This window comes from Polaribacter glomeratus, from assembly GCF_002954665.1.
Taxonomy (GTDB): Bacteria; Bacteroidota; Bacteroidia; order Flavobacteriales; family Flavobacteriaceae; genus Polaribacter; species Polaribacter glomeratus.
In genome coordinates this window covers 196,197-253,867 of sequence record NZ_MSCM01000001.1, presented here as the reverse complement: position 1 = coordinate 253,867, position 57,671 = coordinate 196,197, and the positions used below count along the sequence as shown (strand labels likewise).

At 30.8% G+C, this 57,671-nt stretch carries 45 protein-coding genes and 6 tRNA genes (2 of these 51 cut by a window edge); 15 read left to right on the top strand and 36 right to left on the bottom strand.

What is annotated here, in order from left to right; genetic code table 11:
- The 4 genes in view from BTO16_RS01080 to BTO16_RS01065 are tightly spaced (at most 8 nt apart) and all read right to left on the bottom strand, a layout consistent with a single transcriptional unit that may run on beyond the window.
- Positions 1-1,031, bottom strand: partial view of a sugar MFS transporter gene (locus BTO16_RS01080; RefSeq protein WP_105019838.1) — the 5' portion only. Its footprint begins 274 nt before the window's first position; only the first 1,031 of its 1,305 coding nucleotides appear in the window; it begins with the start codon at positions 1,029-1,031; its stop codon lies off the left edge, out of view.
- Between the two features lie 8 nt (positions 1,032-1,039).
- Positions 1,040-1,966: an NAD-dependent epimerase/dehydratase family protein gene (locus BTO16_RS01075; RefSeq protein ID WP_105019837.1), complete on the bottom strand. Its 927-nt coding sequence runs from the start codon at positions 1,964-1,966 to the stop codon at positions 1,040-1,042.
- A 1-nt stretch (position 1,967) separates the two neighbouring features.
- Positions 1,968-3,038, bottom strand: a complete 1,071-nt coding sequence (locus BTO16_RS01070) for a phosphotransferase enzyme family protein (protein ID WP_105019836.1) — start codon at positions 3,036-3,038, stop codon at positions 1,968-1,970.
- Position 3,039: 1 nt separating this feature from the next.
- On the bottom strand, positions 3,040-3,954 hold the full coding sequence (locus BTO16_RS01065) for a nucleotidyltransferase family protein (RefSeq protein ID WP_105019835.1): 915 nt from the start codon (positions 3,952-3,954) through the stop codon (positions 3,040-3,042).
- Positions 3,955-4,112: 158 nt separating this feature from the next.
- Between BTO16_RS01065 and BTO16_RS01060 the strand changes: the two genes are divergently transcribed.
- Positions 4,113-5,147, top strand: a complete 1,035-nt coding sequence (locus tag BTO16_RS01060) for a LacI family DNA-binding transcriptional regulator (protein WP_105019834.1) — start codon at positions 4,113-4,115, stop codon at positions 5,145-5,147.
- Between the two features lie 393 nt (positions 5,148-5,540).
- Here BTO16_RS01060 and BTO16_RS01055 read toward each other — a convergent pair whose 3' ends face one another.
- From BTO16_RS01055 to kduI, 3 genes are all read right to left on the bottom strand, one after another.
- Positions 5,541-6,716 carry a DUF4861 family protein gene (locus BTO16_RS01055; protein ID WP_105019833.1) on the bottom strand — a complete coding sequence of 392 codons (1,176 nt, stop codon included), beginning with the start codon at positions 6,714-6,716 and terminating at the stop codon, positions 5,541-5,543.
- Positions 6,717-6,862: 146 nt separating this feature from the next.
- Positions 6,863-7,654, bottom strand: coding sequence for a gluconate 5-dehydrogenase (locus tag BTO16_RS01050; RefSeq protein WP_105019832.1), 792 nt, complete (start codon positions 7,652-7,654; stop codon positions 6,863-6,865).
- 18 nt (positions 7,655-7,672) lie between these two features.
- On the bottom strand, positions 7,673-8,515 hold the full coding sequence (gene kduI, locus BTO16_RS01045; protein ID WP_105019831.1) for a 5-dehydro-4-deoxy-D-glucuronate isomerase: 843 nt from the start codon (positions 8,513-8,515) through the stop codon (positions 7,673-7,675).
- Between the two features lie 182 nt (positions 8,516-8,697).
- Between kduI and BTO16_RS01040 the strand changes: the two genes are divergently transcribed.
- The 6 genes from BTO16_RS01040 to BTO16_RS01015 are packed head-to-tail and all read left to right on the top strand — an operon-like array spanning position 8,698 to position 12,541.
- Positions 8,698-9,723 (top strand): LacI family DNA-binding transcriptional regulator, encoded by a 1,026-nt coding sequence (locus BTO16_RS01040; protein WP_105019830.1) that lies wholly within the window; start codon positions 8,698-8,700, stop codon positions 9,721-9,723.
- A gap of 54 nt (positions 9,724-9,777) precedes the next feature.
- Positions 9,778-10,476 (top strand): ligand-binding sensor domain-containing protein, encoded by a 699-nt coding sequence (locus tag BTO16_RS01035; protein ID WP_105019829.1) that lies wholly within the window; start codon positions 9,778-9,780, stop codon positions 10,474-10,476.
- Positions 10,413-10,904 carry a sulfatase/phosphatase domain-containing protein gene (locus BTO16_RS01030; protein ID WP_105019828.1) on the top strand — a complete coding sequence of 164 codons (492 nt, stop codon included), beginning with the start codon at positions 10,413-10,415 and terminating at the stop codon, positions 10,902-10,904. The genes BTO16_RS01035 and BTO16_RS01030 overlap by 64 nt, the downstream gene beginning before the upstream one ends.
- A gap of 3 nt (positions 10,905-10,907) precedes the next feature.
- Positions 10,908-11,594 (top strand): DUF6250 domain-containing protein, encoded by a 687-nt coding sequence (locus tag BTO16_RS01025; RefSeq protein ID WP_105019827.1) that lies wholly within the window; start codon positions 10,908-10,910, stop codon positions 11,592-11,594.
- 36 nt (positions 11,595-11,630) lie between these two features.
- Complete coding sequence (locus tag BTO16_RS01020; RefSeq protein ID WP_105019826.1) at positions 11,631-11,846, top strand: hypothetical protein; 216 nt, start codon at positions 11,631-11,633, stop codon at positions 11,844-11,846.
- 59 nt (positions 11,847-11,905) lie between these two features.
- Positions 11,906-12,541, top strand: a complete 636-nt coding sequence (locus BTO16_RS01015; RefSeq protein ID WP_245891913.1) for a carbohydrate-binding family 9-like protein — start codon at positions 11,906-11,908, stop codon at positions 12,539-12,541.
- A 469-nt stretch (positions 12,542-13,010) separates the two neighbouring features.
- Here the strand turns inward: BTO16_RS01015 and BTO16_RS01010 are convergent.
- Positions 13,011-13,095 (bottom strand) — tRNA-Ser (locus tag BTO16_RS01010).
- Positions 13,096-13,325: 230 nt separating this feature from the next.
- Here BTO16_RS01010 and aroC point away from each other — a divergent pair.
- The 3 genes from aroC (at position 13,326) to BTO16_RS00995 (ending at position 16,521) form a co-directional block, all read left to right on the top strand.
- On the top strand, positions 13,326-14,390 hold the full coding sequence (gene aroC, locus BTO16_RS01005) for a chorismate synthase (protein ID WP_105019825.1): 1,065 nt from the start codon (positions 13,326-13,328) through the stop codon (positions 14,388-14,390).
- Positions 14,391-14,517: 127 nt separating this feature from the next.
- Positions 14,518-15,612 carry a heparan-alpha-glucosaminide N-acetyltransferase domain-containing protein gene (locus BTO16_RS01000; RefSeq protein ID WP_105019824.1) on the top strand — a complete coding sequence of 365 codons (1,095 nt, stop codon included), beginning with the start codon at positions 14,518-14,520 and terminating at the stop codon, positions 15,610-15,612.
- A gap of 153 nt (positions 15,613-15,765) precedes the next feature.
- The gene (locus BTO16_RS00995; RefSeq protein WP_170064391.1) at positions 15,766-16,521 is read left to right on the top strand and encodes a carboxylesterase family protein; all 756 of its coding nucleotides are present in this window, start codon (positions 15,766-15,768) and stop codon (positions 16,519-16,521) included.
- A 63-nt stretch (positions 16,522-16,584) separates the two neighbouring features.
- Here BTO16_RS00995 and BTO16_RS00990 read toward each other — a convergent pair whose 3' ends face one another.
- The 25 genes from BTO16_RS00990 to BTO16_RS00870 all read right to left on the bottom strand — a co-directional run bounded on the left by BTO16_RS00990 (position 16,585) and on the right by BTO16_RS00870 (position 39,910).
- On the bottom strand, positions 16,585-16,896 hold the full coding sequence (locus tag BTO16_RS00990; RefSeq protein WP_105019822.1) for a DUF3467 domain-containing protein: 312 nt from the start codon (positions 16,894-16,896) through the stop codon (positions 16,585-16,587).
- A 115-nt stretch (positions 16,897-17,011) separates the two neighbouring features.
- A complete protein-coding gene (gene rpoC, locus BTO16_RS00985; protein WP_105019821.1) occupies positions 17,012-21,286 on the bottom strand; it encodes a DNA-directed RNA polymerase subunit beta' in 4,275 nt (1,424 codons plus the stop codon).
- A 91-nt stretch (positions 21,287-21,377) separates the two neighbouring features.
- A complete protein-coding gene (gene rpoB, locus BTO16_RS00980) occupies positions 21,378-25,187 on the bottom strand; it encodes a DNA-directed RNA polymerase subunit beta (RefSeq protein WP_105019820.1) in 3,810 nt (1,269 codons plus the stop codon).
- Between the two features lie 144 nt (positions 25,188-25,331).
- Positions 25,332-25,706, bottom strand: a complete 375-nt coding sequence (gene rplL, locus BTO16_RS00975) for a 50S ribosomal protein L7/L12 (protein WP_104809800.1) — start codon at positions 25,704-25,706, stop codon at positions 25,332-25,334.
- Between the two features lie 51 nt (positions 25,707-25,757).
- Positions 25,758-26,273 carry a 50S ribosomal protein L10 gene (gene rplJ, locus BTO16_RS00970; protein ID WP_105019819.1) on the bottom strand — a complete coding sequence of 172 codons (516 nt, stop codon included), beginning with the start codon at positions 26,271-26,273 and terminating at the stop codon, positions 25,758-25,760.
- Positions 26,274-26,292: 19 nt separating this feature from the next.
- Complete coding sequence (gene rplA, locus BTO16_RS00965) at positions 26,293-26,982, bottom strand: 50S ribosomal protein L1 (protein WP_105019818.1); 690 nt, start codon at positions 26,980-26,982, stop codon at positions 26,293-26,295.
- A 20-nt stretch (positions 26,983-27,002) separates the two neighbouring features.
- A complete protein-coding gene (rplK, locus tag BTO16_RS00960; RefSeq protein ID WP_105019817.1) occupies positions 27,003-27,440 on the bottom strand; it encodes a 50S ribosomal protein L11 in 438 nt (145 codons plus the stop codon).
- 73 nt (positions 27,441-27,513) lie between these two features.
- Positions 27,514-28,062 (bottom strand): transcription termination/antitermination protein NusG, encoded by a 549-nt coding sequence (gene nusG / locus BTO16_RS00955; protein WP_105019816.1) that lies wholly within the window; start codon positions 28,060-28,062, stop codon positions 27,514-27,516.
- A gap of 11 nt (positions 28,063-28,073) precedes the next feature.
- Complete coding sequence (gene secE, locus BTO16_RS00950; RefSeq protein ID WP_105019815.1) at positions 28,074-28,262, bottom strand: preprotein translocase subunit SecE; 189 nt, start codon at positions 28,260-28,262, stop codon at positions 28,074-28,076.
- Positions 28,263-28,281: 19 nt separating this feature from the next.
- Positions 28,282-28,353, bottom strand: a tRNA-Trp gene (locus BTO16_RS00945).
- Positions 28,354-28,430: 77 nt separating this feature from the next.
- The gene (tuf, locus tag BTO16_RS00940) at positions 28,431-29,618 is read right to left on the bottom strand and encodes an elongation factor Tu (protein ID WP_105019814.1); all 1,188 of its coding nucleotides are present in this window, start codon (positions 29,616-29,618) and stop codon (positions 28,431-28,433) included.
- 62 nt (positions 29,619-29,680) lie between these two features.
- Positions 29,681-29,753: transfer RNA gene (locus BTO16_RS00935), tRNA-Thr, on the bottom strand.
- Positions 29,754-29,771: 18 nt separating this feature from the next.
- Positions 29,772-29,844 (bottom strand) — tRNA-Gly (locus BTO16_RS00930).
- Between the two features lie 15 nt (positions 29,845-29,859).
- Positions 29,860-29,941, bottom strand: a tRNA-Tyr gene (locus tag BTO16_RS00925).
- 40 nt (positions 29,942-29,981) lie between these two features.
- Positions 29,982-30,055 (bottom strand) — tRNA-Thr (locus tag BTO16_RS00920).
- Between the two features lie 106 nt (positions 30,056-30,161).
- Positions 30,162-30,470: a ribosome hibernation-promoting factor, HPF/YfiA family gene (hpf, locus tag BTO16_RS00915; RefSeq protein ID WP_105019813.1), complete on the bottom strand. Its 309-nt coding sequence runs from the start codon at positions 30,468-30,470 to the stop codon at positions 30,162-30,164.
- Positions 30,467-31,363, bottom strand: a complete 897-nt coding sequence (locus BTO16_RS00910) for a tyrosine-type recombinase/integrase (RefSeq protein WP_407675509.1) — start codon at positions 31,361-31,363, stop codon at positions 30,467-30,469. Before BTO16_RS00910 ends, hpf begins: the two co-directional genes overlap by 4 nt.
- 217 nt (positions 31,364-31,580) lie before the next feature.
- Positions 31,581-31,778, bottom strand: a complete 198-nt coding sequence (gene rpsU, locus BTO16_RS00905; RefSeq protein ID WP_105019811.1) for a 30S ribosomal protein S21 — start codon at positions 31,776-31,778, stop codon at positions 31,581-31,583.
- Between the two features lie 376 nt (positions 31,779-32,154).
- Positions 32,155-33,321 carry an acyl-CoA dehydrogenase family protein gene (locus tag BTO16_RS00900; RefSeq protein ID WP_105019810.1) on the bottom strand — a complete coding sequence of 389 codons (1,167 nt, stop codon included), beginning with the start codon at positions 33,319-33,321 and terminating at the stop codon, positions 32,155-32,157.
- Positions 33,322-33,351: 30 nt separating this feature from the next.
- Entirely contained in the window at positions 33,352-34,242 is an 891-nt protein-coding gene (locus tag BTO16_RS00895; protein WP_105019809.1) for a ComEA family DNA-binding protein, read from the bottom strand.
- A 12-nt stretch (positions 34,243-34,254) separates the two neighbouring features.
- Positions 34,255-35,925: an alanine/glycine:cation symporter family protein gene (locus BTO16_RS00890; protein ID WP_105019808.1), complete on the bottom strand. Its 1,671-nt coding sequence runs from the start codon at positions 35,923-35,925 to the stop codon at positions 34,255-34,257.
- Between the two features lie 154 nt (positions 35,926-36,079).
- Positions 36,080-37,690: an alanine/glycine:cation symporter family protein gene (locus BTO16_RS00885; RefSeq protein ID WP_105021461.1), complete on the bottom strand. Its 1,611-nt coding sequence runs from the start codon at positions 37,688-37,690 to the stop codon at positions 36,080-36,082.
- An 89-nt stretch (positions 37,691-37,779) separates the two neighbouring features.
- Entirely contained in the window at positions 37,780-38,679 is a 900-nt protein-coding gene (locus tag BTO16_RS00880) for an SDR family oxidoreductase (protein WP_105019807.1), read from the bottom strand.
- A 1-nt stretch (position 38,680) separates the two neighbouring features.
- Positions 38,681-39,679 carry a potassium channel family protein gene (locus BTO16_RS00875; RefSeq protein WP_105019806.1) on the bottom strand — a complete coding sequence of 333 codons (999 nt, stop codon included), beginning with the start codon at positions 39,677-39,679 and terminating at the stop codon, positions 38,681-38,683.
- Between the two features lie 3 nt (positions 39,680-39,682).
- On the bottom strand, positions 39,683-39,910 hold the full coding sequence (locus tag BTO16_RS00870; protein ID WP_211298185.1) for a PspC domain-containing protein: 228 nt from the start codon (positions 39,908-39,910) through the stop codon (positions 39,683-39,685).
- A 112-nt stretch (positions 39,911-40,022) separates the two neighbouring features.
- Here BTO16_RS00870 and uvrA point away from each other — a divergent pair, with 112 nt between their 5' ends.
- The gene (gene uvrA, locus BTO16_RS00865; RefSeq protein WP_105019804.1) at positions 40,023-42,857 is read left to right on the top strand and encodes an excinuclease ABC subunit UvrA; all 2,835 of its coding nucleotides are present in this window, start codon (positions 40,023-40,025) and stop codon (positions 42,855-42,857) included.
- Here uvrA and BTO16_RS00860 read toward each other — a convergent pair.
- Entirely contained in the window at positions 42,848-46,627 is a 3,780-nt protein-coding gene (locus BTO16_RS00860) for a transglutaminase domain-containing protein (protein ID WP_105019803.1), read from the bottom strand. The genes uvrA and BTO16_RS00860 overlap by 10 nt on opposite strands.
- Before the next feature lie 136 nt (positions 46,628-46,763).
- On the opposite strand from BTO16_RS00860, the gene BTO16_RS00855 reads away from it, so the two are divergent.
- The 3 genes from BTO16_RS00855 to BTO16_RS00845 all read left to right on the top strand — a co-directional run bounded on the left by BTO16_RS00855 (position 46,764) and on the right by BTO16_RS00845 (position 52,928).
- On the top strand, positions 46,764-47,471 hold the full coding sequence (locus BTO16_RS00855; protein WP_105019802.1) for an LOG family protein: 708 nt from the start codon (positions 46,764-46,766) through the stop codon (positions 47,469-47,471).
- A 46-nt stretch (positions 47,472-47,517) separates the two neighbouring features.
- Entirely contained in the window at positions 47,518-50,328 is a 2,811-nt protein-coding gene (locus BTO16_RS00850) for a gluzincin family metallopeptidase (RefSeq protein ID WP_105019801.1), read from the top strand.
- Positions 50,329-50,474: 146 nt separating this feature from the next.
- Positions 50,475-52,928, top strand: a complete 2,454-nt coding sequence (locus tag BTO16_RS00845; protein ID WP_105021460.1) for an alpha-ketoacid dehydrogenase subunit alpha/beta — start codon at positions 50,475-50,477, stop codon at positions 52,926-52,928.
- A gap of 429 nt (positions 52,929-53,357) precedes the next feature.
- Here the strand turns inward: BTO16_RS00845 and BTO16_RS00840 are convergent, their stop codons facing one another.
- Positions 53,358-53,999 (bottom strand): DUF4291 domain-containing protein, encoded by a 642-nt coding sequence (locus BTO16_RS00840; RefSeq protein WP_105019800.1) that lies wholly within the window; start codon positions 53,997-53,999, stop codon positions 53,358-53,360.
- 129 nt (positions 54,000-54,128) lie between these two features.
- Between BTO16_RS00840 and BTO16_RS00835 the strand changes: the two genes are divergently transcribed.
- Positions 54,129-56,552, top strand: coding sequence for a zinc-dependent metalloprotease (locus tag BTO16_RS00835; RefSeq protein WP_105019799.1), 2,424 nt, complete (start codon positions 54,129-54,131; stop codon positions 56,550-56,552).
- Positions 56,553-56,676: 124 nt separating this feature from the next.
- On the opposite strand, the gene BTO16_RS00830 is transcribed toward BTO16_RS00835, so the two are convergent.
- Positions 56,677-57,671, bottom strand: the 3' portion of a protein-coding gene (locus tag BTO16_RS00830) for a DUF2851 family protein (protein ID WP_105019798.1). It continues 277 nt past the right edge of the window; 995 of the gene's 1,272 nt are visible here — the last part of the coding sequence; its start codon lies beyond the right edge, outside the window; the stop codon is at positions 56,677-56,679.

Below are 57,671 nucleotides of genomic sequence, written 5' to 3'. Positions count from 1 at the left end.
GGCCACACTAATGCGTTTGCAATACCTAAAGCGGCTACAAATAAGATAGATGTAAAACCTGTTGTATTTAAAATGCAGAAACTAAAAATAATTCCTAAAATTGCACTTGCAATTAAGGCTGTTTTTTGTTTTATATATTTAGGAATTAAGAAAACACCTAATGCGTAGGTTGCAACCATTGCCATTAAAGTATATGTGGTAAAATACTTTGCTTCTTCGCCTGTAAACCCTAATGAAATTCCGTAAGAAATAATTGTATCGCCTGCAATAACTTCTGCACCTACATAAACGAATAAAGCTAAAACACCCAACCATAAATTAGGGAATTGAAAAATGCTTGTTTTTGCTGTTTTACCTGCTTCTAACACTTCTGTTTCATCTGCTTCAACATTTGGTAAAGGTGCTTTTCTTATTAAAATTCCTAGAAGAAACAATACAATTGCCATAACCACATATGGCATAAAAACACTGTCTGCCATTGTATCTAGCAATACATTTTTTTCTGCTAAAGTTGCGCCGCTTAATTTTTCTTTTGTTTCATCAATTCCTGACAATAATAATGCACCAAAAATTAAAGATCCTAAAGCTCCTGCGGTTTTATTCGCAATTCCCATAATTGCAATTCGTTTTGCACCACTTTCTATTGGGCCTAAAATAGTAATGTATGGATTAGCTGCAGTTTGCAAAATTGTCATTCCAATTCCTTGAATAAAAATACCTGCTAAAAATACCCAATAGGTTCTTGCTTCTGCTGCAGGAATAAATATCAAAGCACCAATTGCCATAATTATTAATCCTAAAGACATCCCTTTTTTGTAACCTATTTTATTTAGGATATAAGAAGCGGGTAAAGCCATTACAACAAACGAAATATAAGAAGCCGATGCTACTAAATAAGATTGAGCATCTGTTAACTCGTTTATGGTTTTCATAAAAGGAATAAGCGCCCCATTTATCCAAGTAACAAAGCCAAAAATGAAAAATAAACTTGCAATAATTACAATAGCTACGGTGTTATTTTTTTTATTCATTTTTTAAATTATTTAGATATTAATTGATTGTGATAAAACACGATTGTTTCTTCTAATGCGTCTTGAATTGTATATTGTGGCTGAAACCCTAATTTGTTAAATTTTTCTGGATTGGCCTGAGAATGTTTTATGTCTCCTGCTCGCTCGTCTAAAAACTTAATTTGTGATTTAGAGTTTGTAATACTTATTATATTTTCTGCCAATTCAAGAATACTTGTGCTGTGCCCCAGTGCAACATTGTACGTTCCGCTTCCTTTAGTTGATGCCAAAATATTTGCTTTAACAACATCTTTTACATAGACAAAATCTCTTGTTTGCAAACCATCACCATAAATAGTTATAGGTTCATTTTGCAACGCCTTATTAATAAAAATTGGCACAGCTGCTGCATACGCAGATTTTGGATTCTGTCTTGGTCCAAATACATTAAAGTAGCGCAAAGAAGTAGTAGGAACATTCCACTGGTCTTCATACATTTTTAAATAATATTCGCCATCTAACTTTGTTATTGCATACGGCGTCATTGGTTCTGAAACCATCGTTTCTACCTTTGGTAATATTGGGTTATCACCATAATTTGCTGCGGATGTAGAAAGTATTACTTTACAGTTTTCTGTTTCTCTTGCAGCATCTAGCACATTAAGTGTACCTATTGTGTTAATCGCTACACATTCACTAATTTTTGTTAATGACTCTGGAACACTAACCAAAGCTGCTAGATGAAAAATTGCACTCGCATTTTTAGCAACCTCTTTTACCAAATCCTTATCTCTAATGTCTCCTTCTATAAATTTAACATTAAGATTGTTTAAGTTTTTAGTAAATCCGGTTCTTAAACTGTCTAAAACCGTTACCTCGTGTCCTTGATTAGACAAAAATTCTGCAATATGACTTCCTATAAAACCTGCTCCTCCTGTAATTACATATTTTTTCATCTTATGGTTGTTTTAATAATTTTTCAGAAAAACTTTCTATCAGTTTAAATTGATTTTTAGCCCTGTCTAAATTATGTTCTGGATAATTTGTTTTGTAGTAAATATCATTGTTCAGATAATCTGTTAAAAAACGAATGGCCATTATAAAAATCATTGTTTTTGCTGCTAAAGGCAAATACTCTAATTCTATTTCCGTTAAGGAATCTTTCGTTTTTTCTAGAAAACCTTTTTTATAAGCTTTGTAGTATTCCAAATTAAATTCAACTTTAGATAGGTCTTTTTCGTCTTCTGCTGCTGTGTTACAGATAGTTCTAATTGCATCACCAAAATCGTAATGAATAATTCCGGGCATTACCGTATCTGTATCAATCATACAAACACCTTTAAGGTTTTTATCGAAAAGTGAGTTTGATATTTTTGTGTCGTTATGAGTTACTCTAACAGGAATTTTGCCGGCTTCTTTTAACGTTTGTAAAATGTGCATTTCCTCCTTTAATTCAGTAACAATTTTGGTGTATTTTTCGGCTTTTATCAATCTACTTTTTAAAGCACTTTGAACTGAAGATGCATATTGACTAAAACGAAAAGACATGTCGTGAAAATTAGGTATCACATCGATTAATTTGCTACTATCAAAATCTGATGTTACGTTTAAAAAATCTCCTAAAAGTTTACCGCCTTCGTACGCAATCTCTTCATCTTTTACAATTTCGTACGTAACACTATCGTCAATAAAAACCATTACATTCCAAAAATCTCCATTTTCTTGATGGTAATAAAATTCGGTGTTTTTTGTTTTTACAAAACTTAACACTTTGTTACTTAAATCTTTTTCTAAAAGGTTTGGATATTTACTTCTTATATGTGCACTTATTAACACTTTGTTATTTACTAAACCAGGAACATCTTTAAAAATAATATGATTTATTCTTTGAAGTATATACTCTTTGTTTCCATCAGTTTTTATAAAAAAAGTATCATTAATATGACCAGAATTTATTTCTGTATGATAAACATAATTTGATTGATGGTCAAACTCATTAAAAATAGATTTTATAATTTCTGCTTTCATATTAATTCCATAATTTAGTTGGGTATACTCCGTTTTCTTTCAATTTATTAATCTCCTTCTGAGCCTTTTCTTTGTCTTCGCTATAGGTAACACCAAACCATTTTGAGTCTGATTCTAAAACTTTTACAGATGCTTTTTTAGATGCTAACATTGTGTTTACAATGGTTGGCAAGTAAAATTCTGCTTTTAAATTCTGTTTGTTATCCTCTAAGAAGCTTAAAAACAACTCATTACCAAACTCAAAACATTTAGGTGTAAATCCCCAGAAATTCATAGAAACCGTTGTGTTTTGATCAATAGGAAACATTACTCCGTTTTCATCTTCACTTTTTAGAACACCATCAATTTTCTCTATTCGCACTCTTTCTGTAACGTCTGTTAAAAAACCATTTTCATCAACAGTGCATTCTCCTCTAGAAACATATCCATTATCTGAAACCGTGTTTTTTAAAGAATAGGCAACCATACTAAAATCGTAACTGTTTTCGTCTGTATTTCTTAATTGTTCTGCAATAGCATCAAAAGCCTGTCTACTGTAAAAATCGTCTGCATTTATAATTGCAAAATTTTCTTTTACAATACCTTTTGTCATTAATAATGCATGCCCTGTTCCCCAAGGTTTTACTCTTTCTAGATTGATGTATTTTTCGGGTACAATTTCTAGTTCTTGATACACATATTCTACAGCTACTTTACCACTTAATTTTTTATTAAAAATGGTTTTAAATTCTTTCTCAAAACTTTTTCTAATGATAAAAACCACTTTACCAAAACCCGCTTGAACGGCATCATATAAAGAAAAATCTATAATAGTGTCGCCTTCTGGCGTAAATGTATCCATCTGCTTTAAACCACCATATCTACTACCCATTCCTGCTGCTAAAATTACAAGTGTAGGTTTGTTGTTTTTTATCATAATCACTTAATTTTGATAGGAGTTATTTTTAATATTTTAAAATACAATCGATTGTATTTTAAACAAAAGTATACTATATTTTTTATAAATCCTAAGAATTTTTAAAAAATGTGTTCGAGCACACTTTTTCAAATGTTTTTTTTATATTTGCCTCGAAAATGAAATATACAATTAAAAATATTGCTGAATTAGCTGGAGTTTCAAAAGGAACGGTAGATCGAGTGCTTCATGAAAGAGGAAAAGTGTCTGCAAAAGCTTTAGAAAAAGTGAATGCCGTTTTAAATGAGATAGACTACAAACCAAACTTGTTAGCTAGAAGTTTAAAAAAGACAAGAAATTATCATATTTGTGTTGTTTTACCAGATTTTAATAAAGATCCCTATTGGTCTCCTTGTAATGAAGGTATTGAGGAAGCAATAGAAGAATTTGCATCTTTTGGTGTTTTTATTGAACCCTTCTTTTTTAATCCGAATGATATAAAATCTTTTATTAAAGTTAATAAAAAGGTTTTAGAACTATTGCCAAATGCTGTTTTATTAGCGCCATTATTTTATAAAGAAACCATAGAGATTATAAACAAATATGCACTTTCAAATATTATTGTTAGTAAATTTAATAACCAATTAGAGATTAATAATACACAAAATTTTGTAGGTCAAGATTTATATAAAAGCGGAAGAATTGCAGCGAGTTTAATGAAAGAAATAATTTCAAAAAATGCAACTATTGCTATTATAAATATTGATGAAGACAGTAACAATGCTATCTATGTTCAAGAAAAAGAAAAAGGATTTAGAAGTTTTTTTAACGAAATAGAAAGTTACAATATTGTAACTTGGAATTGCAAACAACAAGATATTGATGCCAAATTATTAGATTTTATAAATGAAAACATAGCCTTATCTGGTATTTTTGTTACAACGTCTAAAGTTTATACAATTGCAGAATTTATTAAAAACAAAAAAATTGAGCATATAAAAGTAATTGGTTATGATTTATTAGATGAGAATATGCTGTATTTAAAAAACGGTATCATCAATTTTTTGATACATCAAAACCCTAAAAAACAAGTTTATCTTGGTTTAACATATTTAGTAGATTACTTTCTTTTTGATAAAGAAATTCCGGCAAAAAGTCTATTACCAATAGATATTATTACTGCAGAAAATCTAGAAACTTATACCGAGAATTAATTATAAATGTAAAATCTTTATTTTATGATTTATAAAACTCAAGGTATTTAGGTTTAAATTACTTAAACTGATATTAATTGATGCTTTTATATATCCATTTTTATCAGAAATTAAAATAGCTAATACTAAAAAAAAACTAAAAATTAATTTTTATTAAGTTACTTGTTTGTACTGTTCTAGATAAAAGTGTTACCCTTAAATTATACTTTCTAAAATTAACATTAATTTCTATTATTGAAATAAAAATAACTTCAAATTATTTAAACAACAAAATTGTCTAAAAAAAACCTTGATTTAATATTGATTTTGTAAAAATAGTTATTTAGACAAGCTCATTTATCAATTAAAATTATGATCCTTTTTAGACAATCTTTAAATAAAATATAAACTGTATTATTTTACGCTAACTTTTAACGGATTATTAATCTGTTCAGAAAAAATATTTAAATAAGTTTCCCAAGCTTCTTTAGATTCAAATTGCTTGCTTTTTAACCAACCAAAACCTGCGTAATAAACTACCTTGTTATCATTTACATTTAAATGCGCATATGCATTACTTAAATCTTTAGTTTCTACGTCATAGTTTTCAAAACTCTTATAAGTGCTTGTATCAGCAATAATAGCAGTTCCTAGTTCAGAATCTGCGTGAGGTTGCCAATAACTTACCCAACCATTTTCATTATTTCCTGTAACTTCTCCATCTTTTTCATGTAATGTTAAACCTGCCGAAATTGTATTGGTTCCAGAAATATTTGTAGAAAATTTAGAGAAATTACTTCCTAGATCTAAACTAATTATTTTAGATTCTGTTATTTTATTTCCAGCAGCATCCCAATCTTCATATTCTAAATAAAAGCTAGTTCTTAAAGGGCCTGTTGTAATTGTTCTCCATTTTGTATAGTTTTTTGATAAATAATACTCTTCATCAACTTTTACAGCAATACCTCCTACACCTCTACTTACACCTACGTGAAAATCGTCTAAACCCTCACCTGTATCTTTATGGTAACTTCCTGTTTTATCAACCAAAGTTTCTTTGTACCATTTGTTAATAATTGGGTATTCTACTCTTTTTAGCCAAGCATCAACTCCGCTAGATAAGGTTCCGCCAGGAATATTATCTTCTATCATTTTTTGAGCAACCGGTCCATAAACTCTAAAAGCTACTTTGTTGTTTTCCCAAGTATAATCGTCTGTTCTTTCTGGCACAAAACGAGAGTAACATAACGCATCTGCCTTTGGTTTTTCTAATTCTGTAAGTTTTACAACTTCAAAATTAACTTCTGAATTCGGACTTATTTTTGGTTGAAACAACAACTCATCCATTATGCCATCTCCATCTAGATCTACTAACTGAGTGACTAAAAGTTCTCCTGTTGCTGTATTTTTTATTCCTACTAAAGATAAATCATTGGTATTTAAAGATGATTTATTAACTTCTATAGTTTCAAAACTACGTTCAAAATCTAAGCTATTTTTTACAGTAATAATTGTTGTTTTTTTTGCAATTCCACAAGAAAATAAAAGTGTTACAACTAATAAATAAGACAGCTTTTTTATAATGTTCATAATTAATTATTTTTTAATTTGTTGACGAAATAAAGATAACGGATACAAAAGTTTTGCAATGTTCGCAAAAACGTTTTGTATATAAGCCTTAAAGATTTTAAAAACCTTTGAGGTTTTAATTTTGTTTACTGCAAACTGGTAACTGATTATTCATTAGCCGGTTTACCAATCGTTGCTAAAATTCCACCATCAACATAAACAATATGTCCGTTTACAAAATCACTAGCTTTAGAACTTAAAAATATTGCAGCACCTTGTAAATCTTCTGGATCTCCCCAACGTGAAGCTGGTGTTCTTTTAATAATAAACTCGTTAAATGGATGACCATCAACTCTAATTGGTGCAGTTTGACTTGTTGCAAAATAACCGGGACCAATTCCGTTTGTTTGAATATTAAACTTAGCCCATTCTGTTGCCATACTTCTTGTTAGCATCTTTAAACCACCTTTTGCTGCAGCATAAGCACTTACAGTATCTCTACCAAGCTCGCTCATCATAGAACAAATATTGATAATTTTACCACTTTTTCTGGCAATCATTCCTTTCACAACATGTTTAGAAACGATAAAAGGAGCCACTAAATCTACATCTATTACTTCTTTAAAATCTGCAACTTCCATGTCTACTAGCGGTGTTCTTTTTATGATTCCTGCATTGTTTACCAAAATATCAATCGCGCCCACTTCTTTTTCAATTTTTGCGATATTTTCTTTTACAGCATTTTCATCAGTAACATTAAAAAGGTAACCATAAGCATCAATTCCTGCTGCTCTATATTTTTGAACAGCTTCATCTAATTTTTCTTGTGATGAGTTTCCATTCACCACAATTTTAGCTCCGGCATTACCAATTCCTGTTGCCATTGCCATTCCTAGACCATGAGTTGCACCCGTTATTAATGCCACTTTTCCTGTTAAATCAAATAAATTAATTGACATATTTTTTATTTTTATTGATTATCTTAATTCGTTAATTTTACAATGATCCATATCACCATAATCTAAATTTTCACCAGCCATCCCCCAAATAAAAGAATAACTACTTGTACCAGAACCAGAGTGAATAGACCAAGGAGGAGAAATTACTGCTTGGTTATTTGCCATCCAAACGTGTCTTGTTTCTGTTGGTTCGCCCATAAAATGACAAACAGCTTGATCTGAAGGAACTTCAAAATAAAAATACACTTCCATTCTTCTGTCATGCACATGAGCAGGCATTGTGTTCCAAGAACTTCCTGGTTTTAAAGTTGTCATTCCCATTTGTAATTGACAAACATCTACAACACTGTTTACAATGTATTTTCTTAATGTTCGTGCATTTGCGGTTTCTGCAGAACCTAATTCTATAGTTTCAACATCGTTTCTACCAATCTTTTTTGTTGGAAATACTTTGTGAGCAGGAGTTGAGTTTAAATAAAATAATGCAGGATTTTGAGCATCATCACTTGAAAATTCAACATTTTTATTTCCTTGCCCAACATATAATGCCTCTTTATGTTCTAAAACATAATCAGTTCCATCCACAGAAACTTTACCTTTTTGTCCAACATTTATAATTCCTAATTCCCTTCTATCTAAAAAATTTTCAGACTTTAAAGCATCAATAGTTTCTAATTTTAATGGCGTTTTTGTTGGTACAGCACTTCCGGTAATAAAACGATCATAATGCGAGTATACTAGGTTTATGGTATTTTCAACCATTAAGTTATCAATTAAAAACTCTTCTCTAATTCTTGCGGTGTCGTAGTTTTTTACATCTTTTGGAGATGCAGCATAACGTGTACTATAGTTTGTTTTCATAATTGTATTTTTATATTAAATAATGAAGATTACTTTCTATACTTAAATACAAAAGTAATAAAAATTATTAAAATACAATCGATTGTATTTTAATAATTTTATATTTGCTTAACTATAAAGTGAATAATATGTTTAAATTCACTGATTCATAATAAAACTAACAATAAGCGTATTTTTTAAGAATGGATACTAATGAAGTAACAATACATCACATTGCTGAAATTTTAGGAATAAATAGTTCAACTGTTTCTAGGGCATTAAATAACAGCCCAAGAGTAACACAAAAAACAAAAGATAAAGTTTTAAAGAAAGCAACTGAATTAGGGTATCAAAGAAACCATTTAGCTTCTAATTTACGTAAAAGCAAAACATTTACTTTAGGTGTAATTGTGCCAAGAATTTCGCGTCATTTTTTTGCTTCTGCCATTGCGGGCATCGAAGAAACTGCTTTTAAAGCTGGTTATAACGTTATTATTTGTCAGTCTTTAGAAAGTTTAGAACGAGAACAAAGTATTATAAATACGTTATTAGCAAACAGAGTTGATGGTGTTTTAATTTCTATTTCTATGGAAACTAAAAATTACGATCATTTAAAAGGACTAAAACAAAGAAGCATACCTTTTGTTTTTTTTGATAGACATTGTAACATTTCTGGAAATAGTAAAGTTGTTATCGATGACTTTGATGCGGCTTTTAAAGCCACAGAACATTTAATAAAGAAAAAAAGTACAGAAATTGCTCATTTTTCTGGGCCTCAAAATTTAGAGATTTATAAAAACAGATTTCTGGGCTACAAAGCTGCTCTAGAAAAATATAGCGTTCCGTTTAGAGAAGAACTCGTTATAACTTCTAGCTTAATGGAACATGATGGTGCAGAAAATGTAAAAAAAATGTTGGCTTTGCCTTACAAAGTAGATGGTTTATTTTGCGCAAATGATGTTGTTGCTATTGGCGCAATTCAATATTTAAAAAGTGTACATGTAAAAATACCAGAAGACATTGCTATAGTGGGTTTTAGTAATGAAACAACTTCGTCTGTTATAGAGCCCGCTTTAACAACTATTAATCAATCTGGGCTAGAAATTGGTAATGTAGCAACAAGCTTATTATTACAGAAAATTTCTAACGAAAGCAAAAAAAATAGTAATGAAACCATCATAGTTAAAACAAATTTAATTGAACGCAAATCTTCATTGCGAAAGGTTTAATAATTATTACATTTTTTTTTTAGACAACTAGATACATTTAATTTAAAAATATAGATGAAACTTAAGAATATACTATTTTCTCTCTCTTTTATATTGATTGTATTAATAGCGAATGCTCAAGATTTTTCTAGCAAAAATCAGTTATTAAAATTTAAACAATTTTCTTTAACAGAAGGTTTATCACAAAGTTCAGTTTTATGTATTCTTCAAGACTCTAAAGGGTTTCTTTGGTTTGGAACTAGAGATGGTTTAAATAAATATGATGGTCATACTTTTACTTCTTACCGATATAATTACAAGGATAAAAACAGCATTAGTAATAGTTATATTAAATGTTTGCTAGAAGATAAAAATGGTTCTATTTGGGTTGGTACAAATAACGGTTTAAACAAATATATTACTCAAACAGATAATTTTATAAGATACAAAGGCTCTAATATTGATGGCAGTTTAATCAATAATGAAATTTGGAGTTTAGCGGCTACAAAAACGGCTTATATTTGGATAGGAACAAATGAGGGCTTAGAAAAGTTTAATATAAATACAGGTAAAAGCAAACATATAGTAGATAAAACACAAATTTCTACAAAAAATCAAATTAGATCATTATTTGTTACTTCAAACAATAATTTATGGATCTGTAATAGAGAAAACATAACCATTTATAATGATCAAAAAAAGCAACCTCTGTGTTGCCTCTTCGAGGTGGAAAAGGTTGGTTATATGAAGGCGGAATTAGAGTTCCGTTATTGATAAAACCTGCAAATTATTTATCAGAAAACACGATTAATAATACACCTGTAATTGGTCATGATTTTTTTCCTACAATACTTGCGCAAGCAAAGATTAAAATTGATAAAAATTCTATTATTGATGGTGTCGATTTATCAGAAATTCTTAAAGAAAATGGTGAAATTGACAGAAAAGAATTGTTTTGGCACTATCCTCATTATCATGGAAGTGGTTGGGCGCCTGGTGCAGCAATTAGACAAGGAAACTGGAAATTAATTGAATTTTATGAAACGGAAACTGTAGAATTATATAATCTACAAGAAGATATTTCTGAGCATAATAATCTTGCAGAACAACATCCAGCAAAAGTAAAGTTGCTTTTAAAAAGGTTATATGAACTTCAAAAAAACGCGAATGCAAATACAGTAACTATTAATAAAAACTACTAAATTATGTTTAAAGCACTTTATTTATCTTCTTTATTTTTGGCTATTATTTTCTGCGGATGTAACGCTACATCAGAAAAAATAATTTACAAAGATGTTTTAAATACTTCTAAAAATTGGGTTGTAGAACAACAACCAAAAGGAACATCTACTTTTAAAAATAATACGCTAGAAGTTATTGATGCAAAAGGTTGTACCATTTGGTTTAAAAATAAATTAGAAGGCAATATAAAAATTGAATACGATATTACAATTATTAATGAAGGTGGTTCATACGATAGAGTTTCTGATATGAACTGCTTTTGGATGGCAAATGATCCAAATAATTTAGATGCTTTTTTTGAAGATTCAAAAAACAGAATGGGCCTTTTCCCTAATTACCATCACCTAAAATTATATTATGTAGGCTATGGTGGTCATCATAATACAAAAACTAGGTTTAGAAGATATAATGGAAATATCAACAGACCCTTATTGGCAGAACACGATTTATCCGATAAAAAATTTATGATTACTGCTAATAAAAAAATGCATATAACAATAATAGTAAAAAATAATAGCACAAGCTATGCTAGAGACGGCAAAATCATCTATAAAGTTATCGACTTAGAACCTTATAAAAAGGGTTACTTCGGATTTAGAACTGTAAATAACCATATGTTAATTGAAGATTTTAAAGTAATTCAATTATAAAATAGTTTAGTTTTTAGTTAAAAATAAAATTCTGTAATGAAATTAACATCAGTAAATAAAAAAACCTTTTTTATTATTTTCTCAATATCTGTTTCTCCTACTTTTATTTTTGGTACAAAAGACGATATTTATTTTAATAGCACACTTATATTTGCCAAATACTTAAAAGAATTAAATTGCAATTTAAAGTTACAAACACTAATCTATGGCGATCATGGTTATGGATTAAGAAAAGAAGATGTCGCAGCTTAAACTTGGCTGATTCTAGCTAAAAAGAAGCTAAATTCTACGAACTAAAAAAATATTAAAAATTGGAAACTTACAAAGTAAAATCAACAAAAGTAAAAGAGATAATTATTTTTGGTGATGGAAATCATCCAATCTGGAAAGAAGCTAATTCTTTAACCAATTTTTCTTCTCCTTGGAATGATCAACTCGTAAAAAAAATTGAATTTAAAGCTATTCATAATTCAGAAAAAATCTATTTTCAATTTAAGGTTGATGATAATCAAACATTCACTTATCCATCCGAAGATAAAAACGATAGTATCAATAACTCTGACAGGGTAGAACTGTTTTTTAGAAGTGATGATTCTTTAAATCCATATTACTGTTTAGAGATTGATACATCTGGTAGAATTATGGATTTTAAAGCAAAACCAAATAAAGAATTTGACTTTAATTGGAATTGGCCAAGCCAAGAAATAGAAGTGAAATCAACGGTACATAAAAATTATTTTATCGTAGAAATTGCAATTTCTATTCAATCGCTAAAGGATTTAAAACTACTTAAAAACGGCTTAATTGAAACTGGAATTTACAGAGCAAAATACAATCAACAAAAAGATAACTCATTTCTTCCAACTTGGATAACTTGGGTAAATCCAAAAACAGAAACTCCAAATTTTCACATATCTAACTCTTTTGGTGTTTTAAAGCTTAAATAGTAGACTCTAAAATTCTTTTTAAAATTGAAGGCAAGGCTTTATAACTAAATTGTTTTTTTTAAAACTTTTTTCTCATACTTCTACTCACATTTTATTAACGTATAAAATAATTAATTTAGTTATTTAACATAGATATTAGCTACTTAAAAACTGTTGTATCTCTGCGCTATCCAATTTAATTCCTAAACTATGGTTTATGCAATTACTTCTTTGAATTTAAAAATTTATGTTTTTCTGAATTTTTATTGATAAAGATACACTGCAATAAAAAAAATGAATCTCATTTATAAAGATGGAACTTTGTAAATTTAGAGGCTGCCGAAATCATGGAACAGACTTTTTAAAATAACAAGCAAAACTAAACTTAATTTTTTATACATTTTAGTGATTTTTTTGGTTTTGTAGAAAAGTAAAAACCCTTTAAAACATATGTTTTAAAGGGTTTTGGTGTTGATTGATAATCAATCAGCGGAGAAAGAGGGATTCGAACCCCCGGACCTGTTACAGTCAACAGTTTTCAAGACTGCCGCATTCGACCGCTCTGCCATTTCTCCAGAAGTCTCATCAGGTATTCCCTGAATGCGGATGCAAATATAGAAACCTTTTTCATTATAGAGAAATAAAATTTTACATTTTTTGAATATCATTTAAAATATTTTATATCTTACTAATAATCAACGGTTATAAAAACAAAATTTATCTTAGAAATCATGTAGAAATAGCACAGACTATGTAATATCTCTACATAGTTTACTATATTTGCGTAAATAATAATATCAAATTTATGTCTTTTAATTCTTTCGGAAATCTTTTAAAAGTTACAACTTATGGTGAATCTCACGGAACTGCTATTGGCGGTGTAATAGATGGCTTTCCTGCGGGATTAGAGTTAGATTTTGAATCAATTCAAGAAGAATTAAATAGACGCAAACCTGGTCAGTCTAAAATAGTTACACAACGTAAAGAACCAGATACGGTTGAGTTTCTTTCGGGTATTTTCGAAGGTAAAACTACAGGAACTTCAATTGGTTTTATTATAAAAAACACGAACCAAAAAAGCAAAGATTACAATCACAACACAAATGTGTACAGACCCTCTCACGCCGATTTTACTTATGACAAAAAATTTGGTATCAGAGATCATAAAGGTGGCGGAAGAAGTTCTGCTCGTGAAACAGCAAATTGGGTCGTGGCTGGCGCTTTGGCTAAACAATTAATTGCAAGTATTAAAATCAATGCTTTCACTTCTTCTGTTGGTGATATTTTTCTTGATAAACCATATCAAGATTTAGATTTTACAAAAACAGAAAACAATATCGTTCGCTGCCCTGATGAAGCATCCGCAGAAAAAATGATTACCAAAATTAAAGAAATAAGAAAAGCTGGTGATACCATTGGTGGCACAATTACTTGTGTTGCTCAAAATGTTCCTGTTGGTTTAGGTGAACCCATTTTTAATAAATTGCATGCAGAATTAGGTCGTGCAATGTTATCCATTAATGCTGTAAAAGGCTTTGAATTTGGTAGTGGATTTTGTGGTGCAAAAATGAAAGGTTCTGAACACAATGATATTTTTAATGCTGATGGTTCTACACAATCTAATTTATCCGGAGGAATTCAAGGTGGTATTAGCAACGGAATGGACATTTATTTTAGAGTTGCTTTTAAACCTGTGGCAACTATTATGACAAACCAACAAACCATAAATTCTGATGGTGAACTTGCAGAAATCACTGGAAAAGGAAGACACGATCCTTGTGTTGTGCCCAGAGCTGTTCCTATTATAGAAGCATTAACAGCATTAGTTTTAGCAGACTTTTGGTTAATAAATAGAACTAGAACCGTCTAGTTTCTTTCCTTTTTATTAATGAAATTTTAGGAAATAGATAAATTTAGTTTTATTTTTATACTTTTTGATGAAAAAAAATAAAAATTATTTCATCATTAAAAGTGTTTAATTTAGAAATCATATTACAGTGAAAAATAAAAGACTTTATTTTATTGACATCATTAGAGCTTTTGCTATATTAATGATGTTACAAGGACATTTTGTAGACACACTATTAGCACCACAATACAGAGACTTAAATTCCATTCCCTTTTCAGTTTGGTCTTATTTTAGAGGTATTACTGCTCCAACTTTTTTTACCATATCAGGGTTAATTTTCACCTATTTATTGCTAAAAGCAAAAGAAAAAGGTGAAACGAATTTAAGAATGAGAAAAGGTCTTATTAGAGGATGTTTTTTAATTTTTGTGGGTTATTTAATTAGGATTCCTATTTTAAAATTTTTAATTGGAGAGTTTAGTACCTATTTTTTGGTAATAGATGTCCTTCAATGCATAGGTTTAAGCTTAATTTCTATTGTTATTCTTTATTATCTGTGTTTTAAAAAAACAATTATTTTTTCTGTAGTGACCCTATTTCTAGGTTTTTTTATTTTTTTAACAGAAAGAATGTACTTCAATTTAAATTTCGAAAATTTACCCATCGTTTTTAGTAATTTTATATCAAAAGCTAATGGTTCTGTTTTTACAATTATACCTTGGTTTGGCTATGTTGCTTTTGGTGCATTTATAGCAACATTGTTTCATGGATATCTTAAAAAACCTAAGTTTAAAACAATTATAATATTCTCATTTTTTATTACAGGATTTACACTAATTTTTTACTCAACACCAATCTTAGCTTCTATTTATAGGTTAACTCATGTAAAGATATTTTTAGAATCTGCTGGCTATAATTATTTATTTACAAGATTAGGTAATGTGTTAATCTACTTTGCATTTTTCTATTCGCTAGAAAAATATCTTAAATTGCCTTTAATACTAAAGATTGGTCAAAAGACATTATCTATATACGTTATACATTTTATTATAATTTACGGCAGCTTTACAGGTATAGGTTTAAATACTATTATTGGCAAAACTTTAACGCCTATACAAGCAGTGTTTGGAGCAATTATATTCTTAATTTGCGTGTGTTTTATTTCATTTTATTACGTAAAATCCAACGCATTTTTATATGCACATTTAAGGCGTTTATTTGATAAATTGAAAAAGATATTTTAACTTCCAAGTGCTACTTTCTGTATGAAATATATCGTATCTTTTTTATTTATATTTTGTTTTAAACTAAGTTATTCTCAGGTTCTATATCTAGATAAGACATTTAGTGTTTCAAAAAAAACCTATACCTACAAGACTGTTGATTCTAAAAAAAAATTGAAATTTGACTTTTATAAGCCAACAGAAGCCAAAAATGAATCACCCTTACTAATTTATGTTCATGGTGGTGGTTTTTCTGGTGGAAAAAGAAATAGTAAGAATGCAGTCCGTTTTGCAAAACAAATGGCTGAGCGCGGGTATGCAGTTGCATCTGTATCTTATCGTTTAACGATGCGAAATGTAGGTTTTGGGTGTTCTACAAAGTATTCAGATAAAATCAATGCTTTTAATTCAGCATCCGAAGACATTAGTTTGGCAATCAAATATATTTTAAAAAATAAACGTAGGTTTAATATTAGTTCTAATAAAATAATATTAATAGGCACTAGTGCTGGTGCAGAGACCGTTTTAAACTTAGTTTACGTATATAACAATAAAATTCTACCTAAGGGTTTTAAATTTGCTGGTGTAGTTAGTATGGCCGGTGCAGTTACTTCTGTAAAAAAGATTACTTCTAAAAACGCGATTCCTACTCAACTTTTTCATGGTACGAGCGATAAATTGGTACCTTATGATATTGCATCTCATCATTATTGTAGTAAGAAATCAAATGGTTATCTACTTCTTTATGGCTCTAAGCCCATCGCAAATAAATTAAAAAAATTAGGGAAGCCTTTTTATTTATATACAGTTAAAAAAGGGGATCACAGTTGGTCTATTAGACCTATGATATATTCAAAACCTGAAATTTTAGACTTTTTATATTATGATGTTTTAGAACAATGCGAAAGACAAATAGAAACTGTCATATAAAAAATAAGAAATATCTATTAAAAATACTTCTTATTTTAAATAGTTTTAGTGCCCTTTTTTTAACTAGGCCTTACCAGTTGGACCAAAATTCATTGGTATTGGAGGTTGCTCATAATCTTTTATATCGCCATGCGCTTGCTCAAATTTTCTAACATTATCAGCTAAAGCTTTTGTTAATCTTTTAGCGTGCTGTGGAGTTAAAATAATTCTAGATTTCACTTTCGCCTTTGGCACTCCTGGCATTATATTAATAAAATCTACAATAAATTCTGACATTGAATGATTAATAATTGCCAAATTAGAATACGTTCCTTCTGCAACTTCTTGATCTAATTCGATATTTAATTGACCCTCTTTATTTTGATTTTCTTCCATAATTTAAATCATTTTATTGTGTGAATATATATAAAATAAAAAAGTTGAATTGAATAATGTAATTTAGTTACAGTAAACAATTCAACTTTTAAAATAGTAACGTTTTAAACGTTTATTAGAAACTCTTTTCTATTTCATCTTTAGGACCAACTAAAATGTGATCGTAAGCTCTCATACCTGTTCCTGCAGGAATTCTCTTACCAACAATTACATTCTCTTTTAATCCTTCTAAAGTATCAACTTTACCACTTACGGCCGCTTCGTTTAATACTTTTGTAGTTTCTTGGAAAGAAGCTGCAGAAATAAACGATTTAGTTTGTAATGATGCTCTTGTAATACCTTGTAAAACTTGTTCAGCCGTTGCTGGTTTAGCATCTCTTGCAGTAACTAAGTTCTTATCATTTCTTCTTAATAAAGAATTTTCATCTCTTAGCTGACGTGCAGAAATAATTTGACCTGCTTTTAAGTTTTCAGAATCTCCATCATCTTCAACAACTTTCATTCCGTAGATTGCATCATTTTCTTCAATAAAGTCATTTTTATGAATTAATTGATTTTCTAGGAATAATGTATCTCCAGAATCAATAATTTTAACTTTACGCATCATTTGACGAACAACTACTTCAAAATGTTTATCGTTAATTTTTACACCTTGCAAACGATATACTTCTTGTATTTCATTTACTAAGTATTCTTGCACTGCGGATGGGCCTTTTATTCTTAAAATATCAGAAGGAGTCGTTGCTCCATCAGATAAAGGCATACCTGCTTTAATAAAGTCATTTTCTTGAACTAAAATTTGGTTAGAAAGTTTTACTAAATACTTACTAATATCTCCTGTTTTAGATTCGACAATAATTTCTCTATTTCCACGTTTAATTTTTCCAAAAGTAACAACACCATCTATTTCTGAAACTACAGAAGGGTTAGAAGGGTTACGTGCTTCAAATAACTCTGTTACACGAGGTAAACCTCCAGTAATATCTCCTGCTTTACCAGATTTTCTTGGTATTTTAACAATTGTATGACCAGATTCAACTTTATCACCATCACTAACCATCAAGTGGGCTCCTACAGGTAAACTGTATGAACGTAATGCATTACCATCTTTGTCCTCAATAATTAAAGAAGCAATTAGTTTCTTGTTCTTAGAATCTATCATTACTTTTTCTTGGAAACCTGTTTGCTCATCGATTTCTACAGAGTAATTTACACCTTGTTCTAGATTATCAAACTTAACTTTTCCACCAAATTCAGAAACAATAACACCGTTAAATGGATCCCATTGAACAATTACATCTCCTTTTTTAATAGCTTTTCTTTCCTTATCAAAAATTACAGATCCATAAGGAAGTATGTTTGTACTTAAAGTGATATCTGTTTTCTTATCAATAATTTTAATTTCAGCAGTTCTAGAAATTACAATATCAATTTTATTACCATCATTGTCTTTACCAACAACCGATCGTAAATCATCGATTACAACTCTACCTTCATGCTTAGCAATTAATTTATTATCTTCTGATATATTACCTGCAACCCCACCAACGTGGAATGTACGTAATGTTAACTGTGTACCAGGTTCTCCAATAGATTGCGCTGCTATTACACCAACTGCTTCACCAATTTGAACTTTATTACGAGTTGACAAACTTTGACCGTAACATTTTGCACAGATACCTTTAGAAGACTCACAAGTTAATGCAGATCTAACATAAACACCATCTATTCCAGAAGCTTCAACTTTATCTGCTAATTTAGAAGATATTGATTGGTTAGCTTCTATTAATAGCTCATCTGTTAAAGGATCAAAAACGTCATTTAAAGAAATTCTTCCTTCAATTCTGTCTGATAAAGATTCTACAATCTCATCATTTTTCTTTAATGGATAAACTTCTAATCCTCTTAATGTTCCACAATCTTCTTCGTTAATAATAACGTCTTGAGAAACATCCACTAATCTACGTGTTAAGTAACCAGCATCTGCTGTTTTTAAAGCGGTATCTGCAAGCCCTTTACGTGCACCGTGAGTAGAGATAAAATATTCAAGAATTGATAATCCTTCCTTAAAGTTAGAAAGAATAGGATTCTCAATAATTTCTCCACCACCAGCTGTAGATTTTTTAGGTTTTGCCATTAATCCACGCATACCTGTTAACTGACGAATTTGTTCTTTAGAACCCCTTGCACCAGAATCAAGCATCATGTATACTGAGTTGAAACCTTGTTGATCTTCACGTAAATTTTTCATAGATAATTCAGTTAATCTATTGTTGGTTGAACCCCAAACATCAATTACCTGATTGTAACGCTCTTTTTGCGTTAACATACCCATGTTATAATTTCCTACAATTATCTCTACTTCTTTATTAGCAGCGTCAATCATAGATTTCTTTTCTTCAGGAATAATAATATCCCCTAATGAGAAAGATAAACCACCTTGAAAGGCAAATTTATATCCCATATTTTTTATTTGATCTAAGAATTCTCCTGTTGTAGGGATATCAGTAGCTTTTAAAATTGCACCAATAATTCCACGTAAGTTTTTCTTAGTTAATACTTCGTTAATATATCCTGCAGCAGGAGGTACAACTTCGTTAAATAAAACTCTACCAACGGTAGTTTTTATAATTTTACGAACTTGCTCACCATCTTTATCAACATCGTAAGTTCTTACTTTAATACCAGCATTTAAGTCTACCATTTCTTCGTTAAAAGCAATCGTTACTTCTTCTGGTGAATAGAAAGTTAACCCTTCTCCTTTAATAGGTACTTCTGGAGTAGAGATTCTTTCTTTTGTCATATAATATAAACCAAGTACCATATCCTGAGAAGGAACAGTTACCGGCGCACCATTTGCAGGATTTAAGATATTATGAGAACCCAACATTAATATTTGCGCTTCTAAAATAGCTTCTGGTCCTAATGGTAAATGAACTGCCATTTGATCCCCATCAAAATCGGCATTAAAGGCTGTACACACTAATGGGTGTAACTGTATTGCTTTACCTTCAATTAATTTTGGTTGAAATGCCTGAATACCAAGTCTGTGCAAAGTAGGAGCTCTGTTTAATAAAACAGGATGTCCTTTAATTACATTTTCTAAAATATCCCAAACAACTGGTTCTTTTCTATCAATTATTTTCTTCGCAGATTTAACAGTTTTTACAATTCCTCTTTCAATTAATTTTCTAATTACAAAAGGTTTGTAAAGTTCTGCTGCCATCTCCTTTGGAATACCACATTCTGATAGCTTTAATTCTGGTCCAACAACAATTACAGAACGTGCTGAATAATCCACACGTTTTCCTAATAAATTCTGACGGAAACGTCCTTGTTTACCTTTTAATGAATCTGATAAAGATTTTAAAGGTCTGTTAGATTCTGTCTTTACTGCGGATGATTTACGTGTGTTATCAAACAATGAATCTACAGATTCTTGTAACATACGTTTTTCATTACGTAAAATAACTTCTGGAGCTTTTATCTCAACTAATCTTTTTAAACGATTGTTTCTGATAATAACTCTTCTATATAAATCATTTAAATCTGACGTTGCAAAACGACCTCCATCTAATGGAACTAAAGGACGTAATTCTGGTGGAATTACTGGAACAGCCTTCATAATCATCCACTCTGGCTTGTTTTCTCTATTTTTTTGAGAGTCTCTAAATGCTTCAACAACATTTAAACGCTTTAAAGCTTCCGTTTTACGTTGTTTAGACGTTTCTGTATTTGCTTTGTGTCTTAATTCAAAAGACAACGCATCTAAATCAATACGTGCTAATAAATCAATTAAACACTCTGCTCCCATTTTAGCGATAAACTTATTTGGGTCAGAATCATCTAAATATTGATTTTCTTGTGGTAATGTATCAGCAATATCTAAGTATTCTTCTTCCGTTAGGAAATCCATTTTTTTCAATGGCGCTCCTTCAACATTTTTTGCAATACCTGGCTGGATTACTACATAACGTTCGTAGTAAATAATCATGTCTAACTTTTTAGATGGCAAACCTAAAAGGTAACCCATTTTGTTAGGTAATGATCTAAAGTACCAAATATGAGCAACAGGAACCACTAAATTAATGTGTCCTACTCTATCTCTACGTACTTTCTTTTCTGTTACTTCTACTCCACATCTATCACAAACAATTCCTTTGTAACGAATTCTTTTGTACTTTCCACAAGCACATTCATAATCCTTTACAGGACCGAAAATACGCTCACAAAATAAACCATCTCTTTCTGGTTTGTGCGTACGGTAATTTATAGTTTCAGGTTTTAAAACTTCACCTTTAGAAATTTCTAAAATAGCTTCTGGTGATGATAAACCTATTGAGATTTTATTAAACTTTTTTACAGTGTATTTCTCTTGATTTCTTGCCATGTCTTTTAATAAGTATTCAGTTGGCAGTATACAGTTTTCAGTAGGTTTTGCAAACTGCTAACTTCTACTGAAAACTGGTTACTGAAAAAATTTATTCCTCTAATCTAACGTCTAAACCTAAACCTTTAAGTTCATGCATTAATACGTTAAACGATTCTGGTAAACCTGGTTCTGGCATAGTTTCGCCTTTAACGATTGCTTCGTACGTTTTAGCTCTACCCATTACATCATCAGATTTTACAGTTAAGATTTCTCTTAATATACTAGATGCACCATATGCTTCTAGTGCCCAAACTTCCATCTCTCCAAAACGCTGACCTCCAAATTGTGCTTTACCACCTAAAGGTTGTTGTGTAATTAATGAATATGGTCCTATAGAACGTGCATGCATTTTATCTTCAATCATGTGTCCTAACTTAATCATATAAATGATACCAACCGTTGCTGGTTGATCGAAACGTTTACCTGTTCCACCATCATATAAATAAGTATGTCCAAATCTTGGTACACCTGCTTGATCTGTAATTTCATTGATTTGGTCTAAAGATGCTCCATCAAAGATTGGCGTTGCATATTTAGTTCCTAATTTTTGACCTGCCCAACCAAGAACAGTTTCATAAATTTGACCAATGTTCATACGAGAAGGGACCCCTAATGGATTTAACACGATATCAACAGGTGTTCCGTCTTCTAAGAAAGGCATATCTTCTGCTCTTACAATTCTAGCAACAATACCTTTATTTCCGTGACGTCCAGCCATTTTATCACCTACTTTTAACTTACGTTTTTTAGCGATGTAAATTTTAGCCAATTTCAAGATTCCTGCTGGTAACTCATCACCTACAGAAATAGTGAACTTTTGACGACGTAAATTACCTTGTAAATCGTTTACCTTGATTTTATAGTTGTGAACTAATTCACCTACTAAATCATTTAACTCTTTATCTGTTGTCCAAGATCCTGTTAAGTGAACATAATCATCCACAGAGTTTAACATTTTAAGTGTATACTTTTTACCTTTTGGTAAAACTTCTTCTCCTAAATCGTTAAATACTCCTTGAGAAGTTTTACCACTAATAAGTGTAAATAACTTTTCAATTAACTCATCTTTTAAACTTTCAAATTTCGACACAAAAGATGCTTCTAAAGTTGCTACTGCTTCTTTATCTCTTAATCTCTTCGTCTTATCTTTAACAGCTCTCTTGAATAATTTTTTATCAATTACTACACCTCTTAATGATGGCGAAGCTTTTAATGATGCATCTTTTACATCACCAGCCTTGTCACCAAAAATAGCACGTAATAATTTTTCTTCTGGAGTTGGGTCAGATTCTCCTTTAGGTGTAATTTTACCAATTAAGATATCACCTGGGTTTACTTCTGCTCCAATTCGAATCATTCCATTTTCATCCAAATCTTTAGTAGCTTCTTCTGAAACGTTAGGAATATCATTAGTTAACTCTTCAGTTCCTAATTTTGTATCTCTTACGTCTAAAGAATACTCATCAATATGTATGGATGTAAATATATCTTCACGAACTACTTTTTCAGAAATTACAATTGCATCCTCAAAGTTATACCCTTTCCAAGGCATAAAGGCTACTTTCATATTTCTACCTAAAGCTAATTCTCCTTTTTCTGTGGCATACCCTTCACATAAAACTTGACCTTCAGATACTCTATCGCCTCTTTCTACAATTGGTTTTAGATTGATTGAAGTTCCTTGATTCGTTTTTCTAAATTTGATTAGATTATAAGTAACTTCATCAGATTCAAAACTAACTAATTTCTCTTGTTCAGTTCTGTCGTACTTAATGGTAATTTTATTAGCATCAACATATTCTACTACACCTTCTCTTTCGGCATTGATTAAGATTCGAGAATCTTTTGCAACTCTACGTTCTAAACCTGTACCTACAATCGGAGATTCTGGGCGTAATAATGGAACTGCTTGACGCATCATGTTAGATCCCATCAATGCACGGTTTGCATCATCATGCTCTAAGAAAGGAATTAAAGACGCAGAAATTGACGCAATTTGATTTGGAGCAACATCCATATAATTAATCTCATCTGGATTAACTACTGGAAAATCTCCTTCTTCACGCGCAATAACTCTGTCTAAAACAATTGTTCCGTCTTCATTTAACTCTAAATTAGATTGGGCAATTTTCATACCTTCTTCTTCTTCAGCACTTAAATATATTGGTTCATCTGTGCCAACAACACCATTATCTACTTTTCTATATGGAGTTTCGATAAATCCTAAATTATTCACTTTTGCAAATACAGCAAGTGAAGAAATTAAACCAATATTTGGTCCCTCAGGAGTCTCAATAGGACACAAACGACCGTAATGAGTATAGTGAACATCACGCACCTCAAAACCTGCTCTTTCTCTAGATAAACCTCCAGGTCCTAGTGCAGATAATCTACGTTTGTGAGTTATCTCTGCTAATGGATTTGTTTGATCCATAAATTGAGACAATTGATTTGTTCCAAAAAAAGAATTAATTACAGATGATAATGTTTTGGCATTAATTAAATCGATTGGTGTAAACACCTCGTTATCACGTACATTCATACGCTCACGAATTGTTCTTGCCATACGAGCTAAACCAACACCAAACTGACCTGCTAATTGCTCACCAACAGTTCTTACACGTCTGTTAGATAAGTGATCGATATCATCAACCTCAGCTTTAGAGTTTATTAACTCAATTAAATATTTAATAATAGTTATAATATCTAATTTCGTTAATACTTTTTGATCAATAGGTTCATTTAACTGAAGCTTTGTGTTCATTCTAAAACGACCCACTTCACCTAAATTATAACGTTGTTCAGAGAAGAATAACTTATCAATAATACCTCTCGCAGTTTCCTCATCTGGCGGTTCTGCATTACGTAATTGTCTATAGATATGTTCTACTGCTTCCTTTTCTGAATTTGTAGGATCTTTTTGTAATGTATTATGAATAATAGCATAATCTGCCATATGGTTGTCTTCTTTGTGAAGTAAAACCGTTTTAGCACCTGCGTCTATTATTTCATCAATGTGTTCTTTATCAAGAATTGTATCACGATCAAAAATAATTTCATTTCTTTCGATTGATACAACCTCGCCAGTATCTTCATCCACAAAATCTTCATGCCAAGTTTTTAAAACTCTAGCTGCCAATTTGCGACCTAATACTTTTTTTAATCCAGCCTTAGAAACTTTAACTTCTTCTGCAAGGTCAAAAATCTCTAAAATATCTTTATCTCTTTCAAAACCAATAGCTCTGAATAATGTTGTAACTGGTAATTTTTTCTTTCTATCAATGTAAGCATACATTACTTGATTGATGTCGGTAGCAAATTCTATCCAAGAACCTTTAAAAGGAATTACTCTTGCTGAATATAATTTTGTACCGTTTGCATGGAAAGACTGCCCAAAAAATACACCAGGAGACCTGTGTAATTGAGAAACCACAACACGCTCTGCACCATTTATTACAAAGGTACCTGAGTTTGTCATGTAAGGAATTGTACCAAGATAAACATCTTGAACAATCGTTTCAAAATCTTCATGTTCTGGATCTGTACAATATAATTTTAGTCGTGCTTTTAACGGCACACTGTGCGTAAGCCCTCTTTCAATACATTCTTGAATTGAATATCTTGGAGGGTCTACAAAGTAATCTAAAAATTCTAATACAAACTGATTTCTTGTATCTGTAATTGGAAAGTTATCCATGAAGGTTTTATACAAACCTTCTTCACCTCTTTCTTCTGCTTTTGTTTGAAGTTGGAAAAAATCTTGAAAAGATTTAACCTGAATATCCAAAAAGTCTGGATATTCCTTAATCATTTTAGAAGTGGCGAAGTTGATTCTTTCAGTAGTGTTTTTCGTTGCCAAAAGAGAATATTTTTTTGATTAAAATCTGAATTAAAATAAAGAACGAATATATACACAAAATGGTTTAGGCCTAAAAACAAGTTTTTAGTGCCTAAACCTAAATTTGTTTTCCTGCTACACTAATGTGTAGTCAGGATTAAAAGCTTATTTAAGCTCTACCTCAGCTCCTGCTTCTTCTAAAGCTGCTTTAAGACCTTCAGCCTCAGCTTTAGATACACCTTCTTTAACTGGTGCTGGTGCGCTATCTACAACACCTTTAGCTTCTTTTAATCCTAAACCAGTTAATTCCTTAACTAATTTAACAACTGCTAGTTTAGAACCACCTGCTGCTACTAAAATTACATCAAATTCAGTTTGCTCTTCAGCTTCACTATCACCTTCTGCTGCTGCTGGTCCTGCTACTGCTACTGCTGCTGCTGGCTCAATACCATATTCGTCTTTTAAAATAGTAGCTAATTCATTAACTTCTTTTACTGTTAAGTTAACTAATTGCTCTGCGAAATCTTTTAAATCTGCCATTTTAATTGTTTTTAAAAATTTTTGTTTATTATAGTTTATTTGTGCGCGTACTTATTTTTCAGATAATGTTTTTAAAATACCTGAAAGTTTTTGTCCACCTGACTGTAATGCTGAAATAACATTTTTAGCTGGTGATTGTAATAATCCAATGATTTCTCCAATAAGTTCCTCTCTAGATTTGATATCTACAAGAGCATCTAATTGCTCATCACCAATATATACTGATTCCTCTGCAAATGCTCCTTTTAATAAAGGCTTTTTAGATTTCTTTCTAAAGTCTTTTATTAACTTTGCTGGTGCATTAGAAGCCTCGGCAATCATCATTGAAGTATTCCCTTTTAATACTGATGGAAGATTACCAAAATCTTTGTCTGATGCTTCCATCGCTTTTGCAAGCAATGTATTTTTAACAACTGATAACTGAACTCCTGCTTTAAAACAAGCTCTACGTAAGTTTGATGTACTTTGAGCATTTAGTCCTGAAATATCAGCTAAATATAAAGTGTTTGTTCCTGCTAATACTGCTGTTAAATCTTGTATTACCTGTGATTTCTCTTCTCTAGTCATAATTATAAGTTTTAACGTATTAAACAGCTTTTACTTCAACAGCTATACTAGGACTCATAGTACTAGATATAAAAACGCTTTTTACGTACGTTCCTTTCGCTGTTGTAGGCTTAAGTTTAATAATTGTTTGTATTAGCTCGTTTGCATTTTCTTCAATTTTCTTAGCATCAAATGATACTTTTCCAATTGCTGCGTGTACAATACCAGTTTTATCAACTTTAAAATCGATTTTACCAGCTTTTACATCCTGAACAGCTTTTGCAACATCCATTGTTACTGTACCAGTTTTTGGATTTGGCATTAAACCTCTAGGACCTAAAATTCTTCCTAAGGGACCTAATTTACCCATTACACTTGGCATTGTAATAATTACATCTACATCTGTCCATCCTCCTTTAATCTTTTGAAGGTACTCATCTAATCCAACATAATCTGCGCCCGCTTCTAAAGCTTCTGCTTCTTTATCTGGTGTTACTAATGCTAAAACCTTTACATCTTTTCCAGTTCCGTGAGGTAATGTTACAACCCCTCTAACCATTTGATTTGCTTTACGAGGATCTACTCCTAAACGTATTGCTAAATCCACAGATGCATCAAACTTTACATTGGTAATGTCTTTGACTAGCGCTGAAGCCGCTGCTAAATCATACGATTGAGAACGATCTAACTTTGCGTATGCTTCTTTTTGCTTTTTTGTTAATTTTGCCATTTTACTACTTTTTATAAAGTTTATGCTGGTGCATTACCTTTTACTGTTAATCCCATAGAACGTGCTGTACCTGCAATCATACGCATTGCTGAAGAAATTTCAAAGGCATTTAAATCTACCATTTTATCTTCTGCAATAACTTTGATTTGATCCCAAGTAACTGATGCTACTTTCTTTCTGTTTGGTTCTCCTGAACCTTTTTTAATTTTGGCCGCTTCTAGTAACTGGACTGCTGCAGGAGGAGTTTTTACAACAAAATCAAAAGATTTGTCTTTGAAAACAGTAATAACAACAGGTACAATTTTACCTTGTTTGTCTTGCGTTCTTGCATTGAACTGTTTACAGAACTCCATAATGTTAACACCAGCAGCTCCTAAAGCGGGTCCAACCGGCGGCGATGGATTCGCTGCGCCTCCCCTTACTTGTAACTTAACTACTTTACTAACTTCTTTTGCCATTTTAAAATGTTTAATAATTTGTTTTAATTTTCGAAGCTTAAAACAAATCGGTATTTATATCCTTGTGTAACAATTATATCTTTTCTACTTGCATATAACTTAATTCTAATGGTGTTTTTCTTCCAAAAATCTTTACCATTACTTCAAGTTTGCGCTTCTCTTCGTTTACTTTTTCTATAGTTCCATCAAATCCATTGAATGGACCATCTACAACTTTTACAGTTTCACCTATATTAAAAGGAATAGCAATGTTTTCGTCTTGAACTGACAGTTCATCAACCTTTCCTAACATCCTATTTACTTCGGACTTTCTCATCGGAACAGGCTCTCCGCCTTTAGTTTCTCCTAAAAACCCTATAACACCAGTGATAGATTTTATAACGTGAGGAACTTCTCCTGAAAGGTTTGCCTCTACCATAATATATCCAGGAAAATAAACTTTTTCTCTATTAACCTTTTTTCCGTTTCTAATTTGAACTACTTTTTCAGTTGGAACAATTACCTGACTAACATAATCAGATAATCCTACTCTAGAAATTTCTGTTTCAATATAAGCCTTCACTTTATTTTCTTGTCCACCAATGGCTCTAACAACATACCATTTCATCACTGTATCAGCCATAATTTATTCTCTTAAAATAATTTGAAAAAGTTATCTAATCCAGTTTGAAAAACATAATCTATACCAGCAACTGCTAATGCAAATACAATTGTAAACACAGCTACGGTAACAGTTGATTTTTGAGCTTCTTCTTTAGATATCCACGTCATGTGATTATTTAATTCTTCAAAAGAATCTTTGATGTATTGTATAAAGTTCATCTTAATTTATGTTTTATTGCACGGGCGGAGAGATTCGAACTCCCGACAGCTGGTTTTGGAGACCAGTGCTCTACCGCTGAACTACGCCCGTTTCTTATTCATTGATAAAGGCGTTCCGTTAAAAACGGAACACCCTTAGAATTTATTAATTAATAAACTAGTAAAATATTAGTCTAATAATTCAGTTACCTGACCTGCTCCTACTGTTCTACCACCTTCACGGATAGCAAAACGTAAACCAACATTTAATGCAATTGGTTGAAGTAAATCTACAGTAATTGTTAAGTTATCTCCTGGCATTACCATTTCAACCCCTGCTGGTAAGTTAATAGTACCTGTTACATCCGTAGTTCTTACATAGAACTGTGGACGATAGTTGTTATGAAATGGAGTATGACGACCACCTTCTTCTTTCTTAAGAACGTAAACCTCAGCTTTAAATTTAGCATGTGGAGTTACAGAACCTGGCTTACAGATTACCATACCTCTCTTAATGTCTTCTTTTGCAATACCTCTTAACAAGATACCTGCATTATCTCCAGCTTCACCTCTATTTAATATTTGACGGAACATTTCGATACCAGTGATAGTAGAAGTCAACTTAACAGCTCCCATACCAATAATATCAACAACATCGCCTGTATTAGCTATACCTGTTTCGATACGACCTGTTGCTACAGTTCCACGACCAGTAATAGAAAACACATCTTCTATAGGCATTAAGAATGGCTTATCAACCTCCCTTAAAGGCTCTTCAATCCAAACATCAACTTGTGCCATTAATTCTAACACAGTATCAACCCATTTTTGTTCGCCATTTAAAGCACCTAAAGCAGAACCAGAAACTACAGGACCATTATCTCCATCATACTCATAGAAAGATAATAATTCTCTTACTTCCATATCTACTAACTCTAGTAACTCTTCATCATCAACCATGTCAACTTTATTCAAGAAAACAACCATACGAGGAATACCAACCTGACGACCTAATAAAATATGCTCTCTTGTTTGAGGCATAGGACCATCTGTAGCAGCAACAACTAAAATTGCTCCATCCATTTGTGCAGCACCTGTTACCATGTTCTTAACGTAATCCGCGTGACCTGGACAGTCAACGTGCGCATAGTGACGATTAGCTGTCTGATACTCTACGTGAGAAGTGTTAATTGTAATACCTCTTTCTTTCTCTTCTGGAGCATTATCAATTTGATCAAATGATTTTGCGTCACAATAACCAGCATCAGATAATACTTTAGTAATAGCCGCTGTTAATGTAGTCTTACCGTGATCTACGTGTCCGATAGTACCAATGTTTAAGTGTGGCTTCGAACGGTCAAAATTTGCTTTTGCCATGATTATTAATTTTAATTCTTTAGTTTAAATATATTTAGTGTCTAATAATGCGTATTACAATGAGCCAATGATGGGACTTGAACCCATGACCTCATCCCTACCAAGGATGCGCTCTACCAACTGAGCTACACCGGCTTTGTTGGATTTAATTTGAGCGAAAGACCGGGTTCGAACCGGCGACATTCAGCTTGGAAGGCTGACGCTCTACCAACTGAGCTACTTTCGCAATATGTAAATTTTGTGGGGAGAGCAGGATTCGAACCTGCGAAGACGTAGTCAGCGGAGTTACAGTCCGCCCTCGTTGGCCGCTTGAGTATCTCCCCTCTAAATTTACTATTTTAATGAACTTACTTTTTTTTTAAGAGCCGATAGAGGGACTCGAACCCACGACCTGCTGATTACAAATCAGCTGCTCTAGCCAGCTGAGCTACATCGGCTTTTGTTGTAAAAAAACAACCCGCTATTTCTAACGGATTGCAAATGTATAAAGTTTATTTTAAATTCTAAAACATTTTATAATTATTTTTTCATTTATTTTCATTTTTATGAAATTAGTGAGTCTCTTTGCTTCTCTTTCGATCTTTTTAATTGTCTTTTTAAATTATCAACCGCAGCATTAACACCCTCTTCGAAGGTTTTGGTCTCTCTTTTAACAATTAATTCACTTCCTGGAATATTTATTTTTATTTCTGTAATTTTATTTTCTTTGTCGCTTGTATTTTGAACTTTTAAAAAAACTTCGGCATCTACTATCTTATCATGGAACTTTTCGAGCGATTCTACTTTCTTTTCTACAAACTGAATTAATTCGCTGTCTGCGTTAAAATTTACTGATTGCGTGAATACTTTCATAAATCATTCTTTTTTATGTTGCCCCTAGGGTGAGCTTGGTTATATACTTTTTTTATAACTTCAAGACTATTGTGTGTATAGACTTGAGTGGAGGCTAAAGAGGAATGCCCTAGCAATTCTTTAACTGAATTTAAATCTGCGCCTTCATTTAGAAGGTGTGTTGCAAAAGAATGCCTTAAAATATGAGGGCTCTTTTTCACCTTCGTTGAGACTCTACTAAAGTATGAATTTATAATTCTGTAGACAAGGGTTTCATAAATTTTATTTCCTTTTTCTGTAATAAAAAGTTCTTCTATCCCTAAAGAGAATTCCGATTTAAGTTCTAAATAGTTTTTTAATGTTGATACAACAGACTGCAAAAGAGGCACAAAACGTTCTTTATTTCTTTTTCCTAAAACTTTAATTGTGTTCTCCGAAAAACTGATATTTCTTTCTTTTATGTTTATGAGTTCGATTCTTCTAATTCCTGTGGAATAGAATAATTCTATAATTAATTTATTTCTTACAGAAATAAAATCATTTTCTTCGCTAATAGTTTCTATTACTGAATTAATTTCTCTGGATGTAAACGGAACTTGTACTTTTTTGGCAACCTTTAATGCTTTGTGCTTTGAAAGTGGATTTATTTTTAGCTGTTCACTTTTCTGAAGGAATTTGTAAAACGATTTAAGTGAACTTACTTTTCTATTAATTGTTCTATTCGAAATATCACTATCTACTAAAGAAACAATCCAATTTCGTATTTGGGCATAGTTTACTTCTTTTAATTCATCCTGATTGTATTCGATGATTAAAAAGTCTCTAAAGGATGTTAAATCATTCTTGTACGCTATTGCTGTATGAATAGAATATTTTTTTTCGAGCGATAAGTAGTCTAAAAATGATGCTATCAAAATAGTTGCTGGTTATTGGTTGTTGGTTGTTGGTTGTTGGTTGTTGGTTGTTGTTGGTAAATTTACAAAATTTAGCGCACAAAAAAACTCGTAACACAATATGTGTTACGAGTTAATTATTTTAGAAAAATAAGTTAAGATTCCGAATAAAAAAACCGGAATCAGTTCTAATTACAATTTTAAACTCGTCTTGCAGACTTTTTAAAATTGAGTTTCACTAGCCTACTTCTTCTTGTGTTCTTAATCGTTGAACGTAAGACGCTTTAATTCTTTGAGCTCTGTTTGCTACAGATGGCTTCGTAAAGTTTTTTCTGTTACGCAAGTTCTTCATTGTCTTGGTTCTATCGAATTTTCTCTTATAGCGCTTTAAAGCTCTATCGATATTTTCTCCTTCTTTTACAGGTATAATTAACATAAGTATGCACCTCCCTTCATCGTATCTTTATATTTTGAATAGTTTTAAAACTATTTGGTTTATTTTTTGGATTGCAAATGTAAGTATTAATTAACAATTACAAATTAAAATTTTATTTCTTTTTAGAAACTTGGTTTGCGTTAGGGATTGAAACCGTTCGCCTTTCTGTAAAAGGCTTAATCTTTTTTGTTTTTCACAAAAAATATATAGTGTAAAGCCATACCTTTTTAGGGAACGCTCTTTAAAAATTATCAGTAATCCGTTGTCAATTATCGGCGATGAGATATCTGTTATAGGTTAATGATTGGTTATTAAAGAAAAAATTCTACAAAATTTTGACATCTTGTAGAATTATGTTTGTAAATATATAGAAAATTTAGGTTGCTGGTTTGTATTCTTTATGATCGATTACAATTTTTGCAATAATTTCTTTTAATATTTCTGACGTTCCGCCACCAATTGGCCCTAATCTACTATCTCTTAACAAGCGCGCCATTGGATACTCTTCCATATAACCATAACCGCCCAAAAGTTGAAGTGCATCATAAATAACTTCATCTGCAATTTTAGTTGACAATAATTTAGACATACTCGCTTCTTTTACAACATATTGCCCATCATTTAAACGTTTTGTAATTGAATAGTTATATTCTCTGCACATATCCACTTTACTTGCCATTTCTGCAATTTTATGTCTTAGTGCTTGAAACTTATCTAAAGATTTACCAAAAGCCACACGTTCTTTCATATAATTTACGGCATAATCTAGAGCAAATTCTGCTCTTGCGTGCGCATTTACACCCATAATTAAGCGCTCTAAAGCAAAGTGCTGCATAATGTAAGGAAAACCTTTTCCTTCTTCTCCTAATAAGTTTTCTAAAGGAATTTCTACGTTATCAAAAGCAATTTCTGCTGTATCTGATGCACGCCATCCTAATTTATCTAATTTAGTTGCAGAGATTCCTTTTGTATCTCTGTCTACTATAAAGATACTGATTCCCTTATACTTATCCGAAGGATCCGTTTTTGCTGCTACTATCAAATAATCTGAGTAAACACCGTTTGTAATAAATGTTTTAGAGCCATTTAAAATGTATTTGTCTCCTGTTTTAATTGCTGTAGAACGCATTCCTGCAACATCACTACCACCAAAAGGTTCTGTAATACACAAACAACCAATTAAATCTCCTTCTACACTTGGTACTAAATATTTTTGTTTAGTAGCTTCGTTCGCTTCTTTGTTAAGATGCGTCATTGCTAAATATTCATGTGCCCACATTGCAGCAGCAAATCCGCCTGAGTTTATTTTTTGTAATTCTTCTAAAAATATTACGGTATAAAAAAGATCAAGATCCATTCCTCCATATTCCTCAGGAGTTGATAAACCAAAATAACCCATTTCACCAAATTTTTTCCAAATAAAACGTTCTATCGTTCCAGTTTTTTCCCATTTTTCTATATGAGGCACCACTTCTTTTTGTAAAAATTCTTTAAAACTTAAGCGAAATGCTTCATGTTCTTCAGTAAAATACATACTGTTCATAAGCAAAAAATTTGTTTATTATTTATTAAATTAATTAGCAAACAAATATAAGACTATTCTATCGTACTTCTCTAAAGGAAAATCTTTGATATTTTTTAATTCTGAAATATCCTGAAGCTCAGCAACTTCATCTCTGTAATTGAAGATTTTCTTGCACAATTCATAATTAATATAGGGGTTTTTAAGTAAATCCTTGAAAGTAACCGTGTTTACATTTACTTTTTTGATGATTGGCCTATCAACAATTTTAAAGGTTGATAGCACTTTATCTGCCACTATTTTATCTAACCCCCACACTTCATACAGTTGGTTTTCAAAAGTAAATCCCTGTAATTTAGAACGATACTGAATAATTCTCTCAGAAAATGCAAATCCGATACCGTTAATTGTTTTAAAATCTGCTGCTGTTGCTTTGTTGATGTCTGTAGTTGATCGCGCGACAGCGTTTAAAATGTCATTATTTTTATAAAAAGATTGCTTTCTTGGATTGGCGTTATTTTGATTTACCACCCAATCTGGGAATTTAAAATATGGAGCAATTTTAGCTAATAAGGAGTCTGATACTTTGGTTACTTGCTGAAACTCATCTTTGGAGTTGATGAATTTATTTGTGCTTCTAAAGGCTAATAATCGATCTATTTCCGCTAAAGACATTCCTAATTGTTCTCCTTTATAATCAGTAATATAATTAGGATTAAAAGGATAAATTTTTGGTTTTCTGTTTTCAATTTCAACAGCTTTTAAACTATCAATTTGAGTTTGAAAAGCTACAATTTCTGGTTTATTTATGTCAATAATTTCATCCGAAGAAAAAACATCTGAAAAAATAATTACTTGAAGTAGAAGTATAAAAAAAATTAAAAAGAAAATCCCATTTCTTTGGCTTTTGTTGTACCAGAAATGGGATTTAAATATATTCATTATTAATGCTTTTTACATGTGTTTAGTTACATCGATAGCACCATCTTGAATTGCTTCTTTCTTCATTGTAATTGCACCCAAGTAACGCTTCATTTCTTGTCTTACTTTTGGAAACAAGAATAATAAACCTATCATATTTGGGAAAACCAATGCTAAAATCATTGCATCAGAAAACTTAATTACTGCATCTAATGTTGCAGCAGCACCAATAACAACAAATATTAAAAATAATATTTTATACGTTATATCTGCAGCTTTACCTTTACCAAATAAATACTTCCAAGATTGTAAACCGTAATACGACCAAGAAATCATCGTAGAAAATGCAAATAATACAATTGCAACAGTTAATACATAAGAGAAATGCGGAATTACAGAATCGAATGCCATTGATGTTAAATCTACTCCATTTATTGTTTCACCAGTAGAATTTAAAATAACGCTACTTCCGTGTGCAGCAGTATAATTAAATACCGATTGTGCGTCTGTACCGTTAATATTAAAGAAAATAATAACTAAAGCTGTCATTGTACAAATAACAACCGTATCAATAAATGGCTCTAAAAGAGCAACAACCCCTTCGGATGCTGGATATTTTGTACGAACAGCAGAATGTGCAATTGCAGCAGAACCTGCACCCGCTTCATTAGAAAACGCTGCTCTTTGAAAACCAACAATTAATACTCCTACTAAACCACCAAGTCCGGCCATTGGAGAAAATGCTCCATCCTTAATTAATTGAAAAGCAAAACCAATATCACTAAAATTTGCTAAAATAATTATCAACGATGCTACAATGTATAAACCTGCCATAAAAGGCACAATTTTTTCAGTAATTTTAGCAATACGTTTAATACCACCAATAATTACAATACCTACTAAAATAGCAAGTATAACTCCAATAATTACGCCATTAGAACCTCCTTGTAAATTAAACAATGAGCTAATTTGAACAGCAGCTTGGTTAGATTGAAATGCATTACCACCTCCAAAAGATGCACCAACACAAAGTATTGCGAAAATTACACCTAATACTTTACCTGCAGCGCCAAAACCGATTTCTTTAAATCCTTTTGATAAATAATACATTGGACCACCATAGATAGTACCGTCTTCACCTACATCTCTATATTTTACTCCTAAAGTACATTCTACAAATTTTGTAGACATCCCTAATAATCCACAAACAACCATCCAAAAAGTTGCTCCTGGACCACCTAAACCAATTGCAACGGCAACACCTGCAATATTTCCTAAACCAACGGTTCCCGAAACTGCGGTTGCTAACGCTTGAAAATGTGATACTTCGCCATGAGCACTTTCATCACGAATTGTGTCTGCAATATCTTCTACTGCTAAAGCTTCGTCATTATTATATAACTTATCAACACCATGTTTTTCGATATCTACATATTTACCTCTTACGGTATTTATAGCAGTCTTAAACTTTGTAAAACCAGGAAATTTGAAATAAATAGTAAAAAAAGTTGCACCAGAAACTAATAATAGAACTACGAAAGGAATATTATAGCCTGCAATTGGTACTGTTGTTAAAACTAAGTTTTCCCACCAAGTTGCGAATGGCATAAATGCATCATTTACCTGTTCATCTAATCCTTTTTCTTGTGCAAATGATAACATTGGAATTGCTAATAAAAGCAATGAAAGAAATTTTTTCTTCATGATTTTCGTTAAATTAATGTTTATTTGTTAGTGAACCGCAATATCATAAAAAAACTTGAAAAATTACTATAATTATAACCAAAAATAAAATCCATTTTCTCTAGCTTTGATTAAACCTAAAAATTGGACCTTAAGAAATTTGTTTTTTTAACCTTTATTTTGGCTTTTTATGACCAATTGCATTTAAGTATCTTGCCAGCTCAACTTTTACTTTTGGAGCTAACAATAACAAGCCTATGATATTAGGAAATACCATTGCAAAAATCATAGCATCCGAAAATTCAATTACAGAACCTAACGTAGAAGACGCACCAATAACAACAAACACTAAAAATAAAGCTTTATAAGTAATATCTGCTACTTTACCTTTTCCAAATAAATATGTCCATCCTTGTATACCATAGTAAGACCATGAAAGCATCGATGAAAAAGCAAATAAAATTACAGCTACTGTCAATAAAATAGAAAAATTAGGAATTGCAGAATCAAAAGCAACCGAAGTTAAATCAACACCATTTATTGGTTGATTAGTTGCATTTAAAAGCACATTACTTTTTGAATCTAAATTACCATAAGTAAATAAGTTACTCCTTAAGTTTGTAACAACAATTACTAAAGCGGTCATAGAACAAATAATGACAGTATCAACAAACGGACCTATAGACGCTACAATACCTTCACTTGCAGGAAATTTAGTTTTAACTGCTGCATGCGCAATAGATGCTGATCCAACACCTGCCTCATTTGAAAAAGCAGCTCTTTGAAAACCAACAATCATAACCCCTATTAAACCTCCTACTACAGATGTTTGTTTAAAAGCACCGTCCCAAATTTGACCCATCGCTTCAGGAATAATTGAAAAATTCATTCCAAGAATAATTAAAGAAGCACCCACAAACATAATTGCCATAAAAGGCACAATTTTTTCGGTTACTCGACCTATTCTTTTAATACCGCCAATAATTACTACACCAACCAAAACGGCCATTACAATTCCGAATATAAATCCAGACTCTATATCAAAAAGTTGTTTAAATTGGGCAGCTGCTTGGTTTGCTTGAAACATATTTCCACCTCCAAAAGAACCGCCAATTACAAAAACAGCATATAAACCAGCCAAGACTTTTCCTATTCCTCCTAAATTCTTTTCTTTTAAGCCTTTTCGTAAATAATACATTGGGCCTCCATATATTTTACCATCAGCACCAACTTCTCTATACTTAACGCCTAAAGTGGCTTCTACTAATTTTGTAGACATCCCTAAAAAACCAGCTAAAATCATCCATACTGTAGCTCCAGGACCTCCAATTGCAATTGCAACGGCCACACCAGCAATATTACCTAAGCCTACAGTTGCAGATAATGCTGCTGTTAGAGCTTGAAAATGGGTAACTTCTCCTATAACCCCATCTGCTTTGACAGTTTCAAAAATATCGCCACCGGGCGTTGGATCTCCTGCCATTTCATCTACTGAATTATGATCAACATCATCATACTTCCCGCTGGTTGCTCTTATGGCAACACCCAGTAAGGTTATATTAGAAAACTTAAAATACAATGTAAAAAATAAAGCCCCAGATAATAAAAGAATAACTACAATTGGGACATCGATACCTACTATTGAGATTGGATAAAAAACTACTGAACTAACAGCATCGGCAAAAGGTTTAAATTTTTCCTCTATCTTTTGGTCTATTGTTAATTCTTGGGCAAAGGATAACGTAGGGAGCGCAAATAAAAGCATTGAAAGAATTTTTTTCCTTATAATCATCTATTGTTCGTTTTTCAGTTCGTATTCTGCAAGATGATAATAAATTTGCCCTAAAGACAACTTTTGAGCGTTAAAAATAGTTTTTACAACATAGAATCTTTAAATTTTTCTAAATCCTCTAAAAATGATTTTGGATAAAAACCTAACTCTGTATTCGTTTTTGATAAGTTAAAACCTGTTTTTGGTGGTCTTATTGCTGTTTGATTTAATGTGGATGTAGAAATTGGTTGTATAAAGTTTTTATCTAAATTAAAAGTTTCTGCAATTTGCTTAGCGATTTCGTAAACACTTAACACTGTATTAGATGAAATATGATAAATGCCTGTTGCTTTCTTATCCATAGAAATTTTACAAGCCAATGCTAAATCTTCTACATATGTTGGTGCTCTAAATTGATCCTCTACAATTGTAATTTCTTTTCCTTTTTCTAACATTTCTTTTACCCACAGCACAATGTTTGATCTGCTCATATCAAACACTTTACCATACACTAAAATGGTTCTTAAAATAGTAAAATCGATTGTTGAATTGATTAGAATTTCTTCGGATTTTAGCTTAGATATTCCATAATAACTTAACGGATTAGCCACATCTGTTTCTTTATAATTCCCTTTTTTACCATCAAAAATAAAATCTGTAGAAAGATGAATTAAATGTGCGTCTAAAACCTTAGAAATTTCTGACAACCATTTTACAACGGTTATATTTAGCAAATCGCACCCAATTTTATTATTTTCACAATCATCAACTTGTGTCATTGCGGCTGTGTTTATAATAAAATTTGGTTCAATTTCTGTTAACTTTTTTTTAAGTTTTTGTTCATCCGTAAGGTCTATAGAAATATAGGTAAAATCTTCTCTACCGCTTCTATTTTTTCCTTTAGACAAACCAAAAACTTGGTATGTATGTTTTTCTAATAATAATAATTTTAAAAGCGTTTGCCCTAATAAACCATTACTACCCGTAACTACAACATTTATCATTTTAAAACAATTGTCTTAATTTTATTATTTGTTCTGGTCTTCCTAAAACGATTAAATGAGAACCTGCAATGAGTATTGCATCTGCTTCTGGATTTATAATATAATCTTTATCTGGGTTTCTTAATCCAATAACCGTACAACCTGTTTTTTTTCTTAAATCTAAATCTAAAATAGTTTTACCTAAATATTTTTTTGGCAGCTCATCTACATCAATTTCTTCTAAATTAGCCGTTGTTTCTCCTTCTATGGTTAATCGATCTACAAATTCAATTACATCTGGTGTAACCACTAAAGATGCCATATGATCACCACCTAATTTATCTGGCATAATTACATTATCTGCGCCCGCAATTTTTAATTTACTGTAAGAACTTTCTTTAGATGCTCTGCTTATTATTTTGCAATCTCTATTTAATTGTCTTGCACTTAAAACCACAAATAAATTATCTGCATCCGATGGCAAAGCTGTAATTAAATTACTTGCTTTTAAAATGCCTGCTTTTAATAAAACCTCGTCTGTAGTGCTATCTCCTTCTACATTTAAAATTCCGTCGAAATCTAATTTTTCTATTAAAATTTTACTTTTTTCAATAACAACATACTGCTTTCCATAATTTTTAAGTTTGTAAATAGCTTGTTTACCATTTCTACCATAACCACAAACAATAGTATGACCTTCTAGTTTTTCAATTTGTTTTTCCACTCTTTTATGTTTAAAATGATCAAATAATTTTCCACTAACCACGAACTCAGAGAATGTAGAAACCGCATACCCAAATATAGTAATACTTGTTAAAATTAAGAAAATTGTAAAAATTTTTTCTTCTTCAGAGAAAGGTTTTACTTCACCAAAACCAACGGTTGTAACAGTTATTACTGTTTGGTAAACGGCGTCTATAAACGAATAATTAGAAAGCAGCATGTAACCAGCCGTTCCTACTGTTAGGACTGATACAACTAACAAAAAAATTATATATATTTTGGAGTCTATTCCTTTCATAAACTACAAATCAAAAACCGAACTTCTTTTTGTATAAATCATATCTTTTAATCGTAATAAAAAAGCCAATGTTAAATACAAACCAAACGACAAACCTACTGTTACAAATGAAATATAAATAAAAAAAATACGCACATTTTTAGCACGCATCCCTAGTTTATCTGCAAATCTTGAGAAAACCCCAAAGCCATGTCTTTCAAAAAAATAACGCACAGCATGTATTAAATTCACCAAAATTATTTTTAAGCCAAGATACTACAAAGTATATTATTTGTTAAATAGTTTTCAATCAAATTTGATTAATTATTAATTAACTTTGCACTTTTACAAAAACCACCCTTTTTTGAAAGACCAAGAATACATAGAAGTTTACGGAGCAAGAGTTCATAATTTAAAGAATATTGATGTAAAAATTCCACGCGAAAAACTAGTCGTTATTACTGGTTTAAGCGGAAGTGGAAAATCATCTCTAGCTTTTGACACCATTTATGCCGAAGGGCAAAGACGATACATAGAAACCTTTTCTGCTTATGCACGCCAGTTTTTAGGCGGATTAGAAAGACCAGATGTTGATAAAATAGACGGCCTTTCGCCTGTAATTTCTATAGAACAAAAAACAACAAATAAAAGTCCAAGATCTACCGTTGGGACGATTACAGAAATCTACGATTTTTTAAGATTATTATTTGCAAGAGCAGCAGATGCTTACTCTTACAATACAAATGAAAAAATGGTAAGTTATTCTGATGAGCAAATAAAAGAGCTTATTCTTACTGATTTTGCTGATAAAAAAATAGCTGTTTTAGCGCCCTTAATCAAATCTAGAAAAGGACATTATCGTGAACTTTTTGAACAAATATCTAAACAAGGTTTTGTAAAAGTTAGAGTTGATGGCGAAATTAAAGAAATAGAGAAAGGAATGCGTTTAGATAGGTACAAAACGCATGATATTGAAGTAGTTATTGATCGATTATTAATTAACGCATCCGCAGAAAACCGATTAGAAGAAACCATTAAAACTGCCCTGTATTCTGGTAATAATATAATGATGGTTATTGATATTGATGACGAAAAACCTCGCTATTTTAGCCGCGAATTAATGTGCCCAACATCCGGAATTGCATATCCTAACCCTGAGCCTAATAATTTTTCATTTAACTCACCAAAAGGAGCTTGCGATACTTGTAACGGACTAGGAATTAATAATGAAATCAACTTACATAAAGTAATTCCTGATAATAGCGTTTCTATAAAAAATGGCGGAATTATCCCTTTAGGAGAACAAAAAAGTAGCTGGATTTTTAAACAAATTCAGAATATTGCAGAACGTTATCAGTTTAAATTGACAGATGCAATTAAAGACCTTCCAAAAGAAGCTTTAGACATTATTTTAAATGGCGGCAATGAATCTTTTGCTATAGAATCTAAAACTGTTGGCGTTACTAGAAATTATAAAATTGACTTTGAAGGTATTTTGGCTTTCATTAACAATCAATATATTAATGCAGAAAGCACTTCTATAAAACGCTGGGCAAAAGCTTTTATGGATGAAGTTCCTTGTGCTGCTTGCGAAGGAAAAAGATTAAAAAAAGAAGCACTTCATTTTAAAATTACCGACAAAAATATCAGTGATTTAGCTCAATTAGATATTACAGAATTGGCAAAATGGTTTGCAAACATTGAAAAAGATTTATCAGAAAAGCAATTAATCATAGCATCAGAAATCATTAAAGAAATAAGAACTAGAATTCAGTTTTTATTGGATGTTGGCTTAGATTATTTAACCTTAGATAGAACTTCTAAATCACTCTCTGGTGGCGAAGCACAAAGAATTCGTTTGGCAACCCAAATTGGCTCGCAATTAGTTGGGGTTTTGTACATTTTGGATGAACCAAGTATCGGTTTGCATCAAAGAGACAATCAAAAATTAATAGATTCTTTGCTAAAATTACGTGATATTGGAAACTCTGTTCTGGTTGTTGAACACGACAAAGACATGATGGAACACGCAGATTTTGTGTTCGATATAGGTCCTGGCGCTGGTAGACATGGAGGGCAAATTGTTAGCGAAGGAACTTTCGAAGATTTAAAAAAACAAAATACCTTAACTGCAGATTACATAACGGGTAGAAAAGTAATTGCAGTGCCTAAAGAGCGTAGAGAAGGAAACGGGAAATTTATCAAACTAAAAGGGGCATCAGGAAATAATCTAAAAAATGTTTCTGTTGAGTTTCCTTTAGGTAAAATGATTTGTGTTACAGGCGTTTCTGGAAGCGGAAAATCAACCTTAATTAACGAAACTTTGTACCCTATTTTAAATGCTCATATTTATAGAGGTGTTAAAAAACCAATGCCTTATAAAAAAATTGAAGGTTTAGAGCATGTAGATAAAGTAATTGATATTGACCAATCGCCAATTGGTAGAACTCCTAGATCAAACCCTGCAACATATACTGGCACTTTTTCTGAAGTTAGAAGCTTATTTGCAAAAACTGCTGAAGCTGCAATTCGTGGTTACAAACCTGGACGATTTTCATTTAATGTAAAAGGCGGACGCTGTGAAACCTGCCAAGGTGGTGGCGTTAGAGTTATCGAAATGAACTTCTTACCAGATGTACAAGTAGAATGTGAAACCTGCCAAGGAAAGCGTTTTAATAGAGAAACTTTAGAAATTAGATACAAAGGAAAATCAATTTCGGATGTTTTAAACATGACTATTGAAGATGCTACCGATTTCTTTGAGTTGATTCCTAAAATACACAGAAAATTAAAAACAATTAAAGATGTTGGTTTGGGTTATATTACACTTGGTCAGCAATCTACCACACTTTCTGGTGGTGAAGCGCAACGTATAAAACTGGCATCAGAGTTGTCTAAAAGAGACACCGGAAATACTTTTTACATTTTAGATGAACCTACAACAGGACTTCATTTTGAAGACATTAGAGTTTTAATGGATGTTTTAAATAAATTAGCTGATAAAGGAAATACTGTTTTAATTATTGAGCATAATTTAGATGTTGTAAAATTAGCAGATTACGTTATTGATGTTGGTATGGAAGGTGGTAAAAAAGGCGGCTCTATTTTATGTAAAGGAACTCCAGAAGAAGTTGCCAAACATAAAACAAGCTACACCGCCCAATTTTTAAGAAAAGAACTTGAAACCTCTTATTTATAACCGATTAAAATATCTTTTGATTTTAAAACCTTTTCAACGTAACTTTTAAAGTCTACATATTCTTTATCAGAAATATCGCTTAAATCTGTAGCTGCAACAATTGTTATTTGTAATTGATTTTCTGAAATAGCTTTATACATCACCTCAAATGAATGTTTCTTATACGTAAACTTTTCATCCTCAGGTATTTCTATAAATTTTTTCGCTTTAGGAATTTCTAAATTATATACAGAATTATAAAAATTAGAGTTTTCATAACTCTGATAATCTATTGGATATTTTCTTTCCTCCAAACTAATAATACCTGCATTGTAGGAATGAGAAACTATGGGCAATTTAAAAAATGTCATAGACCCCATTTCATTCATTTTATCATCTAAATAAACTTTAGTGGTGTAGGTTAAAAATTCTGCTCCTTTTTGTGCAGAAATGTTCTGAATTGTATCTAAAACCAATCCCTCTCCTATTCTCTGATTAAAATCTTGTAAAATATCTTCTTTTACCAATTCAAAATTATCTTGATTTAAAATATCAAAATAAATAGAAGCTAAACTTCCTGTAATTTTAGAATTTATAGTAATATTCTGCGTTTTATTTTCATCAACCTTTATAAAGACTTCTGATATTAAGTTTGACGGAATGCCATCCATATTTGTTAAATGAAATAAATTATACTCCTTATTTTTTTCAACTTTGTAAGGTATTTCTAAAACTGTTGCATTTAGCAAACTATTGGGAATCGATTTAAACGGCATGTTTTTGTCTGTTAATTCTAAAAACTGATCTTTTCCATTTAATTTAACCTTTACAATACAATGATTAAAATTTTGCGAAGGCAAGAGTAACGTTTTCTTACCATAATCGGAAGTTAGCACCAAAACCAAATTTACATCTAAACCCGCTCTTCTTGCAAACGTTGCAAAAAGTGTTGAAAAATCTTTACAATCTCCTAATTTAGACGAAATGGTTTTTGCTGGTTTTTGAGGAATAAAGCCACTCTGTTTAAAATCAACAAAACTATAGGTAAAATTATTCATTATATAGTAATAAATTCTTTTAGCTCTTTCTTCTTCGGATAGACTTAACACGTCTTTTTCGGGGAAAATCTCTTTATATTTTTGCTCAACTTCTGCATTAAATACAGATTGTGACCTTACCAAGTCTGAATACCAATTTGCAATTTCGCTCCACGATTTTATGGTACTAATATGCAAATATCTAGCATAATCTGTACTTATAGGCATATAATCTTCTCCTTTTGGTAATTCTGGCGCACTAATTAATTGCCATTGATGCACATCGTACTTATCTTCTGCTTGTTTAGTATACGCTACCGTACCGTTTGTAACTTTATAGTTAAAATCTAGATTTTTAGGTGTTATTAAAGTATAGCTCGTTTTTAAACAAAAACTCTCTGAATCAAACTGATAGCTATCTACAAAATCTTTAAAAAACCGACCAGAACCCGTAGATGTTGTTTCATAATCTACATAAATCACATCTCCTATTTCTAAACCGTTAAACACAAAACTAGAACCCGTTTTTTCGGCAGGAATTATACTTTTATCTTTCTTTATAATTTCTGATTTTAAAATTGAATAATTACCCGACAGTCCTAAATCATATTCTTTGTAATTTTCTATTCCGTTTTTAGAAGTAATTTCATATAAATAAACAGATTTTGCTTTTAATGCGCCTGTTTCGTAAATTTGGTACACCTTGCTATCCAACAAAATATTTGTACCGTAATTGTTTTTTAAATTTTTATTTCTTTCCTTTTCTACATAAGAATATATATCGTTTTCAGTATATTTTTCTAAGAAATTAGGTGCTCTTTTAATGGTTTCAATCTTTTTTAAAAGTTGATTATTTGCATTATTATAAAACAATGATTTTTGATAAAAAACAACCGCTTTTTCTTTTTGATTTAATTGAACTAAAGCATTTCCCATATATTCCATGGCCTTAAACGAATACGGATAATTCTCTAAAGCTTGTTTTATATAAGGAATTGATTCTTCGTATTTTTCATATTGATGTAATTTTTCAATTAAAGTAAATAAAAATTCATTTTCTGCCGGAAAATCTTTTACATACTCTTTATACAATTTTATAACGTCTTCTTTTCTATCTAATTTATCGTAAAAACGTACTAAACCATTAAGTAAACTCGGACTAGATCTTTTCTCTAAAATCTTTTCATATTCAGAAATAGACCTTTCTTGATCTTGAAAAATATTATCATATAAAGGGATGAATTTTTGTAATATAAAAATCCTATCCGAAGCAATAGCACTTAAATTGTTCATTGTTGCCTTTAACGCTTTTAAATCTTCATTTCTAATATCTAATACAAATTGGGCAACATATTTTAGTATAGGAGAATCTGTAGCATTTGTTAACTTATCTAAGTAGATTTCTAGCTCAGCGATGCTCATGCGCTCTAATTCTTTAGAATCCGAAGCTTTTTTAACTAGAGAATAATAATAGTCTGGATCTTCTAAAAAAATATTTTTATTTAATTCATCAATTGCATTATAATCACCTTCAAAACTATTTGTATACGTTTTTAAAAGTCTTAGCAAAGAACTTTTAGTATGTGTTTTTATCAACGCATTAAGAATAACATTTGCTTCTTCGTATTTTTGATTTCTAAAATACGTTTTGATTAAACAGTATTTATAAAAAAAACTGGTAGGATTTGCATTTAATTTTTCAATAAAAAAGTTTTCGATACTGTTTGATTTAATTTCAGGATTTACTGCGCTAATCGTTGTTTTATTGTAAGCAGAATATTGATTCGTATAGGTAACACCTTCAATTTTATTGCCATCAAAATCAGTTAACCTTGCAATAAAATAAGACATGCCGTTATTTTCTGCATTCTTTATTAAAAGCCGATTTGTACCTTTTAACAGGTTTATATTTACAGCATACGCATCCATATCTGTATCTACATCTTTATCGTTTTCATAAATTAAAACATCATTTAACCAAACTTTAAATGCTGATGAATTTCCTAATCTTAATTGTACTCTTTTATCCTTATCAACATTTATAAAAGTTTGCGCATAATTTACGCCATAACCATATTCTGCGTGATTTGTAAAAAATTGATACGGCTCTTTTTGAAACTCTTTATTTGGTGTGTACCAATTTATAGTTCCATTAGAATTTGCATCAAATAATTTATCATTTTTTGCATAAACTTCTGGTTCATAACTGGTATCGTATCCGCTTTTGTTTAAATTTTCGAAAACACCACAATATTGCCATTCTTTAATTGCATCAATTTCTTTAATCGTTTCGTTATACTTTACTAAGTTTTTAGAATCTCTTTCAACCACTGCTTTTAAATACAATAAAGAAAATAAAATAGTTTTATTTTCAATTTTAGAAACCTCTAAATCTCTAACAGCTTTTATGTTTTTTTCATAAAAACCATTTTTTAAATAATTATCAAACAAAAAAGGATCGTTCCATAACGCATACATATAATATTCAAAATCTTCAAACTTCATTAATTTAGCTAAAAATCCGTAGGAAGAGCCATTAATTAAACCATTTTCGTTTCTTAAAATTTCATTGGTAATCAAAAGTTCTATTGATTTTTCGATGTCTTTATCAGAATTTATAAATGTATTGTAAGCCTCTTTATTGTTATTTTCTAACATACTATTCCAATAATTATCAGAATTATTTTGAGCACTTATACCAAATACAGTAAAAAACAAGAAGATTATTCTTGCCGAAAAGTTGTTAATTTTCATAAATCAATTTTTATTTTTAATCGAGCAAATTTAAAATATTTTGATAAACATATCTATTCTCGTTATTAATTTCTTAAAAAAAGAACTATTTTAGCAGGCTGTCTTATAAAAAAATAAGATTTTAAAAATACCGATTATGACAAATGACGATAGAAAAATAAAAGAAAAACTAAAACAAAAAACCTGGAACGAAATAAAGACAAAAGATTCTTGGGCTATATTTAAAATTATGGCAGAGTTTGTTGATGGTTATGAACGTTTAAGTAAAATAGGTCCGTGTGTTTCTATATTTGGTTCTGCACGCACAAAGCCAGATCATCCACACTATATATTAGCAGAAGAAGTTGCTTTTAAATTAACTCAAAATGGTTTTGGTGTTATTACAGGTGGTGGACCAGGAATTATGGAAGCTGGTAATAAAGGCGCTAATAGAGGAAAAGGAGTTTCGGTTGGTTTAAATATTGAGTTACCTTTTGAACAACATGACAATCCTTGGATAGATAGAGGTAAAAGTTTAGACTTCGATTACTTTTTTGTTCGTAAAGTAATGTTTGTAAAATACTCTCAAGGTTTTGTGGTTATGCCCGGTGGTTTTGGTACTATGGATGAGCTTTTTGAAGCAATTACATTAATACAAACTAAAAAGATTGGTCGTTTTCCTATTGTTTTAGTTGGATCAAAATTTTGGGGTGGTTTAATCGATTGGATAAAAAACACCCTTATAGAAGAAGGTAATATTAGCGCAGAAGATTTAAATCTTTTTAGAATAGTTGATACTGCAGACGAAGCTGTAGAACATCTAAATAAATTTTATGGCAAATATAAATTACAGCCAAATTTTTAAATCTAATATTTTACTTTTGTGCAATTAAAATTTAGGAAAATCTAATTTGAAAAACTCTTTAAGCATACTTATTTTCTGTTTTTTCATATCTGTACTTTCGTTTGCACAAGAGAACAAGATTTCTATAAAATCAACATTCAATCCAGATAAGGATGAGTTATTAATACAACAAGAAATTGTTTATTATAACTCATCCGATTCTATTTTAACAAACATTTATCTGCATAATTGGGCAAATAGTTTTAGAGATAGAAAAACACCTTTATCAAAAAGATTAATTAAAGATTTTAGAAAACGATTATACTTTGCAAATGAAAAAGACTTAGGTAAAACAACAATAAAAAACCTAAGTGTAGACTACGAAAGTACAGGTTTTTTTGAAGTAGAAAAGCAAGCAGACCTTATTAACGTTCCGTTACTTAGAGCTCTAAAACCTAAAGATAGCACAAAAATAGAGATTACTTATATTGTAAAAATTCCGAGTGCAGAATTTACATCCTATGGTAAAACAAAGCAAGGTTATCATTTACGTTTTTGGTATATAACGCCCGCCGTTTACAACAAAGGTTGGCATTTAATGAGCAATTTAAATATTGATGATCTGTATGAAAGTGCCACCGATTTTACTGTTGAAATTAATGTTCCAAAAAATTATTTTGTAGAAAGTAATTTATATGAATACAGAACAGAAAAAGAGAATTTTACAAACTATTATTTAGTTGGTAAAAGCAAAACAGATATCATTTTAAGTATTAACAAAACCAAACAACTTAAAACTTTTAAAACTAAAAACACTACTGTTTATACCGATGTTTTTCCTACGGATTTAGAATATACCACCGCTACAAGCATTTTAAATAGAGAATTACTTTTTGTAGAAAAATTTTTAGGAACATATCCTCATAAAGAAATTTATATAGACAAAATTACGCAATCAAAAGACCCAGTTTATGGTTTAAGTCAGTTGCCAGATTTTTTGCGTCCTTTTTCTGATACGTTTAAGTGGGATGTTACGATGTTTAAAGCCCTAAGTAGAAAATACATAGAAAACACTTTACTCCTTAACAAAAGAGAAGATTATTGGATTTTAGACGGATTGCAAAATTATTTAATGTTAGAATATATTGAAGAATTTTATCCAGATACTAAATTATTGGGTGAAATATCTGATAAATGGTTTTTAAAAAATTATCACTTAGCCAAGCAAAACTTTAATGATAAATATCCATTAGTTCATCAGTTCGTTTCAAGAGCATTTTTAGATCAAGCACTAATAACATCCGCAGATTCTTTATCAAACTTTAACAGAAAAATAGCAAGCAAATATAAAGCTGGGTTAGGTTTTAGATATTTAAAAGGTTTTTTAGGCGATAGTGTTTTAAACAGCAGCATTAAAGAATTTTATCAAAATCATAGTACAAAAACAATTTCTAGTGCAGATTTTCAAAAAATTATTTCATCAAAAACAGACAAGAAAATTGACTGGTTTTTTAATGATTATGTAAAAACAAATAAAAAAATAGATTACACTATTGATAAAGTTACTATAATAGCTGATAGTATAGAAATAACCATCAGAAATAAGAGAAATATTACTGCGCCTGTTCTACTTTACGGTTTAAAGGATAAAGAGATTAAATATAAAAAATGGTTTACAGACATTGAAAATTCAAAAACGGTTACGATTCCTAAAGAAGATTTTAATAAGGTTGCCTTAAATTACGAAAACTTTTACCCAGAATTAAATACCCTAGATAACTGGAAAACCTTAGAAGATAAAATTTTTAATAAGCCTGTAAAATTCACGTTAATAAAAGACGCACAAGACCCTTATTATACTCAAATATTTTACCAGCCAGATGTTAGCTACAATTTTTATAACGGGGTTATTCTTAGTGTTAAACTACATAATAAACCTTTAATAGCAAGAAATTTAGAACTAAAATTTGCGCCTTCTTACGCTACAAAAAGTAATACTGTAATTGGTAAATTTTCTGCATTGTACAATCAATATTTAGAAGAAACTAAAATATACAAGGTAATGTATGGTGTTTCTGGAGTTACTTTAGATTATGCGCCAGAATTATCCTACAAGTCTTTTGTACCTTTTGTAAACATAATTTTTAAAAGAAAATCTTTAAGAGATGCAACATCAGAATCTTTATCTGCAAAATTGGTTCATATTGATAAAGAAATTGCACCAACAGAAATTAAAACAGATCAAGATAATTATAGCGTTTTTAGCTTAAATTATAATTATATAAACCCTGATATTATAAAAGAATTTCGATATAATTTTAGCTTAGAAGCTGCTGAAAAATTCTCTAAAGTTGGCGTAGATTTAAGATTTAGGTCTTTATCTACTACAAATACACAATTAGATTTTAGATTTTTTGCAGGTGCTTTTTTAAATAATAAAACAGAAGGAGACTATTTTAGTTTTGGTTTAGACAGAGCTAATGATTATTTATTTCAGCTTAATTATCTGGGACGATCTGAAGATACCGGTTTTTTTAGCAAACAATTTATTATTGCTGAAGGAGGATTTAAATCTGTTTTACCTACAAGATTTGCCAATCAATATATGTTTGCCTTTAATTCTAGTTTTGGTTTATGGCGATGGGTTGAGTTTTATAATGATGTTGCATTTCTAAAAAATAAAAATAACCCACTTTACTTTGGGTATAACAACGGAATTCGGTTTAACTTTGTACATAATATTTTTGAAATTTACTTTCCGTTATATTCAAATAATGGATGGGAAATATCTCAAGAAGGATATCCTCAAAAAATAAGATTTACACTAACGGCTAATATTGGTTCGATCTATAATTTCTTTAGAAGAGGGTTTTTATAAGAATAAAACAAATTAAATTGTTTTGTATAATTCCTAACAAAACATGTATTTATGATACTATTATTAACATATTCTCAAACAATTAAGATATTTTTAAATATCGATTAAAAAAACTATCTTTGTAACTGTTAAAAACCAAGAAAATGATGCTGCAAGAAAAGGTTACTTCTAATACTCAGGAAATTACATTTAATGATTTTAAAAGTGAAGTATTAAATGATTACAGAATTGCGAAAGTTAGCAGAGAATGTAGCTTACTAGGACGCCGTGAAGTTTTAACTGGTAAAGCAAAATTCGGAATTTTTGGCGACGGAAAAGAAGTGCCACAATTAGCAATGGCAAAAGCCTTTAAAAAAGGTGATTTTAGATCTGGTTATTATAGAGATCAAACTTTAATGATGGCACTTGGCGAATTAACTGCACAACAATTTTTTGCAGGTTTGTATGCACACTCAGATATTAAAGAGGACCCAATGTCTGCAGGTAGACAAATGGGAGGCCATTTTGCAACACACAGTTTACATGAAAATGGAAACTGGAAAAACTTAACAGAACAATACAATTCTAGTGCAGATATATCTCCTACTGCTGGGCAAATGCCACGATTGTTAGGATTAGCACAAGCATCAAAAATTTACAGAAACGAAAAAAGTGTACAACATAAAACTAACTTTTCTAAAAACGGAAATGAAGTTGCTTGGGGTACAATTGGTAACGCAAGCACAAGTGAAGGCGTGTTTTTTGAAACCATAAATGCCGCTGGTGTTTTACAAGTACCCATGGTTATGAGTATTTGGGATGATGAATACGGTATTTCTGTACACGCAAAATATCAAACTACAAAAGAAAGTATTTCAGAAATTTTAAAAGGTTTTCAAAGAGAAAATGACACAAATGGCTATGAAATATTTGTTATAAATGGTTGGGATTATGTAAAATTGGTTGATGTTTATCAAAAAGCGGCAAAAGTTGCAAGAGAAGAACATGTACCCGTTTTAATTCATGTTAAAGAACTAACACAACCTCAAGGTCACTCTACCTCTGGATCTCATGAAAGATATAAAGACAAAGAAAGATTGCAATGGGAACAAGACCATGATTGTATTGCAAAAATGCGAAAATGGATTTTAGAGTTTGAATTAGAAACAGAAAATGGAGATATTTTACGTTTTGTAGATTCGGAAGAAGAATTGATAATTTTAGAGAAAGAAGCAAAAAAAGAAGTTACTGATGCCAGACGAAACGCCTGGAATGGGTATTTAAATGAGATAAAAGCAGAACTTTTAATTGCTGCAGAAATACTTGAAAATGTTGCTAGCAAAAGTGCTAACGGTACATTTATTAATAAATATAAAAACGATCTATTAGCAACTGCAGAGCCAACAAGAAAAGAAATTTTAGCTTCAGCTAGAAAATGTTTACGCTATCTAAAAGACGAACATTTTGGCGCAAAAATAGAATTGCAAAATTTTATAAAAACTTCTGTAAATGACGGTTATAGAAGATACTCTACACATTTACTTAATGAATCTGATTCAAGTGTATTAAATGAAGTAGAAAGAAAACCAAACTATTCTCCAGAAAAGAATTTAGTGGATGCAAGAATTATTATGAGAGATAATTTTGACGCTATTCTTAAAAAACATCCTGATGTGTTAATTTTTGGTGAAGATGCAGGACTTATTGGTGATGTAAATCAAGGTTTAGAAGGACTTCAAGATAAATATGGAGAAATTAGAGTTTCTGATACAGGTATACGAGAAGCAACCATTATAGGTCAAGGAATTGGTTTAGCAATGAGGGGCTTAAGACCTATAGCAGAAGTGCAATATTTAGATTACTTATTGTATGCATTACAAATAATGAGTGATGATTTAGCAACTTTACGATACAGAACTTTTGGTAAACAAAAAGCGCCCTTAATTATTAGAACTAGAGGACATAGATTAGAAGGTATTTGGCATGCTGGTTCGCCAATGGGCGGAATTATAAATAACATAAGAGGAATTCATGTGTTAGTTCCTAGAAATATGACAAAAGCGGCAGGTTTTTACAACACCTTATTAGAAGGTGATGACCCTGCAGTAGTAATTGAATGCTTAAATGGGTATCGCTTAAAAGAAGAATTACCAACAAACTTAGGCGAATTTAAAACACCAATAGGAATTGTAGAAACCATAAAAGAAGGTACAGATATTACGGTTGTTTCTTACGGATCAACTTTACGTTTGGTGCAAGAAGCTGCCAAAGATTTATCTCAAGATGGTATAGAAATAGAAATTATTGACGCACAAAGTTTATTGCCTTTTGATTTAAATCACGATTGTGTAAAAAGTTTAGCAAAAACAAATAAACTAATTGTTATTGATGAAGATGTTCCAGGAGGAGCATCTGCATATCTTTTACAAGAGATTTTAGAAAACCAAAATGGCTATGAATTTTTAGATAGTAAACCATCTACATTAACTGCTAAAGCGCACAGACCTGCTTATGGAACTGACGGCGATTATTTTTCGAAACCATCCGCAGAAGATATTTTTGAAAAAATTTATGAGATTATGCACGAAGCAAATCCTCATAAATTTAAGAGTTTGTATTAACAAACTCAAATAAAAACAAACCCCAATCAATAAAATGATTGGGATTTTTATTTTTACATAAAGTTTAATAAATATTTACTTTTTTTAAAATTTATATTTTTTGCTCATTTAACAAAAATAACTAAATTTCTTTTTATTACTCTTTTCAAAACACATTTACAACTAAATACTTACTAAAAATATAAAAACCCAATCTAATTAAAAATTGGGTTTGTTTTTATAACATCATTTTACTTACTTACATAACTTATTATTTTGTTGTCTTCACGAGCAAGATGCTCGCGCCAACTGGGGTACGAAATTATGCATGAGTTTAATCCAACTAAATTTAAGAGTTTGTATTAATTCTTTTTATAAATATAGAAATCCCAATCAATTTTTGATTGGGATTTTTTTGTGAATTTTATAAAGTTTTAAAAAAAAAATTAATTAATCATCATTTAACTTTAACAGTTTTAAAATCTCCCTATTATTTGGAATAAATGGTTTTTCCTCAGGAATCATTAATTTATCCAACTCATTATTTAGAATAAATTGATGTTGTTCTTTTACAAATGCTGAGATATCTTCAATTTCTAAAATATCTTCTTTAGCGTATTTTACTATTTCTTGATTTCTTATTCCTATTTGAATGGCTCTTCTTTCTAATTTATCTCCGTAAGGGTTATGATCTGGATCCCATTGCAACCTTATATTTGAGTTTTTTACAGCAGCTTGCCACGTTTCTTTACTCCCATAAATATCATTTTGAAAATTAGAATAAACAGCTTGATTTAAATAACGCTCAAACGCATCTCGTTTTAGATGAATTGCTAATACAATTTCCTGACCAAATTTTGTTCCCCAACCATTTCTATACATCATCCACAGAAAATTTGGTTTAATCCAAGTCATTCTGTTTAAACTAAAAGCACCACCAAAATATTGATTTTGAAATGCAAAATTCCCAATTTCTGGTCTGTAAGATTGGTATACAACTATTTTTTCATCATCAAATTGCGCCATTATATGATGTCCTTTTTCTGGCCATTCTTTTATCTGTTCTTTATATAATTTTGTTTTTATTTTCATGCAAAATTCTTAGAATTAAAATATATTTTCTTCATAACAAAAATAACAATTCCATTTTTAACAAATTCTACAAACCAATCTATTTCAATTTTTATTACTTTAGTTGGTTAATCAAGAACTTAAACAAAAATGAAAAAACTACTACTTTTCTCATTGATTTTAGCATTGTCATTTCCATCAGAAATAAATGCACAAAGAAAAAAATCAAAGAAAAACCAAACTGAAGAAACAACTCCAAAACCAGAAAAAAGTAAAACCAAAAAGTACAGCGATTTCGTAACCAAAAAAACAAAAACTGACGATGGTTTATTTAAAGTTCACAACACCGACAATACATACATATATGAAATTCCGAAAACTCTTTTTGGAAAAGAAATGTTATTAGTTACCAGAATTAAAGACATTCCTGCTGGTTTAGGAGGTGGTTATGTAAATGCTGGCTCAAAAATAAACACACAAGTTGTGGTTTGGGAAGAATTTCAAGACAAAATTTTACTAAAAGTAAAATCGTATGATGCTGTTGCAAACGATTCTTTGCCAATTTACAAATCTGTAAAAGCAAACAATTTAGAACCAATTTTATTTGCGTTTGATGTTGCTGTTCAAAATTTAGATTCTACTGCCGTTTTGGTGGATGTTACCAAGTTTTTTACTTCGGATATTCAAGCGATTTCTCCTTTACCAGATTCTTATAGAAAAAGATATAAAGTAAAAAGATTAGATGCTTCTAGAAGTTTTATAAACTCTATTAAAAGTTATCCAGAAAATATAGAAGTTGTGCAAGATTTTACATTTGATGCTGATGAAGCACCAAGTAATTCATCTACAAATACAATTACTTTGCGCGTTAATCAATCTATGATTGTGTTGCCAGAAGATAAAATGATGCCAAGGGTTTATGATAAAAGAGTGGGTTATTTTTCGATTGGAAATGTAGATTATAGTTCTGAAGCTTTAAAAGCTGATGAAAAAAGGTACATCAGAAGATGGAGATTAGAACCAAAAGACATTAATGCATACAATCGTGGAGAGTTGGTAGAACCTATAAAACCAATCGTTTATTATTTAGATCCGGCTACGCCAGATAAATTAAAAAAATACATAAAACAAGGTGTAGATGATTGGGCAAAAGTTTTTGAAACTGCTGGTTTTAAAAATGCAATTATGGCAAAATATGCACCAACCGAAGAAGAAGATCCCGAGTTTAGTATGGAAGATATTAGATATTCTTCTATAAGATATGTAGCAAGCACCACAAGAAATGCAACCGGCCCAAGCGTTTCTGATCCAAGAACTGGCGAAATTATCGAGAGCGATATTATTTGGTATCACAACCATTTGCGTTCTTACAGAAATAGGTATTTATTAGAAACTGGGGCTGCAAATCCGTCAGCAAGAACTTTAGATACATCAGCAGAAGAAATTGGCGAAATGATGCGCATGGTAATTTCTCATGAAGTTGGGCACGCGTTGGGTTTACCGCATAATATGGCCGCTAGTTATGCATATCCTGTGGATTCTTTGCGTTCTGGAAATTTTACTCAAAAAATGGGAATTGCAGCTACTATTATGGATTATGCTCGTTTTAATTATGTTGCGCAACCTGGTGATAAAAACATTCGTTTTATTCGTCAATTAGGACCTTATGACCATTATGCTATTAACTGGGGATATCGTAAAATTCCAGATATAAAAAACCCAGAACAAGAAGTAAAAACATTAGATAAATGGATTGAAGAAAAAGGAGATGATCCTGTGTTCAGGTTTGGTGGCGAACGTTTTGACCCTTCTGCCCAAACCGAAGGAATAGGAAATGACCAAGTAAAAGCGTCAACTTACGGAATAAAAAACCTTAAAATTGTTGCTAAAAACCTACCAACTTGGACGTCTAGTCAAACCAATAATTACGAGGATTTAACCGAGTTATATGGCGAATTATTAAGCGTTTGGAGCAGGTATGTTGGTCATGTTTCTGGTAATATTGGCGGAGTTTATGAATTCAATAAAAAACCAAATCAAACAGGAAATATTTACATTCCTGTTAGTAAAGAAAAGCAAAAAGAGTCTTTGGCTTGGTTGCATAAAAATGCATTTGAAACGCAAGATTGGTTATTGGATAAAAATATTTTAGCGAACTCTAAAGAAGATGGCTACACTGATTTGATGTTGAGTCTTCAAAACAGACAATTAAACTCAATTTTAAACATAACAACTCTTAAAAGAATGATTGATGCAGAAGTTATTCAGGATAATTATTACAGTGCTTCAGACATGATTAGAGATGTAAGAACGGGTATTTTTACGGAGGCAAATTATGTTAGAAATGTAACTCTTTTTAGACGTAATTTACAAAAGTCTCTTATAGATAAATTAGGAGTTTTACTAGTTTCAAAAGAATCAAAAAATACCGATATTTCTTCAATAATAAGAGGTGAATTAGCAATGCTTAATTTTCAATTAACAATCGCAAGAAACAGAGGCGTAAATAGAATTACAAAATACCATTACACAGATTGTTTGGCAACTATTAAAGAAATTTTAGACCCAAAATAATCTAAACATCGTCTTTGCGAAGTTTACATGTTTGTAAACTGAAGCAATCTGTTTATTAAAATATAAGAATCGTTTTTAATAACTAACAGATTGTTTCGTGCCTCGCAAAGACGAATTTTAACTTTTATTTCCTCAATAAATTATTACCTATTGCACATTGTAAACAACGTTTCTTTGTGCAATAGTTGTTTTTAAGTTCAAGTAAAGCTTGACTTTCCAGAGCGTTTTTCGATTTTATTTTTAGTTTTAAAAACTGATCAATAATACTATTTTTTTCTGATGAAATTTGTTTAATCAGTTCTAAAATAGCTTCTTGATCAACTTCTCCTCTACTTTGTAAATACACAAATTTTAAAGGGACAATTGTATTTATCAACAATAAATCAATAAAAGATTTTGATAGCTTTTTTGCTGATTTTTTAGACTCACTTTCAAACGTATAATGCGTTTTCCAAAATCCTTGAATTTCAAACGAAAACAATTTGTAAACATCTTCTTTTTTAGAAATATTTATCAATTTTGAAAATAAATTTTGATGCGTAAAAAATAATGCCGCTAATTGTGCTATTCGTATCGTTGGAAAGTTTTGAGGGCGCATTCTAAAAAATTGAAAATTATTTTTAGAAATGGCTTGCAAGTTATACTTATGTTTCAAATATTTATATTCGCTTTTTAGCAAAGAAAAATATTCATTTTGAATGTCATCTTCAAAAAAACCTGCTTGTCCAAAAAGTAAAGCGGTTAATTTTTGTTGGTCAAAACGTTCTTTTCTAATCACCATAAAATCAATTGACTTTGCTAATTGTAAAAAAGAGTCTCCATTTACTTTTAATCCGAAGTTTTTAGCTAATAATTGAAATAAAACTGCCTCGAAATCTTGATTTGTATGTGCTAACAATTCTTTTATAAAAACTGATTTTTGCTCTAATCGCTCAAAATATAAACGTTCTAACCAATTATCAATTAGAAAATTAGGCATATTATAAATTTGTTTTCCACAAGGAATCCAATTTTGTTTGGAGTAAATTAAACGATTGTAATTCCCTAATAATTTTTCATCAACAAAATTTTTGATTTCAAAAGTGGGCAAAGGTTGGTTATTTTTCATAAAAATAGTGG

Bases quoted from the DNA above. Each gene is read 5' to 3' on its own strand.
- hpf (WP_105019813.1), bottom strand. From the start codon at position 30,470: ATGAAAGTATTCACGCAATCAGTAAATTTTAACGCAGACAGCGAATTA.
- aroC (WP_105019825.1), top strand. From the start codon at position 13,326: ATGTCTTTTAATTCTTTCGGAAATCTTTTAAAAGTTACAACTTATGGT.
- tuf (WP_105019814.1), bottom strand. From the start codon at position 29,618: ATGGCAAAAGCAAATTTTGACCGTTCGAAGCCACACTTAAACATTGGT.
- BTO16_RS00880 (WP_105019807.1), bottom strand. From the start codon at position 38,679: ATGATAAATGTTGTAGTTACGGGTAGTAATGGTTTATTAGGGCAAACG.
- BTO16_RS01055 (WP_105019833.1), bottom strand. From the start codon at position 6,716: ATGAACATTATAAAAAAGCTGTCTTATTTATTAGTTGTAACACTTTTA.
- secE (WP_105019815.1), bottom strand. From the start codon at position 28,262: ATGAACTTTATACAATACATCAAAGATTCTTTTGAAGAATTAAATAAT.
- kduI (WP_105019831.1), bottom strand. From the start codon at position 8,515: ATGAAAACAAACTATAGTACACGTTATGCTGCATCTCCAAAAGATGTA.
- BTO16_RS00900 (WP_105019810.1), bottom strand. From the start codon at position 33,321: ATGAACAGTATGTATTTTACTGAAGAACATGAAGCATTTCGCTTAAGT.
- BTO16_RS01050 (WP_105019832.1), bottom strand. From the start codon at position 7,654: ATGTCAATTAATTTATTTGATTTAACAGGAAAAGTGGCATTAATAACG.
- BTO16_RS01040 (WP_105019830.1), top strand. From the start codon at position 8,698: ATGGATACTAATGAAGTAACAATACATCACATTGCTGAAATTTTAGGA.
- BTO16_RS00835 (WP_105019799.1), top strand. From the start codon at position 54,129: ATGAAAAAACTACTACTTTTCTCATTGATTTTAGCATTGTCATTTCCA.
- BTO16_RS01070 (WP_105019836.1), bottom strand. From the start codon at position 3,038: ATGAAAGCAGAAATTATAAAATCTATTTTTAATGAGTTTGACCATCAA.
- rplL (WP_104809800.1), bottom strand. From the start codon at position 25,706: ATGGCAGATTTAAAAGATTTCGCAGAGCAATTAGTTAACTTAACAGTA.
- BTO16_RS01035 (WP_105019829.1), top strand. From the start codon at position 9,778: ATGAAACTTAAGAATATACTATTTTCTCTCTCTTTTATATTGATTGTA.
- nusG (WP_105019816.1), bottom strand. From the start codon at position 28,062: ATGGCTGATACAGTGATGAAATGGTATGTTGTTAGAGCCATTGGTGGA.
- BTO16_RS00895 (WP_105019809.1), bottom strand. From the start codon at position 34,242: ATGAATATATTTAAATCCCATTTCTGGTACAACAAAAGCCAAAGAAAT.
- BTO16_RS00855 (WP_105019802.1), top strand. From the start codon at position 46,764: ATGACAAATGACGATAGAAAAATAAAAGAAAAACTAAAACAAAAAACC.
- BTO16_RS01075 (WP_105019837.1), bottom strand. From the start codon at position 1,966: ATGAAAAAATATGTAATTACAGGAGGAGCAGGTTTTATAGGAAGTCAT.
- BTO16_RS01060 (WP_105019834.1), top strand. From the start codon at position 4,113: ATGAAATATACAATTAAAAATATTGCTGAATTAGCTGGAGTTTCAAAA.
- BTO16_RS00890 (WP_105019808.1), bottom strand. From the start codon at position 35,925: ATGAAGAAAAAATTTCTTTCATTGCTTTTATTAGCAATTCCAATGTTA.
- BTO16_RS00845 (WP_105021460.1), top strand. From the start codon at position 50,475: ATGCTGCAAGAAAAGGTTACTTCTAATACTCAGGAAATTACATTTAAT.
- BTO16_RS00875 (WP_105019806.1), bottom strand. From the start codon at position 39,679: ATGAAAGGAATAGACTCCAAAATATATATAATTTTTTTGTTAGTTGTA.
- BTO16_RS01020 (WP_105019826.1), top strand. From the start codon at position 11,631: ATGAAATTAACATCAGTAAATAAAAAAACCTTTTTTATTATTTTCTCA.
- rpoC (WP_105019821.1), bottom strand. From the start codon at position 21,286: ATGGCAAGAAATCAAGAGAAATACACTGTAAAAAAGTTTAATAAAATC.
- BTO16_RS01065 (WP_105019835.1), bottom strand. From the start codon at position 3,954: ATGATAAAAAACAACAAACCTACACTTGTAATTTTAGCAGCAGGAATG.
- rplK (WP_105019817.1), bottom strand. From the start codon at position 27,440: ATGGCAAAAGAAGTTAGTAAAGTAGTTAAGTTACAAGTAAGGGGAGGC.
- rpsU (WP_105019811.1), bottom strand. From the start codon at position 31,778: ATGTTAATTATACCTGTAAAAGAAGGAGAAAATATCGATAGAGCTTTA.
- rplJ (WP_105019819.1), bottom strand. From the start codon at position 26,273: ATGACTAGAGAAGAGAAATCACAGGTAATACAAGATTTAACAGCAGTA.
- BTO16_RS00860 (WP_105019803.1), bottom strand. From the start codon at position 46,627: ATGAAAATTAACAACTTTTCGGCAAGAATAATCTTCTTGTTTTTTACT.
- BTO16_RS00990 (WP_105019822.1), bottom strand. From the start codon at position 16,896: ATGGAAGAAAATCAAAATAAAGAGGGTCAATTAAATATCGAATTAGAT.
- rplA (WP_105019818.1), bottom strand. From the start codon at position 26,982: ATGGCAAAATTAACAAAAAAGCAAAAAGAAGCATACGCAAAGTTAGAT.
- BTO16_RS00840 (WP_105019800.1), bottom strand. From the start codon at position 53,999: ATGAAAATAAAAACAAAATTATATAAAGAACAGATAAAAGAATGGCCA.
- BTO16_RS01025 (WP_105019827.1), top strand. From the start codon at position 10,908: ATGTTTAAAGCACTTTATTTATCTTCTTTATTTTTGGCTATTATTTTC.